This window comes from Streptomyces sp. RG80, assembly GCF_040446465.1.
Taxonomy (GTDB): Bacteria; Actinomycetota; Actinomycetes; order Streptomycetales; family Streptomycetaceae; genus Streptomyces.
Map to the genome: position 1 here is coordinate 233,888 of NZ_JBEAAJ010000011.1, position 56,902 is coordinate 290,789.

At 70.3% G+C, this 56,902-nt stretch carries 50 protein-coding genes and 2 pseudogenes (2 of these 52 cut by a window edge); 27 read left to right on the forward strand and 25 right to left on the reverse strand.

Annotated elements, in window-relative coordinates:
- Positions 1-170, forward strand: the final stretch of a protein-coding gene (locus ABKA17_RS35770; RefSeq protein WP_353696510.1) for an SRPBCC family protein. The gene continues 289 nt to the left of window position 1, outside the view; only the last 170 of its 459 coding nucleotides appear in the window; its start codon lies off the left edge, out of view; its stop codon occupies positions 168-170.
- Positions 171-239: 69 nt separating this feature from the next.
- On the opposite strand, the gene ABKA17_RS35775 is transcribed toward ABKA17_RS35770, so the two are convergent.
- A complete protein-coding gene (locus ABKA17_RS35775) occupies positions 240-668 on the reverse strand; it encodes a hypothetical protein (RefSeq protein ID WP_353696641.1) in 429 nt (142 codons plus the stop codon).
- A gap of 238 nt (positions 669-906) precedes the next feature.
- Between ABKA17_RS35775 and ABKA17_RS35780 the strand changes: the two genes are divergently transcribed.
- The gene (locus ABKA17_RS35780; protein ID WP_353696511.1) at positions 907-2,148 is read left to right on the forward strand and encodes an MFS transporter; all 1,242 of its coding nucleotides are present in this window, start codon (positions 907-909) and stop codon (positions 2,146-2,148) included.
- 24 nt (positions 2,149-2,172) lie between these two features.
- Positions 2,173-3,216: a zinc-dependent alcohol dehydrogenase family protein gene (locus ABKA17_RS35785; RefSeq protein WP_353696512.1), complete on the forward strand. Its 1,044-nt coding sequence runs from the start codon at positions 2,173-2,175 to the stop codon at positions 3,214-3,216.
- Positions 3,217-3,226: 10 nt separating this feature from the next.
- Here the strand turns inward: ABKA17_RS35785 and ABKA17_RS35790 are convergent, their stop codons facing one another.
- The 4 genes from ABKA17_RS35790 to ABKA17_RS35805 all read right to left on the reverse strand — a co-directional run bounded on the left by ABKA17_RS35790 (position 3,227) and on the right by ABKA17_RS35805 (position 7,322).
- Positions 3,227-3,541 (reverse strand): VOC family protein, encoded by a 315-nt coding sequence (locus tag ABKA17_RS35790; RefSeq protein ID WP_353696513.1) that lies wholly within the window; start codon positions 3,539-3,541, stop codon positions 3,227-3,229.
- Between the two features lie 53 nt (positions 3,542-3,594).
- Positions 3,595-4,542 carry a helix-turn-helix domain-containing protein gene (locus ABKA17_RS35795; protein ID WP_353696514.1) on the reverse strand — a complete coding sequence of 316 codons (948 nt, stop codon included), beginning with the start codon at positions 4,540-4,542 and terminating at the stop codon, positions 3,595-3,597.
- Between the two features lie 328 nt (positions 4,543-4,870).
- Positions 4,871-6,025, reverse strand: coding sequence for an ABC transporter substrate-binding protein (locus ABKA17_RS35800; RefSeq protein WP_353696515.1), 1,155 nt, complete (start codon positions 6,023-6,025; stop codon positions 4,871-4,873).
- Positions 6,026-6,080: 55 nt separating this feature from the next.
- Positions 6,081-7,322, reverse strand: a complete 1,242-nt coding sequence (locus ABKA17_RS35805; RefSeq protein ID WP_353696516.1) for a DUF418 domain-containing protein — start codon at positions 7,320-7,322, stop codon at positions 6,081-6,083.
- 210 nt (positions 7,323-7,532) lie between these two features.
- On the opposite strand from ABKA17_RS35805, the gene ABKA17_RS35810 reads away from it, so the two are divergent.
- The gene (locus ABKA17_RS35810) at positions 7,533-8,207 is read left to right on the forward strand and encodes a response regulator (RefSeq protein WP_353696642.1); all 675 of its coding nucleotides are present in this window, start codon (positions 7,533-7,535) and stop codon (positions 8,205-8,207) included.
- Positions 8,204-9,331: a sensor histidine kinase gene (locus ABKA17_RS35815; RefSeq protein WP_353696517.1), complete on the forward strand. Its 1,128-nt coding sequence runs from the start codon at positions 8,204-8,206 to the stop codon at positions 9,329-9,331. Before ABKA17_RS35810 ends, ABKA17_RS35815 begins: the two co-directional genes overlap by 4 nt.
- Positions 9,332-9,453: 122 nt before the next feature.
- Here the strand turns inward: ABKA17_RS35815 and ABKA17_RS35820 are convergent, their stop codons facing one another.
- Complete coding sequence (locus ABKA17_RS35820) at positions 9,454-9,969, reverse strand: DUF4265 domain-containing protein (RefSeq protein ID WP_353696518.1); 516 nt, start codon at positions 9,967-9,969, stop codon at positions 9,454-9,456.
- Positions 9,970-9,995: 26 nt separating this feature from the next.
- On the opposite strand from ABKA17_RS35820, the gene ABKA17_RS35825 reads away from it, so the two are divergent.
- On the forward strand, positions 9,996-10,610 hold the full coding sequence (locus ABKA17_RS35825) for a hypothetical protein (protein WP_353696519.1): 615 nt from the start codon (positions 9,996-9,998) through the stop codon (positions 10,608-10,610).
- Positions 10,611-10,712: 102 nt separating this feature from the next.
- A complete protein-coding gene (locus ABKA17_RS35830) occupies positions 10,713-11,921 on the forward strand; it encodes a hypothetical protein (protein WP_353696520.1) in 1,209 nt (402 codons plus the stop codon).
- Between the two features lie 131 nt (positions 11,922-12,052).
- Here ABKA17_RS35830 and ABKA17_RS35835 read toward each other — a convergent pair whose 3' ends face one another.
- The 3 genes from ABKA17_RS35835 to ABKA17_RS35845 are packed head-to-tail and all read right to left on the reverse strand — an operon-like array spanning position 12,053 to position 14,257.
- Complete coding sequence (locus ABKA17_RS35835) at positions 12,053-13,132, reverse strand: hypothetical protein (protein ID WP_353696521.1); 1,080 nt, start codon at positions 13,130-13,132, stop codon at positions 12,053-12,055.
- 10 nt (positions 13,133-13,142) lie between these two features.
- Positions 13,143-14,033, reverse strand: coding sequence for an XRE family transcriptional regulator (locus ABKA17_RS35840; protein WP_353696522.1), 891 nt, complete (start codon positions 14,031-14,033; stop codon positions 13,143-13,145).
- Complete coding sequence (locus tag ABKA17_RS35845) at positions 14,030-14,257, reverse strand: hypothetical protein (RefSeq protein ID WP_353696523.1); 228 nt, start codon at positions 14,255-14,257, stop codon at positions 14,030-14,032. The genes ABKA17_RS35840 and ABKA17_RS35845 overlap by 4 nt, the downstream gene beginning before the upstream one ends.
- A 605-nt stretch (positions 14,258-14,862) precedes the next feature.
- Here ABKA17_RS35845 and ABKA17_RS35850 point away from each other — a divergent pair.
- The 3 genes from ABKA17_RS35850 (at position 14,863) to ABKA17_RS35860 (ending at position 20,034) form a co-directional block, all read left to right on the forward strand.
- Complete coding sequence (locus tag ABKA17_RS35850) at positions 14,863-16,266, forward strand: phosphoinositide-specific phospholipase C-related protein (RefSeq protein WP_502994481.1); 1,404 nt, start codon at positions 14,863-14,865, stop codon at positions 16,264-16,266.
- A 146-nt stretch (positions 16,267-16,412) separates the two neighbouring features.
- Positions 16,413-18,560 (forward strand): glycoside hydrolase family 9 protein, encoded by a 2,148-nt coding sequence (locus ABKA17_RS35855; protein ID WP_502994489.1) that lies wholly within the window; start codon positions 16,413-16,415, stop codon positions 18,558-18,560.
- Positions 18,561-18,705: 145 nt separating this feature from the next.
- Positions 18,706-20,034, forward strand: coding sequence for a ThuA domain-containing protein (locus ABKA17_RS35860; RefSeq protein ID WP_353696525.1), 1,329 nt, complete (start codon positions 18,706-18,708; stop codon positions 20,032-20,034).
- Positions 20,035-20,058: 24 nt separating this feature from the next.
- Here the strand turns inward: ABKA17_RS35860 and ABKA17_RS35865 are convergent, their stop codons facing one another.
- From ABKA17_RS35865 to ABKA17_RS35895, 7 genes are all read right to left on the reverse strand, one after another.
- Positions 20,059-20,547, reverse strand: coding sequence for a carboxymuconolactone decarboxylase family protein (locus ABKA17_RS35865; protein WP_353696526.1), 489 nt, complete (start codon positions 20,545-20,547; stop codon positions 20,059-20,061).
- 2 nt (positions 20,548-20,549) lie between these two features.
- Positions 20,550-21,626, reverse strand: a complete 1,077-nt coding sequence (locus tag ABKA17_RS35870) for an NAD(P)H-dependent amine dehydrogenase family protein (protein WP_353696527.1) — start codon at positions 21,624-21,626, stop codon at positions 20,550-20,552.
- A 64-nt stretch (positions 21,627-21,690) separates the two neighbouring features.
- Positions 21,691-22,293, reverse strand: a complete 603-nt coding sequence (locus ABKA17_RS35875; RefSeq protein ID WP_353696528.1) for a hypothetical protein — start codon at positions 22,291-22,293, stop codon at positions 21,691-21,693.
- Positions 22,290-23,759, reverse strand: a complete 1,470-nt coding sequence (locus ABKA17_RS35880) for an ATP-binding protein (RefSeq protein ID WP_353696529.1) — start codon at positions 23,757-23,759, stop codon at positions 22,290-22,292. Before ABKA17_RS35880 ends, ABKA17_RS35875 begins: the two co-directional genes overlap by 4 nt.
- Positions 23,756-24,439 carry a response regulator gene (locus ABKA17_RS35885; protein WP_353696530.1) on the reverse strand — a complete coding sequence of 228 codons (684 nt, stop codon included), beginning with the start codon at positions 24,437-24,439 and terminating at the stop codon, positions 23,756-23,758. The genes ABKA17_RS35880 and ABKA17_RS35885 overlap by 4 nt, the downstream gene beginning before the upstream one ends.
- A 23-nt stretch (positions 24,440-24,462) precedes the next feature.
- Entirely contained in the window at positions 24,463-26,016 is a 1,554-nt protein-coding gene (gene murJ, locus ABKA17_RS35890) for a murein biosynthesis integral membrane protein MurJ (RefSeq protein WP_502994490.1), read from the reverse strand.
- Between the two features lie 155 nt (positions 26,017-26,171).
- A complete protein-coding gene (locus ABKA17_RS35895; RefSeq protein WP_353696532.1) occupies positions 26,172-27,362 on the reverse strand; it encodes a lipid II:glycine glycyltransferase FemX in 1,191 nt (396 codons plus the stop codon).
- Between the two features lie 217 nt (positions 27,363-27,579).
- Here ABKA17_RS35895 and ABKA17_RS35900 point away from each other — a divergent pair, with 217 nt between their 5' ends.
- From ABKA17_RS35900 to ABKA17_RS35925, 6 genes are all read left to right on the forward strand, one after another.
- Complete coding sequence (locus ABKA17_RS35900) at positions 27,580-28,785, forward strand: L,D-transpeptidase (RefSeq protein ID WP_353696533.1); 1,206 nt, start codon at positions 27,580-27,582, stop codon at positions 28,783-28,785.
- Positions 28,786-29,060: 275 nt separating this feature from the next.
- Positions 29,061-29,747 (forward strand): response regulator transcription factor, encoded by a 687-nt coding sequence (locus ABKA17_RS35905; RefSeq protein ID WP_353696534.1) that lies wholly within the window; start codon positions 29,061-29,063, stop codon positions 29,745-29,747.
- Complete coding sequence (locus ABKA17_RS35910) at positions 29,744-31,186, forward strand: sensor histidine kinase (protein WP_353696535.1); 1,443 nt, start codon at positions 29,744-29,746, stop codon at positions 31,184-31,186. The genes ABKA17_RS35905 and ABKA17_RS35910 overlap by 4 nt, the downstream gene beginning before the upstream one ends.
- Before the next feature lie 197 nt (positions 31,187-31,383).
- Positions 31,384-32,799 carry a family 2B encapsulin nanocompartment shell protein gene (locus tag ABKA17_RS35915; RefSeq protein WP_353696536.1) on the forward strand — a complete coding sequence of 472 codons (1,416 nt, stop codon included), beginning with the start codon at positions 31,384-31,386 and terminating at the stop codon, positions 32,797-32,799.
- Between the two features lie 54 nt (positions 32,800-32,853).
- A complete protein-coding gene (locus ABKA17_RS35920; protein ID WP_353696537.1) occupies positions 32,854-34,350 on the forward strand; it encodes a family 2 encapsulin nanocompartment cargo protein terpene cyclase in 1,497 nt (498 codons plus the stop codon).
- 15 nt (positions 34,351-34,365) lie between these two features.
- The gene (locus ABKA17_RS35925) at positions 34,366-35,241 is read left to right on the forward strand and encodes a geranyl diphosphate 2-C-methyltransferase (protein ID WP_353696538.1); all 876 of its coding nucleotides are present in this window, start codon (positions 34,366-34,368) and stop codon (positions 35,239-35,241) included.
- A 74-nt stretch (positions 35,242-35,315) separates the two neighbouring features.
- Here ABKA17_RS35925 and ABKA17_RS35930 read toward each other — a convergent pair whose 3' ends face one another.
- From ABKA17_RS35930 to ABKA17_RS35950, 5 genes are all read right to left on the reverse strand, one after another.
- Positions 35,316-37,052, reverse strand: a complete 1,737-nt coding sequence (locus ABKA17_RS35930) for an amylo-alpha-1,6-glucosidase (RefSeq protein WP_353696539.1) — start codon at positions 37,050-37,052, stop codon at positions 35,316-35,318.
- 39 nt (positions 37,053-37,091) lie between these two features.
- Complete coding sequence (locus ABKA17_RS35935; protein WP_353696540.1) at positions 37,092-37,916, reverse strand: carbohydrate ABC transporter permease; 825 nt, start codon at positions 37,914-37,916, stop codon at positions 37,092-37,094.
- Complete coding sequence (locus ABKA17_RS35940) at positions 37,913-38,896, reverse strand: carbohydrate ABC transporter permease (RefSeq protein WP_353696541.1); 984 nt, start codon at positions 38,894-38,896, stop codon at positions 37,913-37,915. Before ABKA17_RS35940 ends, ABKA17_RS35935 begins: the two co-directional genes overlap by 4 nt.
- Before the next feature lie 20 nt (positions 38,897-38,916).
- Positions 38,917-40,164 carry a sugar ABC transporter substrate-binding protein gene (locus ABKA17_RS35945; RefSeq protein WP_353696542.1) on the reverse strand — a complete coding sequence of 416 codons (1,248 nt, stop codon included), beginning with the start codon at positions 40,162-40,164 and terminating at the stop codon, positions 38,917-38,919.
- A gap of 165 nt (positions 40,165-40,329) precedes the next feature.
- Positions 40,330-41,343, reverse strand: a complete 1,014-nt coding sequence (locus ABKA17_RS35950; RefSeq protein ID WP_353696543.1) for a LacI family DNA-binding transcriptional regulator — start codon at positions 41,341-41,343, stop codon at positions 40,330-40,332.
- A 418-nt stretch (positions 41,344-41,761) separates the two neighbouring features.
- Between ABKA17_RS35950 and ABKA17_RS35955 the strand changes: the two genes are divergently transcribed.
- On the forward strand, positions 41,762-45,415 hold the full coding sequence (locus ABKA17_RS35955) for a LamG-like jellyroll fold domain-containing protein (protein ID WP_353696544.1): 3,654 nt from the start codon (positions 41,762-41,764) through the stop codon (positions 45,413-45,415).
- A gap of 184 nt (positions 45,416-45,599) precedes the next feature.
- On the opposite strand, the gene ABKA17_RS35960 is transcribed toward ABKA17_RS35955, so the two are convergent.
- Positions 45,600-46,034 carry a DoxX family membrane protein gene (locus tag ABKA17_RS35960; protein ID WP_353696545.1) on the reverse strand — a complete coding sequence of 145 codons (435 nt, stop codon included), beginning with the start codon at positions 46,032-46,034 and terminating at the stop codon, positions 45,600-45,602.
- A gap of 65 nt (positions 46,035-46,099) precedes the next feature.
- Here ABKA17_RS35960 and ABKA17_RS35965 point away from each other — a divergent pair, with 65 nt between their 5' ends.
- Together ABKA17_RS35965 and ABKA17_RS35970 are read left to right on the forward strand one after the other, a co-directional pair.
- Positions 46,100-46,798, forward strand: coding sequence for a helix-turn-helix transcriptional regulator (locus tag ABKA17_RS35965; protein WP_353696546.1), 699 nt, complete (start codon positions 46,100-46,102; stop codon positions 46,796-46,798).
- A gap of 60 nt (positions 46,799-46,858) precedes the next feature.
- A complete protein-coding gene (locus ABKA17_RS35970; RefSeq protein ID WP_353696547.1) occupies positions 46,859-47,230 on the forward strand; it encodes an STAS domain-containing protein in 372 nt (123 codons plus the stop codon).
- Between the two features lie 12 nt (positions 47,231-47,242).
- Here ABKA17_RS35970 and ABKA17_RS35975 read toward each other — a convergent pair whose 3' ends face one another.
- The 3 genes from ABKA17_RS35975 to ABKA17_RS35985 form a co-directional block, all read right to left on the reverse strand.
- Positions 47,243-48,115, reverse strand: a complete 873-nt coding sequence (locus tag ABKA17_RS35975) for an ANTAR domain-containing protein (protein WP_353696548.1) — start codon at positions 48,113-48,115, stop codon at positions 47,243-47,245.
- A gap of 2 nt (positions 48,116-48,117) precedes the next feature.
- Positions 48,118-48,378, reverse strand: a complete 261-nt coding sequence (locus tag ABKA17_RS35980; protein WP_353696549.1) for a hypothetical protein — start codon at positions 48,376-48,378, stop codon at positions 48,118-48,120.
- A 189-nt stretch (positions 48,379-48,567) separates the two neighbouring features.
- Positions 48,568-49,179: a TetR/AcrR family transcriptional regulator gene (locus tag ABKA17_RS35985; RefSeq protein ID WP_353696550.1), complete on the reverse strand. Its 612-nt coding sequence runs from the start codon at positions 49,177-49,179 to the stop codon at positions 48,568-48,570.
- 249 nt (positions 49,180-49,428) lie between these two features.
- Here ABKA17_RS35985 and ABKA17_RS35990 point away from each other — a divergent pair.
- The 8 genes and pseudogenes from ABKA17_RS35990 to ABKA17_RS36025 all read left to right on the forward strand — a co-directional run.
- A pseudogene (locus tag ABKA17_RS35990) lies at positions 49,429-50,397 on the forward strand (sedoheptulose 7-phosphate cyclase); the annotation flags it as partial.
- Between the two features lie 286 nt (positions 50,398-50,683).
- On the forward strand, positions 50,684-51,748 hold the full coding sequence (locus tag ABKA17_RS35995) for a 3-oxoacyl-ACP synthase III family protein (protein ID WP_353696551.1): 1,065 nt from the start codon (positions 50,684-50,686) through the stop codon (positions 51,746-51,748).
- Positions 51,749-51,828: 80 nt separating this feature from the next.
- Positions 51,829-52,953: pseudogene (locus ABKA17_RS36000) on the forward strand (MFS transporter); the annotation flags it as partial.
- Positions 52,953-53,945 (forward strand): zinc-dependent alcohol dehydrogenase, encoded by a 993-nt coding sequence (locus ABKA17_RS36005; protein ID WP_353696552.1) that lies wholly within the window; start codon positions 52,953-52,955, stop codon positions 53,943-53,945. The pseudogene ABKA17_RS36000 and the gene ABKA17_RS36005, both read left to right, overlap by 1 nt.
- On the forward strand, positions 53,938-54,753 hold the full coding sequence (locus ABKA17_RS36010) for an SDR family oxidoreductase (protein ID WP_353696553.1): 816 nt from the start codon (positions 53,938-53,940) through the stop codon (positions 54,751-54,753). Before ABKA17_RS36005 ends, ABKA17_RS36010 begins: the two co-directional genes overlap by 8 nt.
- Complete coding sequence (locus tag ABKA17_RS36015; protein WP_353696554.1) at positions 54,750-55,649, forward strand: NADP-dependent oxidoreductase; 900 nt, start codon at positions 54,750-54,752, stop codon at positions 55,647-55,649. Before ABKA17_RS36010 ends, ABKA17_RS36015 begins: the two co-directional genes overlap by 4 nt.
- Before the next feature lie 244 nt (positions 55,650-55,893).
- Entirely contained in the window at positions 55,894-56,760 is an 867-nt protein-coding gene (locus ABKA17_RS36020; protein WP_353696555.1) for a VOC family protein, read from the forward strand.
- Positions 56,757-56,902 carry the beginning of a TIGR03619 family F420-dependent LLM class oxidoreductase gene (locus ABKA17_RS36025; RefSeq protein ID WP_353696556.1) on the forward strand. It continues 712 nt past the right edge of the window, so only the first 146 of its 858 coding nucleotides appear in the window; the start codon lies at positions 56,757-56,759; its stop codon lies off the right edge, out of view. Before ABKA17_RS36020 ends, ABKA17_RS36025 begins: the two co-directional genes overlap by 4 nt.

Here is a 56,902-nt window from a genome sequence, read left to right on the forward strand (position 1 = left end):
TGGAGGAGTTGCCCGACGGCAGGACCCGGGTACGCATCTTCAACGTCCTGGAGGGCCACGGGCTCGGCAAACTCCTCGTCGGCCTGGCTCTCGTAGCCGCCAGGAAGGACGCGGACGCGTTCGGTATCCGGATCAAGGCAGCGGCCGAGGCCGCCATCGCGCCACGCTGACACCGGGCCCCGACGCGTCACCTCCACGGGCGAGGCGGCCCCGCCAAGTGACGGGGCGCGCCTTGCGCCTCAGATCCGTCCGCCGGTGAGACGCGTGATCGGACCGTGTGTACGGCGACCCGCGCGGCGACCCGCGAGATATGACGTGGCACCCAGCACCGACAAGCCCGCACCGACACCGGCTGCGAGGATCCTGCGATGGGCGATCAACGTCCATGTCGTCTTGGCGAAGGCCGCGGCCTGTCCCGAGGCGTCGATGACGGCCTGACGGCCGGCTTGGACACGCTCCGCCGCACTGGTCACGACTGCCGCGCCCGTTCCGGCCGTACGCTCGGTCACGTCCACGGCCGCTGAGGCCACGTCACCGGACTTCTCGGCCGCCTTGTCTGCCGCCTTCGAGGCTGGAGCCGTTGCCTTCGCCGTGGTCTGGCGGGCCTTGGCGGAAGCGCTCTGCTTGGCTTGGGAATCTTGATTCGTGCCGCTGTTCGATTGACTCATGTACTGCGCGTTGCCGCTCGCGCCAAAGGCAAACGCACGCCCGGAGACGGACAGGGCCACGACCTGTCCACCCGACGATCGTCATGGCGGGTAGTGCCGCGTCATGCTCTGGCTGCACAGCCCGCTCGCGCATAGGGAGGTTGAGCTTGTACCCCCTATAAACGCGACCTTCCTCGGGCACGGGGCGGCCGGTTTCCTGGGAGACGTACCCCGATCACGACTCCCACGGAGATGAACCTTGAGTACGCGAGGAGCAACCCTCCACGCCTCCGCCGAGACCGTACGGGCTGACATCCCCCAGCCTCCGTCCGGCCGGTTGCCGCTCGTCGTCCATGTGCTCGCGCTGGGCACGTTCCTGATGGGCACGACCGAGTTCGTCGTGGCCGGACTGCTGCCCGAGATCGCGGGCGACCTGCGGGTCAGCGTCGCCCGGACCGGCTTGATGATCACCGTCTTCGCGGTCGGGATGATCGTCGGCGCGCCGCTGATGGCGCTGCTCACCCTGCGGTTGCCCAAGCGGCTGACGCTGATGCTCGCCCTGGGCGTCTTCGCCACCGGGCACGTCATCGTCGCGCTCAGCTCGAACTTCACCGTGGTCCTGGCGGCACGTTTCCTCACCGCAATCGCCACCGGAGCGTTCTGGGCCGTGGCCAACGTGGCCGCCACCCGCTCCGCGGGCCCGGCCGCGAGTGCCCGCGCTCTCGGACTCGTCGGCGCCGGCGCCATGCTCGCCAACGTCGTCGGCGTGCCGCTGGGCGCGCTCGCCGGGCAGTCCATGGGCTGGCGCGGCCCCTTCTGGGCACTCGCGGTTCTCTCCGTGGCGTCCATCATCCTGATCGCCCGCACTGTCCCCCACGACGACGGCGACCGGCAGGCGGTGTCGATCCGGTCCGAGCTGACCGCTCTGCACTCCGGCCGCCTGTGGCTGGTGCTGGTGGCCTGCGCCACCACGACCGGCGGTGTCCTGGCGGCGTACTCCTACATCTCGCCCCTGCTGACCGACCGCTCAGGGATCGCGTCCGGCACCGTCCCGCTGGTCCTGGCCGGCTTCGGCCTCGGCGCCCTGGTCGGCTCGCTCGTCGGAGGCCGTCTGGGCGACCGGCGCCCGCACATGGTGACCGTCATGGCCGCCGCGGGAGCCACCCTCCTGCTCCTCGCGATCGCCCTGCTGGCCGACCACGCCGTGCCGACCGTCGTCCTGGTCGCCATGCTGGGCTTCTTCGGCCTCGGCGCGAACCCCGTGCTGATGGCCCTGGCCGTCCGCTTCGCACGCCATGCACCCGTACTGGCCTCCGCCCTGACCGTCTCGGCATTCAACCTCGGCACCGCCATCGGCTCCTGGATCGCCGGCCTCACCCTCGACTCACCCCTGGGTACGACCGGCCCCGCCGTGATCGGCACCACCATCGCCGCCCTCACCCTGATCCCCACCACCGCCATCGCGCTCACGCGACACCGCCGAGCCGCAACACCCCTCTAGACATCCGGAAATGGAGCATCTCTGATGCGCGCAACACTCCTCTACGGCGCCGGCGACGTCCGCGTCGAGAACGTCCCCGACTCCGTCATCAAGCACCCCACCGACGCGTTGGTCCGTATCACCGCGTCCTGTGTCTGCGGCAGCGACCTGTGGCCGTACGGCTCGCACAAGCCGGAAGACGGGCCCGCGAGGATGGGCCACGAGTTCATCGGCGTCGTCGAGGACACCGGCTCGGATGTCACCACCGTCAAGCGCGGCGACCTGGTCGTCGCCCCCTTCGCCATCTCCGACAACACCTGCGAGTTCTGCCGCGAGGGCCTGCACACCTCCTGCGCCCACGCCCAGGCCAACTTCTGGGACGGCGAAGCAGAGGCGGGCGGCCAGGCCGAAGCGGTCCGCGTCCCGCTCGCCGACGGCACCCTCGTCAAGCTCCCCGTCGCCCCGGACTCCGCCCTCGTCCCGTCCCTACTGACGCTCTCGGACGTCCTCGGCACCGGCCACCACGCCGCCGTGGCAGGCGGCGTCGACCAGCGCACCCGCGTCACCGTGATCGGTGACGGCGCGGTCGGCCTGCTGGCCGTCCTCGCGGCCAAGCGCCTGGGCGCGGAGCAGATCATCCTCATGGGCCGCCACCAGGCACGCACCGACCTCGGTCGTGAGTTCGGCGCCACCGATGTCATCTCCGCACGTGGCGACGAAGGCATCGCCCAGGTGCGGGAGCTGACCGGCGGGCACGGCACGCACGTGGTCCTGGAGGCCGTCGGCAACATGCCCGCCTACGAGCAGGCCGTCGGCATCGTCCGTCCGGGCGGAGTCATCAGCCGCGTCGGCGTGCCCCAGTACGAGGACGCCCCGATCGGCTTCGGCAGCCTGTTCCGCCACAACATCCGGCTCGCCGGCGGGCCGGCTCCGGTGCGCGCCTACATCGAGGAGTTGATGCCCGACATCCTCGACGGCAGCATCGAGCCCGGCAGGGTCTTCGACGTCACCACCGGCCTCGACGGGGTGCCCGCCGGCTACCAAAACATGGCCGACCGCAAGAGCCTCAAGGTGCTCATCAAGCCCTGACCCGGGACGTTCAGGCGGCGTGGACCTCCACGGTGCGGCCATCCGGGTCGGTCAGCAGGTGGCGTCCTTCAGGGAGCGGTGGGGTGGCCGTCGCGCCATCGATCGCCAGGCCCAGACGGAGCGCATCGGTCTGCCGGTCCGGACGGGCCGGATAGAGCTCGAGGACCGCCCCGTCACCCAGGACGGCGGCATAGTGCTCGGGCCCCTGACCGTGCCGCTCCGCCGTGAGACGCAGGCCGAGGTTCTCGTAGAAGCGCCGGCATTCCTCGAGCCGGGGCGAATACAGCACCAGCAACGTCACCCGGGCCGTGTTCGAGTCGGTCATGAGCTCCAGGTCCTCCTATGGGCGACGTCCGACGGACGTGCGGTGGGCGGGGGTCACCGGGACGGGCGACGGATGTCGGGACCCTGGTCGTCATGTCGGGGACGGGCGGCGGACGTGCTCCGCTGCCCGGCCGGGGTGGCCGCCAAACTGGCGAGGAGCTTGAGCCGGTCTTCGTCAGGGCTTCCCGGCTCGGCGGTGTAGATGGTCAGGGCGTGCGCCTCACGGGCGGAGAGCGGCAGGTCCAGCGGCTGATACGTCAGTTCCAGGGAACCGACGTCGGGGTGGTGCAGACGTTTGACGCCGCCGTGATGGATGCGCACGTCGTGGGCGGCCCACCGGGTGCGGAAGTCGGCGCTGAGGGTGGACAGTTCGCCGACGAGCTCGCGCAGCTCCTTGTCGTCGGGGTATCGGCCGGCCTCGGCACGCAGGAGTGCGGCGGTGATGTCGACGGCACCGTCCCAGTCGTCCGCGAAGTCGTGCGAGCCCTCGTCGAGGAACCAGAACCGGGCGAAGTTGGGCCGCCCCCGACGATCCGTGGTGTGACTGTCGAACAGGGGTGAGAACAGGGCGCGGGCCAGGGCGTTGGCGGCCACGATGTCCAGGCGGCCGTTGGTGACGTAGGCCGCGGAAAGGTTCATGGAATCGAGCAGCCACTGGACACGGGGCGGGACGTCGAGGGCCTTGCGGCGGCGCCGGGTCGCGGGGCTGGGCTGCGCGGCCCTGGCGAGGTCGAACAGGTAGGTGCGTTCGTCGTCGTCCAGCCGCAGGGTGCGGGCCACCGCGTCGAGGACGTCCTCGGACACACCGCTGATGTGGCCCTTCTCGAGACGCGTGTACCACTCCGTGCTCACCCCGGCGAGCATCGCGACCTCCTCGCGGCGCAGCCCGGGTACCCTGCGCCGGCCGCTGGTGGGAAGGCCGACCTGCTCCGGAGTGATCTGGGCCCGGCGGCTGGCGAGAAAGTCACGGATGTCGGAGCGGTTGTCCGGTCGAGGGTCCATTTCTCCACGGTAACCGCGGGCTCCGGGCCCAGGGGGGTCGAGCTTGTACCCCCCTTAACCTCGACCTTTTCGTTTGAGGCCCGGCGGTCTTCTGGACGCGGCTTCCCCCCGGCCCCGCGCTTCTCTTCGCCGGCGCCGACGCTCACTCGCGCTTCTACTCCGAGGACGTCCGGAAGGCGGTGCCCGGGAACATCGAGCTCGTGATCGTCCCGGACGCGGACCACGTCGATCCGTACGACCAGAAGGAGCTCGTTCCGCTCGACAAGCTCGACGAGTTCTTCACCAGCAACCTGGCCTGATCGGGAGGCTTCCTGATCGCCCCTGCGGGTCACCGGCCGGGGTGCGTGCCCAGGTGGCCCGGGGTCGGTTCGCCCCTCACCTCGCCGATGTACACCGTCATCTGCCGGCGCAGGCGTTCCACGGCGGCCCGGTCGCGCATGAATCGGGGGAAGTCGTCGACGTTGGCGTTCTCGTACTGCCAGACCCTCTTCAGTCCGGCGGGCGGGGCGACATCGGTGCGTACGGACCATCCGTCGCTGGTCTGCTGCTCCTTGGACAGCTGCCAGTTGAGGAAGAGCTTGGCCGCGGCCGGGTGCCGGGCATCCTGGAGGATCGCCTCGCGCTGGCCCCAGGCCAGGAAGGGATCCTTGGTGTCGGGGAGCATGCCGACCGTCGTGGCGGCGGGGTCCTTGCCGGCGTCCGGGGTGACCCAACCGCCCAGCCCGATGGCCTTCTTGCCGTCGGCCATCCGGTTGCCGGCGGAGTCGGACCCGCGCAGGAACTCGGTGTTCTCGGCCATCGCGGTGAGCCAGTGCCAGCCGAACTTCCGCACGTAGCGGCTGTAGAGGTAGAGCGTGGCGTCGTCGTCGTTCGGGTAGGCGGAGGCGATCCTCCCCTTCCACTGGGGGTCCGCGAAGTCCCTGACGCTGCGCGGTCCGTCCTTGCCCACCAGGTCCCTGTTGTAGGCGGCTCCGAAGGCCAGGACGTTCGTGGCGACCCAGGCGCCGTCCTTGTCCTTGAAGCCGTCGTGGACCTTGCCGAAGCCGGCCGGCTTGTACGGCAGCAGGACGCCCTCCCGCTTCCAGCGCGGGAAGTCCTGCAGGGTCTGCAGCTGGACCACGTCGGGTACCGGCGTGGCCGTGGCGAGCTGGTTGTCGATGCGGGCGTCGTGGTACTTGCTGTAGTCGACGACCATCTGGACCTTGATGCCGGGGAAGCGCTTCTCGAACGCCTCCTTGGTGTCGTCCTGTTGGTCCTTCCAGTCGCCGCCGGCGTAGACGACGAGCCTGCCGCCCTCGGCCTTCGCCTCCGCGTACAGCTGGTCGAGCGTCTTGGTCTCCTCGTCGCCGGCCCGGGCGCCGGATTCGGCGGCCCCGAGGGTCAGCCCGACGGCGGCCAGGCTCGTCGCGAGGGTGGCGGCCACGAGGGTTCGGGAGAAGCTGAGCGGCCGCGGGTTCCTGGTCGGCAGCGGGTTGAACAGCATGGCGTGGATCTCCTGGTAGGTGCTGTGGGGCGGGGTCCGGGTGCGGGCGGTTCGGTCACCTGACCAGTTCGGCGGGCTTGGTGGCCTTGCCGAGCAGCCACTCCAGTGGCCCGCGCCTGAAGTAGCGGGACCAGAGCGTCGCGAACACGGTGACGGCGACGACGAAGCCGAGAAGGACGTACAGCGGGGAGCCGGGCAGTTCCTCGATGCCGAGGATCTGGATGCCGACGATGTGGAACACGTAGGCCGTCAGGGACATCGACCCGACCGCGATGACCGGACGGGCGAGGCGGTGGAAGCGCGGGAAGGTGTCGACCGCGGCGAGGCAGGCCGCCAGTACCGCGATCGCCACGCCGGTGTTGGCCAGGATCGAGAGGGTCGTCTCGCTGTGCGGCGAGGCCACCAGGAGGCCGACCGGGGTGCTGCCGTCGGGGTAGCCCCAGGTGTCCGACCACCAGGCCGACGCGGCCGACCCTCCCTCGCCCCAGGCGCCGGCGCTCAGCTTCGTCAGGGCGCCGGGGACCAGGTGCAGGGCGAGCCAGGAGCCGCCGTAACCGAGGACGGCGAGGGACACGCCGGTGATCGCGAGGCGGGTGCGGACGACGGTGGGGGTGAGGTCGAGGCGGGCCACCGCCATGCCGACGATGACGAAGGGTATCCAGGTCAGGGCCGGATAGCTGCCCGTGGCGAGGAGTGAGACGATGCCGTCGGCGTTCGCGGGCCAGGCCCAGACGCCGCCGGCGCCGTCCGCCGGGAGCGCGTGCTGGACGACGTACAGGATCTGGGGCAGGAGGAGGGCGCCGGCCGCGGCGATGACGGCCAGCGGGCCGGCGGCGAGCCGGTACAGCGGCAGGACGAGCAGGAAGTACAGGCCGTAGAAGGCGAGGATCACCTCGACCGGTGTGCCGGTCATGGTCAGCGCGGTGCCGAGGGCCAGCAGGACGAGGGCCCGGATCACCACCTTGGCCACCGCCTGTCGGCCCGCCCGGCCCGTCTTCGGGCTACGGCGGCCGGTGATCAGCATGATCGAGAAGCCGGCGAGGAAGGCGAAGAGCGCGGAGGCACGGCCGTGCGCCAGCTCCATCAGGTGCCCGGTGACGCCGCCCTGGGACGGATCGGGGCCGACGTGCGCCGCGTACATACCGAAGACCGCGAGGCCCCGGGCAAGGTCCACACCGATGAGGCGGCCGACCGGGCTCCGTTCTGTCGCGGGAGCCTTGAGGGGTTCCTTCTCCGTCACCCGGGGGTGGGTCGTGGTCGGCGCCTCGAGCGCCGTGGCGTGTACGTCCTGGGTCATGCGTCCAGGTTGGTGAGCGGGCTCGGCCCGCAGTATCCGGCGACTGTCCGGTCCTACACCCCCATACGGCGGGAGCACACCCCCCGGGTGGCTGGAGTGCCCGTGCGCGCCGTCTCACCGGGCGGTTGCCGCCGTACCGTCGAGACAGTGACAATCAACACCGACGTGCGGCCCGAGATCGACGCACAACGACAAGCCGGCGGAGCGCACGTGATCCGGGTAGTGGTGGTGGACGACGAGGCGCTGGTGCGCTCCGGCTTCAAGCTCATCCTGCGCGCGGCCGACGACGTCGAGGTCGTCGCGACCGCGGTCGGCGCCGAGGCGGTCGACACCGTACGGCGGGAAGCTCCCGACGTCGTGCTGCTGGACATCCGGATGCCGGACGTGGACGGGCTGACCGTCCTGCGGCAGCTGCGCGCCCTCCCGGAGCCGCCGGTGGTGGCCATGCTGACGACCTTCGACGCCGACGAGTACATCCTCACCGCCCTGCGTTCCGGCGCGGCCGGTTTCCTGCTCAAGGACACCGAGCCCGATCAGCTGGCCCAGATCGTGCGCACACTCGCGGCGGGCGGGGTGGTGATGTCGCCGAAGGCGTCCCGTGCCGTCTGGGAGAGTCACCCCGGCGCCACAGCCGTCGACGACGAGGAGGCCGCCCGCGTCGACCGGCTCACCGAACGTGAGCGCGAGGTGCTCGTGCTGATCGCGAAAGGACTGTCCAACGCCGAGATCGGCACGCTCGTCCATCTCAGCGCGGGCACCATCAAGGACCATGTGAGCGCGATCCTCACCAAGCTGCGGGTGGCCGGGCGGGTGCAGGCGGCGCTGCTCGCCCAGCGGGCCGGACTGCTCGACGGAGGCCAGCGGCCTTCGGGGGCCGGGCGATGACAACGCCCGCGGCCTGGTGGGCGCGGATCCCCGATCCGGTGCTCGACCTCGTGGTCGTCGCCATCGCCGTCGTGGACGTCCTGCTCTCCCTCGAGGACTCCGACCGTCTCTCACAGGTCATGGCCGCGCCGGCGTGCGCCGCCCTCCTGCTGCGCCGGCGCTTCCCCCTGCCGGTGTTCCTGCTCACCCTTCCCGCCAGCCTCATGCTGGACATCGTGTTCGCGCCGTTCGCGGCCCTGTTCACGCTGGCCGAGCGCTCTCGCGACCGCCGTCTGCTCGTCATCTGCGCCGTGCTGTTCGCCGTCGCCTCCGCCGCGCCGTGGCCGTTGAACGACCTCAGCGCGCACGAGCGCGCCTGGACGCTGGTCTACTTCTTCTACACGCTCGCCACCGCCGCCGCCCCGGTCCTGTTGGGTCAGCTCGTGCAGGCCCGTCGGGACCTGGCCCGCCGGCTCGTCGAGATCGAGGAGGCGCGCGAGCACGAACGGCTGCTGCACTCCCAGGCCGTCCTCGCCCACGAACGCGCCCAGCTCGCCCGTGAGATGCACGACGTCGTCTCCCACCAGGTCAGTCTGATCGCCGTACAGGCCGGCGCCCTCCAAGTCGCCGCCACCGACCCCGACTTCAAAGAAGGCGCCCGCACCATCCGCTCCCTCAGCGTCGACACCCTCGACGAACTGCGGCACATGGTGACCCTGCTGCGCGCCTCCGGCGGCCGGGCCAGCGAACTCACCCCGCAGCCCACCCTGGCCGACCTCCACAAGCTCGTCACCACCAGCGGCATCGACACCGAACTGACCGGCGAACTCCCGCCGGAGGTGGGCACCACCGCACAGCGCACCGTCTACCGCACGGTCCAGGAAGCCCTCACCAACGTCCGCAAACACGCGCCGGGCGCCCGGGCGACCGTACGGCTGTGGAGCACCGAGGACCGCTCCGCCTTCGGCGTGACCATCGCCAACACCCCACCCACCCGTCCCGCACTCCCCCTCCCCGGCTCACGACAGGGCCTCATCGGCCTCAGAGAACGCGCCGAACTCCTCGGCGGCACCTTCCAGTCCGGCCCCACCCCGGACGGCGGCTACGAAGTGACCTTGCGGATCCCGGCCCACCGCAACGCCTGACAACACCGACTCCGAGTCCGGGGCGGCAGGGCCCAAGTGGGCTACGACGGTGAGGGGGTTGCCTCCACTACGGGCACGGGCCCGGCGGCACCTCCCCCGGATGGCCGAGCCCCGCGAAGCGGTCAGCTCCGCCCGGTTGAGAACGGCACGGCGTGGGCCCACTCCCAGAAGGCCCCCGCCTCGTCGACTTCCCTCTGCAACAAGGCGAACAACGGGCTGATGTCGGCACCGGGAGGAACGTCGATGGCCACGAAGTGCTCCCCGTGCCATTCGCTGAGGAGTCCGGATTCCTTGATCGAGTTCTTGATGAGGTGGGCGCTGCGGCCAAGTCGCTCGGCGTCCGCGCTCGGTCTGAGCAGCGTACGCAGGACGCGGTGCCCGCCCGTCCGGACGACTTCGACGACCCGGGCTGCCGACGAGAGACGGACCCGGTCTCCGAGGGCGAGGCCGTAGGCCATGAACGGGATGCAGGCCAGCGCGTATGTGTCGTTCCCCTCGGGCCGGAGCCACAGTTGCTCGATCTGGCCGGGCAGACCGAAAGGGGCCAGATGCGCCTGGGCGATGTAGTTGCTCTCGCCCCGCCCGACCGGATCCGCGTGCACGATGTACTGCATCTGCGCCTCTTGCTCGTTGCCCATCCTGCGAAGATCGTGCCATGGCCCGTATGGAGCAGAGATTGGGCGACGGCATCGTGTGGCTGGCCGACGCCTGGCGTGGCAGCGCCCTCACCCTGTTCGTCACCTTCGCGCGGGGCATCGGCCCGCACGAGCTCGTTGTGCGACTCGGCGCCCAGCCGGAGGAAGTGCTCGACCCGATCACCCTCGGCGACGCCGAGCGGCTGACGTTCGACGACCGCGAGTCAGCTCGCGTGGCCCGCTTCGGTGAATGCGCGGGATGGTCGTACGCGGTGGAGCAGGGCTGGCACTCCAAGGCGTGGTGGGCGCACTCCGTCGTCTCCGCAGGCGGGGTCGAAGTCCTGCACCTGACGCCGAAGCCGGACGACCCGCCCAGGGAGTGCTGGTACTACCGCGACGGCGAGACGATCGGTCGCTTCGACATCGGCGACACCCCGGACGAGAACATGGCGTTCCTGCTCCCGGCGTTCGAGGACGCCGGACTCCTCGATGACGACGTGAGCGAGGAGTTCGACTCGTTGAGTGCGACCCTGAGCGCCTTGCAGGAGCATTTCGGGCTGTCACTGCCACGCCACGAAATCCTCCAGGGCCGACTGCCCGCAGCGGTGACAGCGACCGTGCCACCGGAGAACCTGGGTGACTGAGGGGGTGCAACCCTCCGAGTCCGGCGGGAGTCTAGCGTGCGAAGGATCCGTGCTCCTGGAGGGCACGGTCCGCCTACCCGCGTCCCAACAGAGGATCTCGCCATGTCGACACCCCCGCCGCACAACCGTCGCATCGGCCGTGCCGCTGCCGCCGTCCTCGGTGCCGCCGGCCTGATCGCGCTGGCCGCGGCTCCCGCTGCCTTCGGCGAGGAACCCGGTCCCGAACTGGTCGTCGGGGGCATCAAGCCGGTCGACGGGCTGAAGCCGGGAAGCGGCTTCGATGTGCCGGTCACCGTGGCGAACAAGGGCGTCGGCACCGCCGAGAAGGTGTGGGTCTCCTACTCCGTCACCCGGGGCCTCGACTTCGCGGAGATTCCCTCCAACTGCCTCGTGCAACACGTCCGGTCCTACGACGAGATGCCCGAGAGATGGACCGCGGCGTGCGCGTACGACCAGGCGGTGGAGCCGGGCGCCGTCTACACACCCGAGAAGCCCATCCGTGTCACGGCGCTGGACCGCGCGCTCAACGACCAACTACGTGTGCGCGTGGCGGACGTCGAGCCCGCGCCGGACGACAACGGCACCGAGCCGGTGGCGGGGACCGCACCCGCGGTGAAACTGATCGAGGCACAACCTGGGGGCGGGGGATCGGCGGGAGTCGTCGATGTGGCCGTCACCACCGTCAACACGGCCGACTACCAGGTGACGGGAGACGCGCTGAAGGGAAGCGTCGGTGACACGGTGACCATGAAGGTGACGTTCGCCAACGCCGGGCCGGCCTGGGTGTGGCCCCAGGAAGGCGACCAGGCCGTCAGGGTCCTGATCAAAACTCCGCCCGGAACGTCCGTCGTCAAACGCGGCCAGTTCTGCCGGGCCCAGGAGCAGGCGTACGTCTGCGGTATGCGGTCGCTCTACGAGGACAGCGGAGAGACCTACACCTTCCAGCTGAAGATCGACAAGCGGGTGCCGGACGCCAAGGGCTGGATAGCGCTGAGCACCGAAGCGCGACCGTTCGACCCCGACAAGGACAACGACAAGGCCGACATCACGCTGGACGTCACGGGCGGGGCCTCACCTTCACCCACGGGCGGGGCCTCACCTTCCCCCACAGCCGATGCGACCCCTGGATCGAACAACACGACCGGCGGGTCGTCCACGACCGGCGGCGAAGGGACGACGCCGAACGGCGGCCACCTCGCGGAGACCGGTTCCTCGACCCTGCCGATCGCCGGCGCGGCCGCCGCGGCAGTGGTCACGGGCGCGGGCACACTCCTCATCGTGCGCCGCCGCCGGGCACAAGGCCCGAACTGACAGCCATCCCGAGCCAGTAGTACTGCCCGGCCCGAACCCTGCTCCGCAACCCCCACGCCGCCTTGACCGGTGGCGCCTCATGCGGTGCAGGGGTTCCGGCCATCCCTTTGCCGGCCCGGTGACAGCGCCGCTCACAGCTGATGGAAGGGGATCGGTGCGCTGCCGGACGCCGATGCCGTTCTGAGCTGGCCGAAGCCGGAGGGGGCCGGGGAGAGGCGTTGGGCGAAGCGGCGCAGGCGGTAGGCCATGCCGTTGCCGCGGGTGTCCTGTTCGGTGGCGGTCCGCCAGCAGATGGCCGCGGCGTCCTCGAAGAAGGTGTGCGCCGTGGTCGGTTCGTGGTCGGCGGCGGTGACCTGGACCAGGAGGTGCTCGGGATCGCGAAGGGTGGCTTTGGTGGGGATGTGTTTGCGGTCCTCGTCGGAGGCCAGCCGATTGGGCAGGTCGTCGGTCGGTGAAGACGCGTTCGTCGTCGTGGCGTGCACGGGGGCGGGCCGGGCCTGATCGCGGGTGCCGGTGGTGGCCGCGACGACGATCTCGAGTTGTTCGGCGAAGAAGGTGCCGGGCAGGGGGATTTCGAGGTCGGGGTGGCGGGCGTAGCCGCCGGCGACGGCGGAGGCGACGAACTCGATGACGGCGCGCGCGGCCGGGGTGTGTCGTCGGGTCGGCATGGTGCGGGTGAGCTGGGCCAGGACGCGCAGGACGGTGGCCAGGCTGCTGTCGGCGCTCATGGATTGCAGGGCCGGGGCGTAGTCCTCGGCACCGGCGTCGATGTCGGCTTGGCCGGGTGTGTGGGCGCCGGTCTGGGCGTGCCAGAGGGCGGCGGCGTGGGTCTCGCCGTGGGCGAGGTGCTGGAGGTAGAGGCAGTAGGAGGCGGGGGCGTCCTCGGCGCCGGCGGCGTACTGCCACCAGAAGCGGGCGCCGATGTCGATGCCGGCCAGGTGCAGGGCGCAGCCCAGGATGCGGGCGGTGCCGGGCTGGGGTATCTGGTCGGTGAGGAAGTCGGCGAGCTCGTCGGGGGTGCAGTGGCTGACGACCGTTTCGCACAGGGCGTGCAGGCTGTGGGCGGCGCTGTTGTCGAATGTGTCGTCCGCCCGGTGCTGCCACAGCAACAGGTCGTCGTCGAGGGCCTCGTCGTGCGGGACGACGTCGGCGGGGACGTATGGCTCACGCAGCAGCAGCGAGTGGGCGAGGAGGTCGTCGATGGTGCTCATGACGGCGGGATCACTCCTGGGGTTCGGTGTCGGGGAAGAGCTGCCTCAGAGCCCAACGGGCGTGGTGGTCCAGGGTGTGGACCAGGGCCGGGGGCAGGCCGACAACGGCCGGGATGGCGTCGGGGTCGATTCCGCACAGGTAGCGCAGGACGGTGACGTCCATCTGGTCGTCGGGCAGTTGGGCGATCGCGTCGAAGAAGCGCGCCAGGGCGTCGATGCGGGCCAGGCGCTCGATCAGGTTCGGGGCCTGCGCCTGGTGGACGGTGGTGAAGGCCGCGGCGCGCAGGTCGTAGTGGCCGGCCGGTCGCTGGGCGGCCCGGGACAGGACGGTGGCGCGCAGCATCTGCCAGGCGTGGCGCGGCATGTCCGGGCTGGACGTGGCCTCGTCCCAGGTCAGCCACAACACGTCGAAGACCTCCCCGACCGCGTGCCGGGCGCGCGGCAGGGACTGCAAGAAGGCCTGGGCGTAGGCGCTGTAGGGCTCGGCCATGGCCTGGTAGAGCGCCACGTGGGCGACGGGCTGGGCGTCGGTGTCGGCCGGCTGGACGGCCTGGATGCGGTCGTCTATCCAGGACGGCTTCTTGTCCGCCTCGATGGCTGCCACCCGCCACAGCCTGCGTAACGGGCCGACGGGTATGTCCAGGGCGCGGACCACGCTGTAGGTGATCTCCCAGGTGGGGTAGAGGCCTTTGCCGCGCATCAGCTCCGACAGGCGGGTCTTGGAGAAGCCGGAACGGCCGACGAGTTCGTCCAGGGTCAGACCGCTGGCGGCGAAGCGGGTGCGGACCGGCTCCAGCCACGTCCGGTGCGCCATGCCGGCGGTCGCGCAGATCGGCTCCGGCGGGCGGCCCCGGCGATGGGGTGGCTCGGCCGGCCGCTCGGGTATCGGGGGTGTTTTCACTGGGGCGGCTCCTGACTTGTCGCCGGCGCCGCCGGCGGTACGGGAGCCGCCGTGGTGGCCCGGGTGTCCGGGCCGCCGAACGCGGCGACGATCTGCTGGATGAGGAGCCCCAGCGCGGGCAACAGCGCGACCATCGCCGCGAGTTGGCCCAGCACGGTCATCACCGTGCTCCATGTGAGGACCGCCGCCAGAACGATGACGGTCATCACCTGCTTGCTTGTCATGGCACCTTCCCTGGGAGGACATACCAGTGTCTGGAAAGGCCCCTCCGGGGCGGTGCTCACGCGCCCCGGAGGAGTTGCACGACAGCATGCTGGGTAAGACGGCCGCCACTCAACGTGATCATGGGATTGCGGAACAAAGCCGCCCAGTGAACACATCGCCACCAGACGATCGCACTGCGTCGATGACACCCCATCAGCCCCCCGCATACCAGGGCGCGTTACCGCAAGAACGCTTTTACCATCGCCAAATCATGGGGGAATGAACCCTTTTGATGGCGAAGCCGTACTTCCCCTTGCCACACCGGAAGGATGGCGCACCATGGAAAACGCGCGCCACCCCCGGCGTCGCACCTTCCGAGTCTGGAAGGCCGCGCGGTCCCCTCGTGCTCAAGAACCACCGGAGGGGAAGCGCCCCGCTTCCGTCCAGCCGTCCACGCGCTGGACGGAAGCGGGCCCCACGACACCCTGGGCCTCCACTCCCCCGGCTCGCCGAACGAGCCCGCACCCGCACCGCCGATCGGCTCCTGACGGCCAGTCACCGACTCGCCGCGCAGCAACAGTTCACGCATCAGGCCTGGCACCACACCCGCTCCGTCAGATATGTCATGTCTCTGCCACACCATCCGCAGTACCGGAGCGAAAGGAACCCCGTGCGCATGCACCCCCTGCGCGCCCTGTGCGGCACCGCCGCGCTCGCCCTCACCCTGCCCGTCCTGTCCCCCGGACAGGCCGCGGCGGCCGTCCCCACGGCCACGGTCTATCTCCAGAACTACGTCACTGGCCTCAACGCGGCCGACAGCGGCGGCACCGTCGCCGCGCACAATCCCAAGGGCAACGAGGACCACCAGCAGTGGACCCCGGTCGCCGTCAGCGGCGGTCACCAGCTCCGGAACGCCGACGAGTCCGGGACCTGCCTCGGCCGCAGCGGCACCTCCGCGGTCACCGCGTCGTGCGGCGCGGACGGCACCACCTGGACGATCACGGCGGCCGCCGGCAGCACATACACCGTCTCCGCGCCCGGCACCTCCCAGTACCTCACCACCTCCTCCTCGGACTCCGCCGCCGTACAGCTCGGTTCGTCGGGCGACCTGGCCCGCTGGTATCTGACGCCGGCCGCGCACGCCACCACGGCGGCGTCGGGGGACTCCCGCACCCTGGACCAGGTCACCTTCCTGACCTCGCACAACGCCTTCGCCAACGGCGCCGACGGCAACTTCGCCTCGTTCCCGGTCAGCCTGTTCCCCAACCAGAGCTACGGCGTCAGCCGGCAACTCAGCGATGGTGTACGCGGGTTCATGCTGGACGACTACGCCGTCTCGGGGCAGGCCGTGCTGTGCCACAACAGTTGCAGCGGCGTCAGCAACCCCGTGCCGCTCGCCACCGACCTCCAGCGCATGGTCGACTTCCTGAAGGCGAACCCGGGTCAGTTCGTCACCGTGTTCCTGGAGGACTACGCCTCCTCCGACGTGCTGAAGTCCTCGCTCGCCTCGGTCAGCGGACTGTCGGACGTGCTCTACCGGCCCGACCAGGAGGGCGTGGCCACCAAGGGCTGGCCCACCATGGCCGACCTGGCCGCTCGCGGCAGACAGCTGCTGATCTTCAGTGACCGCACCCGCGCGAGCGACACCGCGAACGGCTGGGCCACCCGGGACACCTTCGGGGTGATGTACCAGCGCGAATGGACCGTGGAGAACTACTGGTCCATGGGCGGCGGGATCGGCGACTCCGACTGGTCCTGCTACAGCCGCTGGGGCACCGGCAGACCGCTGACCACCGACTCGTCCGCCTTCCACCCCCTGTTCGTCATGAACCACTTCCGCGACTACACCCTCGCCTCCACCGCGACGACCGACAACGGCAAACTCCTCAACCGCGCCCAGAGCTTCTGCACGCCCGCCGCCCGCAAGAAGCCCACCTATGTGGCGGTGGACCGCTACGACCTGGGCTCCCCCACCCCGCTCAGCTCGGTCAACACCCTCAACACCTACATCCTCACGCCAGGCCAGTGACCGGCCCCCGCCCCGCCGAGCGCGGGGCGGGCCGCCGGCACCTTCCGGGTGCACACCGATTGACGGCTAGACGTGCCCATGACACGCTCCTTTTCATGGGAGCGCTCCCAAAGTCGCCCGCGCACGCCCTCCATCAGGAGCCGCTGATGCCCTCGTTCGCCTCGGTACGCCACCACGGCAGGCCTCTCGCAGTCGCCCTGCTGACGAGTTCGCTCCTCGTCGGCGGCCTGCTGACCGCCCCCACCGCCGCCGCGGCGACCAGCGCCTTGCGCGTCAACCAGGTCGGTTACCTGCCCGACGGCCCCAAGCGCGCCACCGTCGTCACCACGGCGAGCCAGTCGCTCACCTGGCAGCTGCGCAACGCCTCCGGAACCGTGGTCGCCTCCGGCTCCACCACCCCGCGCGGCGCGGACGCTCCCTCCGGCCAGTCCGTCCAGGTGGCCGACTTCTCCTCGTACCAGACCACGGGTTCGGGCTACGTCCTGACCGCGGACGGCAGCACCAGCGAGCCGTTCGACATTCGCGCCAACCTCTACGACGGGCTGCGCTCCGACGCGATGGCGTTCTTCTACCACCAGCGCAGCGGCATCGCCATCGACGCCTCCTTGGTGGGCTCCGCGTACGCCCATCCGGCCGGGCACCTCGGCGTCGCGCCGAACAAGGGTGACACGTCCGTCCCCTGCCAGTCCGGGGTGTGCGACTACACCCAGGACGTCAGAGGCGGCTGGTACGACGCCGGCGACCAGGGCAAGTACGTGGTGAACGGCGGCATCTCCACCTGGCTGGTCGTCAACTCCTTCGAGCGGGCGCAGCGCGCGGGCCAGGGCGCCGCGCTGGGCGACTCGACGCTGCGCGTCCCCGAGCGCGGCAACGGCACCCCGGACGTCCTGGACGAGGCGCGCTGGGAGTTGGACTTCCTGATGCGGATGCAGGTGCCGGTGGGCAAGCCGTACGCGGGCATGGCCTTCCACAAGATCCACGACGCGAACTGGACCGCCCTGCCGACCCGCCCGGAGCAGGACGCCCAACAGCGCGAGCTGCACCGCCCGTCCACCGCGGCGACCCTCAACCTCGCGGCGAGCGCGGCCCAGTGCGCCCGGGTGTTCCGCCCGTACGACGCGGCCTACGCCGACCGCTGTCTGGCGGCCGCCCGCCGGGCCTGGACGGCTGCTCAGGCCAACCCCGCGATGTACGCGCCGGATTCCGACAGCACCGGCGGCGGGGCCTACGGCGACACCCGGGTCACGGACGAGTTCTACTGGGCGGCCGCCGAGCTGTACGCGACGACCGGCGAGAGCGCCTTCCGGGACGCCGTGACCTCCTCGTCCTGGCACACCTCCGCCGACGCCTTCACCTCCTACGGCTTCGGATGGGCCGACACGGCCGCCCTCGGCCGGCTCACCCTGGCCACCGTCCCCAACGGTCTGCCCGCTTCCGACCTCGCACGCATCCGCACCTCGGTGACGTCGGCCGCCGACGGCTACCTCGCCAGGATGGCCGCGCAGGGCTACGCCGTCCCCCTCCCGGCGGACGGGTACTTCTGGGGCTCCAACAGCATGGTCGCCAACAACGCGGTCGTGATGGCCGTGGCCGGGGAGCTGACCGGCAACGGGCGCTATCGCAGCGGTGCGTTGGAGGCGATGGACTACCTGCTCGGCCGCAACGCCCTCGGCCAGTCCTACGTCACCGGCTACGGCGAGAAGGACTCCCGCAACCAGCACCACCGCTTCTGGGCGCACCAGGCGGACGCCTCACTGCCCAACCCTCCGGCCGGTTCAATGGCGGGCGGCCCCAACGACGACCTCCAGGACCCGGTCGCGCAGGCGAAGCTGGCCGGATGCGCGTCCGCCGCGTGCTACATCGACGACATCGGCTCGTACTCCACCAACGAGGTGGCGGTCAACTGGAACGCTCCGCTGGCCTGGCTCGCCGCCTACGCCGCCGAACGGACCTCCACCGGTGGTGGTGAGCAGCCCGCAGCGGCCTGCGCGGTCACCTACAAGGTGGACAGCGCCTGGAGCAACGGCTTCACAGCGACCGTGACTGTCAAGAACACCGGGCAATCCCCCGTCGACGGATGGCAGTTGGCCTGGAACTACGCAGGCGGCCAGCGTGTCACCAGCGCCTGGAACGCGACCGTCACGCAGAGCGGCACCGCCGTCGTGGCCCGCAACACCGACTGGAACCGAGCGATCGCACCCGGCGCGACGGCGAGTTTCGGGGTCCAGGCATCCCTCAGCGGCGACAACCCCTCCCCCGCGGCTTTCTCGCTGAACGGAAGCGCCTGTGACTGACTGACGGGTCAAGTGGCGTACATCGCGGACCGATTGGACTGGACCAAGGTATTGACAGGGGTTTTACGTCAGCTCTTAAATCACGGTGTGAAGTAACCCTGCTCATCAACCGCGTCCGACCGCCGCGCGCTCAGGAGGAGCAGCCATGCCTCGAACCACACCACCGCGGCCTCGTCGACACGCGCACCCCGAGTCACCCGTCAAGCGGCTCACAGTGCGGCTGCTGACCCTGCTGGCGCTCGTGCTGGCGCTGATCGTCCCGGCCCACTCCGCGACCGCGGCACCCCAGGCCGGTCCGTTCAAGGTGATCGCCTTCTACAACGGCACCTGGGACGCGGCCCACATCGACTTCGTGAAGGAGGCCAACGAGTGGTTTCCCCGGGCCGCGGCGGAGAACAACTTCACCTACCGGGCGACCACCGACTGGAACCTGCTGGCGAACGGCGGAGTGAACGACTACCAAGTCGTCCTGTTCCTCGACGACGCACCGCAGACAGCCGCCCAACAGGCGGGCTTCGAGCGGTACATGCGTGCCGGTGGCGGCTGGCTGGGCTTCCATGTCTCGGCGTTCACCACCAACGCCGGGCAATGGCCCTGGTACTACAACACCTTCCTCGGCAGCGGCAACTTCCGGTCGAACACCTGGGGTCCGACGACGGCGGTCCTGCGCACCGAGGACCGTACCCATCCCGCCACGGCCGCCCTTCCAGCGACGTTCACGTCGGCGGTCAGCGAGTGGTACAGCTGGTCCAACGACCTGCGGACCAACCCGAACATCAAGGTCCTGGCGTCCGTCGACCCCAGCAGCTTCCCGCTGGGCACCGACCCCAACCAGTCCTGGTACAGCGGCTATTACCCGATCCTGTGGACCAACACCCAGTACAAGATGCTGTACGCGAACTTCGGGCACAACGCCATGAACTACGAGACCAACACCCGGCTGTCCTCGACGTTCGCCAGTCCCACCCAGAACCGCTTCCTCCTCGACGGGCTCAAGTGGCTCGGCGGCGCCGGCAGCAATCCCACGCCCACTGATCCGATCTCCGAGACCACGTGGTACTCGCTGACGAGCAACGCGGCCGCGGTCTGCGTCGACGCACGCGGTGCGGCCACGGCCAACGGCACGGCGATCCAGCAGTACGCCTGCAACGGGACCCTCGCCCAGCAGTTCCAGTTCCGATCCACCGACAGCGGATACACCCGGATCACCAACCGCGGCAATCCCCAGCAGGTCATCGACGTCACCGGCGTGTCCGCCGCCGACAACGCACCCCTGCAGCTGTGGGCCTACGGCGGGGGCACCAACCAGCAGTGGCAGCCGGTGCGGGAGGCCGGCGGCGGCTACCACTTCGTCGCCCGGCACAGCGGCAAGTGCCTGAGCACGAACGGTACTTCCGCGAACGGCGTGCAACTCGTACAGCGCTCTTGCGACAACTCGGCGGCGCAGAGCTTCCGTCTGTCCGCTCAGCCCTGACACCGGGTCACAGGGACCTGCGTGTCAGGGACGGTGTGACGTCGGTAGGGCGCAGGTCGTGTCGAGGCCCAGTACGTGGTTGAGGCGGCCGAAGGCCAGCCATGAGCCGATGCTCATCGACAGCTCCACGATCTCCGCCTGGCTGTAGTGCTCCCTCATCCGTTTCCAGAACTCATCGTCCAAGTGGTGGTGATCGACGGCGTAACGCTCGGCGTACTCGGCGGCCAGCCGGGTCCGCTCGTCGAAGGCGTCCGTGGTGCGCCATCGCGTGACCGCGTCGAGGAAGCCTTCCTCGACCTTCTCCCCGTCGCGTTCGGTACGCCAGTCCAGGCAGAACAGACAGCCGTTGATCTGGGCGACACGCAGGCGGGCGGCCTCGAACTCGCGCAGTCCGAGGGTGCTGTGCTCGTAGACGGCCAGCGAGAAGGCGCCGGCCGCCGGGCCGATACCGGGGACCATGTCGCCCCAGACGTACAGGATGGGGTCGGCGCCCTCGGGGATGTCGATCTCCATGATCACTTCTTTCCCAGTCTGCCCACCGCCGGACGCAGCGGGACGTCGAGCGCGTCGTAGAGGCCGGGTCCGGCCTCTACCAGCCAGTCGATGGCGTTCACCAGCCGACCCACCGCCGTAGCGTTGCCCCCGGCGGCTCTGTTCTCCCCCTCGTCCGTGGCTTCGACCGTGACCTCGATGCGGGGGCGGCCTTCGATGATCACTCGGTGTGCGCCGGCCCCGCCGCCGGGTGGTGTCGGCCAGTCGGGGGCGCAGCCGGGGTGTATGCGGGTGACATGCTCGATGACGATGCGGGGTTCGCCCTCCACCACACCCCGCACCTCGAGGCGTACCGCTCCCTGAGTGCCGGCCGGGAACTCCCCCATCGTGTCGGTGACGACGGTCGTTTCGAGCGGGCGGCGTTCCAAGGTCTCCTCGATGCCGTCCAGTTGGGCGCCCAGCGCCCGCGCCATCATGCGCAGCTGTCCGCCCCAGATCATCGTCGGAATACCCTCGGCGAGCATCAACGGCTCGTAGTCCAGGGGGTGTCCCATGCCGATCAGATGGCGAACCGCTTCTTCCTGGTCGTAGGTGGAGTAGTCGAAGATCTCCTGGCAGCGGACGGCGTCGATGTCGGACCCGAGCCCGCTGATCAGCACCGGCAGCACGTCGTTGGCCCAGCCGGGGTCCACTCCCGACACGAACAGCGAGCCGCCCCCGGCCTCGACGGAGGCCAGCAGTACGTCGCGGATCTCAGCGGGGGCGTTCGTGGGGTCGTACATGCCGTACAGGGAGGGGGTGACGACCACCGCGCCCGTGCGCAGCGCACGGCCGATGTCCTCGATCGCGCCGTCCGGTCGGACGTCACCGGACGCCGCGTAGACCACAGCGCGAGGGGCCGTGGAGAGCACCGCGTCCACGTCGTCCGTCGCCGCCACTCCGAGGTGCCGGCCGAGTTCGCCGAGGTCGCCCGCGTCCTTGCCGACCTTGGCGGGGCTGGACACCAGCACGGCCACCAGGCTGAGCATCGGGTGCGCCGCGACCGCCCGAATGGCGGCGCGCCCGACGTTGCCTGTGCCCCAGACCACCGTAGGAATCATGGGCGGAGAGTAGTGATGCGCCCCATAAGTTCCCAGAGCCGTGCACAAGGAATCGAGGCGTCTCTCAGCCCGTCGCGTCGGACGGCGTGGCGACGCGGGCGAGTCCGCAGGTGTCCGACCTCGTTACGGAGTCCTGCCCCCTCAGCTCCACGACGACCTGCCCGTCGGGATCCTGGCTGTAGGCGATCGTGCAGGTCAGCTGACGCAGTGCGGTGCTGTCCAACTCCCCCAGGGCCAGCGGCACACGGGCGGTGACCCTCCCGTCCGAGGTGGGCTCGACCGCCACGGACCCGCCGCGGCCGATGCCGGGAAGCGCGGTGCTCAGACCCGCGGCCCGGTCCAGTTCCCCCGGGCCGTTGAGCAGTGCCAGGACGACCTTCTCCGTCGGCACCGGTCCCTCCGGGTCGCCGGCGTTCTGGTCTCCGGAGCCCGACACCTCGTACTCGCCGCCGAGCCCTGCCGAGGGGCCGGTCGTGCGGATCACGGGGCTCAGTCCTCCGTCGGGGGAACGGAAGAAGAGCAGCATGTCGTACTCGCGGTTGAGGAAGGCCTGGACGCTGGCTGGGCCGCCTGCCTCGATGACGTCGCTCTCCTGGATGCCGCAGCCGCCGAGCAGCGGTACGGCGGCCGCGACGGCGAGGGAGACGACCCGCAGACGTCGTCTCATCCGCAGGTCTCCTCCGTGTGCAGCGGTATCTCCACGGCGAAGACGGCACCGCCCCCGGCGCGGTTCCCGGCGTGGATCGTTCCGCCGTGCAGCTTCACGTTCTCCAGGGTGATCGCCAGTCCCAGGCCGCTGCCGGCCGAGCGGGTGCGGGCCGCGTCGGCCTTGTAGAAGCGGTCGAAGATGTGCGGGAGGGCCTCGGGGCGGATGCCGGGTCCGCTGTCCACGACATCGGTGATCAGCACGGGCGGGCCCGGGGAGCGTGCCTCGCTGCGCAGGCGCACGGTGACGGGTGCACCACCGTGCCGCAGGGCGTTGCCGACGAGGTTGGCGATCACGATGTCGAAGCGGCGCGGGTCGAGCCGGGCCCGGATGCCGTCGGGGAGTTCGACGCGGATCCGCTCGTCGGTCCAGTGCCGGTTGCGCAGGGTGCTGCGGATGGCCTCGGCGACATCGACCTCGTCGGCGTTCAGCTCGGCCGCGCGGGCGTCGAAGCGGGAGATCTCCATCAGGTCCTCGACGAGCACGGCGAGCTTTCCGGTCTCCGCGTTGACCAGCCGGACGGCCCTGGCGGTGTCGGCGTCCAGGCCTTCCGCGCCGTCGTCGAGGACCTCGGTGACGGCGAGCATTCCGGCGAGGGGGGTGCGCAGTTCGTGGGAGACGTCGGAGGCGAAGCGGCGGGCGCGTTCCTCGGCCTCGCGCAGTTCCCGCACGGACCGCTCGAGTTGTGCCGCCGACTCGTTGAAGGTGCGTGCCAGGTCCGTCAGTTCGTCGCTGCCGCGTACCGGGATCCTGGTGTCGAGTTTTCCGTTGCCCATGTTCAGGGCCGCCTCGCGGAGTTTGCGCACCGGGCGCAGCACACTGCGTGCGGCGATCAGGCCGGGTATCAGCGCGGCGGCCAGACCGGGTACGGCGCCGTCCCGGCCGGCCATGAGAAGGGCGTCGACGTTGATCTGCTCGTCGGTCATCCGCATGACGGCGTACAGGACGAGTCGGGTGGGCAGCACACTGTCCGGGCTCGCCTTGAAGACGGTGGGCATGGCGATGGTCAGGTAGGGGACGCCGTCCTTGACGACCCGCTCGAAGGTGCCGTGGGGGTTGGCCCGCGCGACACGGCGCAGTTCGGGTGTGATGACGGTGGAGACGGGGTTCTCGCCCGAGGAGGCGCGGATCGAACCGTACTCGGCGAACACCACCCAGGGATGCGGTTTGCCCTTGCGGGCGATGTCGCGCAGGACCTCCTCCAGGCCCTCCTTGCGCACGGGCAGGGAGAAGCCCGTCTGCTGGACCTGGTCGCGGAACGAGGAGACCGCCGTGTCCTGTGCCGTCTCCAGCAGTGCGTTGCGGGCTTCGCGGTAGGTCAGGGCGGCCGTCGTGCCCGCGCTGACGGCGGCGACCAGCACGAAGGCCAGCAACAGCCGCGTACGCAGCCCGAACGCCCTGATCCGCCACCGCTCACCGAGCGTCACAGCGGCCCGAAGCGGTAGCCGAAGCCCCGCAGGGTCTGAACGTAGCGAGGGCTGCCCGCCTCGTCCTCGATCTTGCCGCGCAGCCGGCGGACGCACGCGTCGACGAGGCGGGCGTCCGCGTGGAAGCTGTGCTCCCAGACGTGCTCCAGCAGCTGCTGTCTGCTGAACACCTGCTCGGGGGCGGCGCACAGGTGCAGCAGGAGCTTGAGCTCCGAGGGCGCGAGCGCGAGCGGCCGGCCGGCCTTGGTGACGGTCAACCCGACCCGGTCGATGGTGAGTTCGCCGTAGACCTCGATGGCCGGGCGGCCCGGGCCGCTGTCGTCCAGACGGCGCAGTACGGCCCGGATCCGGGCCTCGATCACCTCGGGGCGTGCGGGTTTGACGATGTAGTCGTCGGCACCGGCTTCGAGGCCGATGACCACGTCGAAGTCGTCGCCGCGCGCGGTGAGCATGATGATCGGCAGTTGGCTGTGCTCGCGGACCTGCCGGCACACCTGGACACCGGTCATGCCCGGCAGCATCAGGTCCAGGAGCAGCAGATCGGGGCGGAACTCGGCCAGCGCGTCGAGGCCGGCCTCACCGGTCGCGGTCGCCCGTACCTCGTGGCCGCGGCGACGCAGACCGAGTTCGACCCCCTCGCGTACGAACGGGTCGTCCTCGATGAGGAGCACGCGGGGCATGGGCAGTTCTCCCTAGGTGATGGTCAGGTACGGGTCCGTCTCCGGCGGATGCCGGAGAGCAGTGCGGCGAGTTCGGCGAGCCGCAGCGGACGGGCGAGCAGGGCGAAGGTGAGGACGACGGCGACCGCCCCGGCAGTTGCGGAGACCAGGGCGCCGGCCGGCACGGCACCCTGGGCCGCGAGATGGCCCAGGCCGGTGGCGGGGACGGCGGCGAGCAGCAGCCGCGCGTGCGCGCCGACGGCGGTCGAGCGCCAGGGGCGTGCGACGGCGAGCCGGCGGCTCAGGACCAGGCCGGTCACCGCCCAGCCCACGCACAGCGCCAGTGAGTACGCCGCCGCCATGCCCGTCACGGCCCAGCGGGCCGGCAGCAGGTGGGCCGCGGCCAGGGACAGTCCCGCGTTGAGGGCGACGATCACGAGGTTGAGCAGGAACGGCGTACGCGTGTCGGAGAGCGCGTAGAAGGCGCGGGACAGCACGTACTGCCCCGACAGGGCGATGAGTCCCGGCGCGAAGGCCATCAGGATCCCGGCCATGGCGGCCGTGTCGTCGGCGCTGGTCCTGCCGTATCCGAAGACGAGGGTCATCACCGGGTGGGCGAGGGCGAACAACGCGCAGGCTGCGGGTACGACGGCCGAGGCGCAGACGCGCAGGGCGTGGGAGACGTCGCGCCGTACCGCGGCGGTGTCCCCGTCGGCGGCGGCCGCGCTCATCCGTGGCATCAGCGCGGTGACCACGGAGACCGTGATGATGCCGTGCGGTACGACCCACAGGGCATAGGCGTTGTTGTACGCGCCGTATCCGGGGCCGCCGTCGAGGCCCGCGGTGGTGGCCAGCCGGGTGGTGACCCAGTAGGCGGCCTGGTTGGCGAGGACCAGCAGTACGAGCCAGCCGGCCGCGCGCAGGGGGCGGGTCAGTCCGCTGCCGCGCCAGTCGAAGCGGGGCCGCCAGCGGTAGCGGGCCGCGCGCAGCGCGGGGACGAGGGCGAGTGCCTGGACGGCGATGCCGGCGGTCGTGCCCCAGCCGAGGACGGCGGTCTCGGTCGCGGTGAGGGTGTCCCCGCCACCCATGGCCAGGGCCAGGTACAGGCCGAAGACGGTCATGACGACGACGTTGTTCAGGACCGGCGCCCACATCATCGCGCCGAACCGGCCCCGCGCGTTGAGTATCTGCCCGAGCAGCGTGAACAGTCCGAGGAAGAAGATCTGGGGCAGGCAGTAGCGGGCGAGCGCGGTCGTCATGGCCGCCTGTTCGCCGGTGTAGTCGGTGTACGCGTCGATGATCGCGGGAGCCGCCCATACCGCGGTCGCGGTGATCGCCAGCAGGGCGGCGACGCAGACCGTCACGAGACGGTCGGTGTACGCGGCTCCCCCGTCCTCGTGCTCCTTGGCGGCCTTGACCAGCTCGGGCACGAAGACGGCGTTCAACGCGCCGCCCAGGAGCAGCACGTAGACGATGGTGGGCAGGGCGTTGCCGACCGCGTAGCCGTCGGCGGTCGGCCCGATGGTGCCCAGCGCCGCCGCGACCACGGCGGAGCGGGCGAAACCGGTGGCGCGGGAGACGACGGATCCGGCGGCCATCACGGCACTGCCGCGTGCCGCCGAGACTTCCTTCGTGGCCCCCGCCGCCTTCGTGGCCTCCGCCACCTCGGTCGCCTCCAGGTCCTGTGCCGGCTCTGCCGCGTCCGTGCTGTCCGTGCTGTCCGTGCCGGTCGACGTGCCCGGCGTCTGCTGTCTCATCGGCGCTTCAGGTACGCCTGAAAGGCGCGATGAATCGCGTGGTTGGCGCTGCCGCCCAACACCATCTCCCATTCCCCCAACGTCTCGACGACCTGCCCCCCGGTGCCGAGCTTCCACCGCAGCAGCCCGTACGCACGTTCCCCAGGATCGAGAGTGGAGGGTACCCCGCGCATGTCGTAGACGTCGGCGCCGAGGGCGTGCGCGTCCAGCAGCATCCGCCATTGCAGGGCGTTGGAGGGCCGGACCTCACGACGGTGGTCGGCGGAGGCGCCGGTCTGGTACCACGCCCGGTTGCCCACCGTGATCATCGTGTGGGCGGCCAGGGTCTCCCCTTGGTGACGGGCCAGGTAGAGCTTCATCCGGCCCGGTTCCTCGGCGTTGAGCGCCGCGTACTGACGCTCGTAGTAGGCGAGGGAGCGGCCGAGCCGGAAGCCGTCGCGTCGCTCGGTGATGTCCAACAGCCGGTAGAACTCGGGGAGTTCGGCGGCGCTGCCCACCACCACCTCCACGCCCTCCTTCTGGGCGCGACGCACGTTCCGGCGCCACTCCTGGTTCAGCCCGGACCACAGGTCCTCGGTGCTGCGTCCGGCGAGCGGAACGTGGAAGACGTGCCGGGGCTGGGCGTCGGCGCCGGTCCCGTCACCACCGCAGCGGCGCCAGTCCCGGGCCCGCAGTCGCTCGGCCACGGCGCTGCCGAGCGGGTCGACCTCACTGGCGAGGACGTCGCCCAGCCGCCGGCCCGGACCTGCGAGGGGCTTGAGCAGGGCGGCGTCCCAGCGCCGGTAGGCGGGCGACGGGCCGATACGCACGGCGAAGGCACCCGCGCGGCGCAGGTGTTCGAGGAGCGGATCGAGCCAGCCGTCGATGTCGGGGTCGTTCCAGTCGGCGACGGGCCCCTCGGGGAGGTAGGCGAAGTACTTGCGGGTGCCGGGGAACTGCCGCAGCAGTACCAGGGCCACACCCGCCAGTGCGCCCGCCTCCGGATCCGGCCCCCAGCCGAGCAGCTGGGCGCGCCAGCCCTCCTTGACGTCGGCCCAGGAGGGGCACTGAAGGAAGCCGGCGCCGAGCGCGGTGCCGTCGGGGGACGCGAGGAAGGCGCGGTATGTCTGAGCGGTGATGGTCCGCAGGGCGAAACCCTCGTTCCGTGCTTGGCACACACGGCTGGGTGGCACGAGCAGCGCTGACACAGTCTGAGCCTCTCCTTCTCCCCGGACCTCTCGCGGGGACGCAAAGAATGCTCACAGCGGGCCATGACCGCTCCGCGCGCCGAATGTGACCGGACCATGACCGTTCCTCACCAGTCGCCGTCACATTGCCCTATAGCGGCTGACCTCGGGTTTTCCCGCTCTACAGTCACGACATCGCCGACTTACCCACCCGTTCTCGTCCTTCTCGGAGGTCCCGATGTCACGCACATCCGCACTCGCCCACGCCCACGTCCGGACCGCCGTCGTGGCCGCCCTGCTGGTGCCGCTCGCCGCCTGCTCGTCGAACGCCGGCTCCGGCTCGCCGGACGACAAGCCGGCGTCGAGCGCCGACGACCGTCCCGTCACGGTCACCGTCACGCCCAAGGGAGACCAGGTGCGGGCGGGCGACTCCGTGCGGATCACGGCCGCGCACGGCCGGCTCACCGCGGTCACCGTCGCCGACGCCGAAGGTCACAAACTCACCGGCAAGCTCGCCGGCGACGGCCGGTCATGGGTCTCCGACCGCAAGTCCGTACCCGGCACGGCGTACTCGGTGACGGCGGCGACCAGGACCGAGGGCGGCACCGCCAAGAGCACCGAGGCCGCCTTCACCACGGCTCCCGCGAACAAGGTCAACAAAGTCGACTGGCGCCCGGGCACCGGCACCACCGTCGGCGTCGCCCAGCCGATCTCCCTGGTCTTCGACAACCCGGTCAAGAACAAGGCGGAGGTCGAGAAGCAGCTTCGGATCACCACCTCCAACGGCACCGAGGGGTCCTGGGGCTGGCTCCAGGACTGGTCGGGCAGGGACCGGGTGGACTGGCGGCCCAAGTCGTACTGGAAGCCCGGAACCAAGGTGACGCTCGACGCCCAGCTCAACGGCACCGACTCGGGCGCGGACGGCGGCTGGTTCGTACGCGACTACACGACCACCGTCACCATCGGCGCCCGGCAGATCGTCAAGGTCGACCTCGACGACCATCAGCTCACCCTCACGCGCGACGACAAGACCGTCCGGCGCATACCGGTCTCCGGCGGCACCCCCGGCGGCGACAAGCGCTCATGGCGCGGAACCGCCGTACTCATGGCCAAGGAGGGCACGATCAACATGAACTCCGAGACCGTGGGCCTCGCCGACGCCTACAACAAGATGGTCGACTACTCGATGCGGCTGACCTGGTCGGGCATGTACGCGCACGCCGCCCCGTGGAACGCCCGCTACTTCGGCAACACCAACCACAGCTCCGGATGCATAGGCATGAGCGACGCGAACGCGGCCTGGTTCTACCGACAGGTGCGGCCCGGCGACCCGTTCGAGATCACCGGCAAGGACACCAAGGGCGTCGTCGCGCCCGGGAACGGGTTCGGCGCCTGGAACCTCTCCTGGACCGAGTGGCAGCAGAAGAGCGCGCTGCGCCGGTGAGCGCGCGTACCGCCCGGCTCGCTCTCGTCGAAAGAGGACTCCTGGGACAGCTACCCGTATTGCCCGCGGGTGCCGCCGAACGACAAGACTCCGGAAGCCCGTCCATGCCCCCCGATCCCGGGCTTCCGGAGCCTCGGCTTCCCCCGGGCCCGCATCCGTTGCTCCCCTCCGCCGCGGGCCGTGGAAAGACGGTGGCACGACCGGCCTGTGGGGAACCTGAAGGTTCCTGAAGGGTCTTCAGGTTCCCCACAGGACCGAGCGGTCATGCTGATGCCATGCGGATACTGGTGGTTGAGGACGACCAGCGCCTGGCAGAGCTACTGCGCCGCGGACTGGTCGCCGAGGGCTACGCCGTCGACGTCGCGCACGAGGGCCCCCACGGTCTGGAGATGGCCCTGGACAACGACTACGACGCTCTCGTACTCGATGTGATGCTGCCGGGCCTCAACGGCTACCGGCTCTGCGCGCAGTTGCGGGAGGCCGGGATGTGGAACCCGGTGCTGATGCTCACCGCCAAGGACGGCGAGTACGACCAGGCCGAAGGTCTGGACATCGGCGCCGACGACTACGTCACCAAGCCCTTCTCCTTCGTCGCCCTCACCGCCCGGCTGCGCGCCCTGATCCGACGTGGCCGCCCGCAGCGGCCGTCCGTCATACGGATCGGTGACCTGGAGATCGACCCGGCCACCCGCCGCTGCCGCCGCGACGGCACCGAACTCGCCCTGACGGCCCGCGAGTTCGCCGTACTGGAATACCTCGCCCGCCATGACGGAGGGACCGTGACCAAATGCGAGGTACTGGAGCATGTGTGGGACGACCGCTTCGACGGCGACGTGAACATCGTCGAGGTCTACATCAGCGCCCTGCGCCGCAAGATCGACACCCCGTTCCAGCGTCGCACCATTCGCACCGTGCGCGGTGTCGGCTACCGCCTGGACGCCGATGAAGGGCCCCGGCCATGACGGCGCTGGGTGCGCTACGGCTTCTGGGCCGGTTCCGTCCGGCCACGCTGCGCATGCGACTGACCCTCTTGGCGGCCGTGCTCGCGGTGGTGCCCCTGACCGCGGCCGCCGCCGGCGTCGCCGTCGCGACCCGCGCCTCGCTGCTGCAGGACGCCCAGCAACGCAGTACGAGGCCGGACCTCAGCTACGCCGTGGTGGCGGAGGGAAGCCGACGAGTCCTCGACCGCGGCAAGCCCGTTCCCGAGTGCGGATCCACGTCACCCACGCCACGGGATCACCGGCAGGTCGGCTTCTGCACCTACCTGTACGACCTGAGCACCACGAAGCCGTCCATGCCGGGCAACCCCTCCGTCCACGACCGGCTGACCAGCCGTGGCGCGTTGTCCCTCACCCCATGGACCGACCCGTTCACCGGCCCGACTCCGATCCGGCAGGCCAACGCGTACGTCAACCTTCAGGGTTACGTCGTCATGGTCTACTCCCTCGAGTCCGCCCAGGCCCGCCTCAACACCTTGATCTGGTCCCTCATCGGCGGTGTGCCGGCCCTGACACTGCTGATCTCCGGCAGCACGTGGTGGGCGGTCGGCCGGGTGCTGCGCCCGGTGGAGACGATCCGGGCGGACTTCGCCGAGCTGAGCGCGCATCACCTCGACAGGCGGGTCCCCGTTCCCCGGTCCGGGGACGAGGTGGCCCGGCTGGCCGCGACGATGAACGCCACGCTGGAGCGCCTGCAGAGCGCGGTCGAACGGCAACGCCAGTTCACCGCGGACGCCTCACACGAGTTGCGGACCCCCCTCGCCTGTCTGCGCACCGAGCTCGAACTCGCCCTCAACGCCCCCGCATCCGCCGACTGGCCCCAGGTGGTCCGCGACGCGCACCAGGACACCATGCGACTGCAGGACCTCACCGAAGATCTCCTGCTCCTGGCCCGGCTCGACGCCGAACGCATCGGCGCGCGCCCGGACCGCGGCGTCGACCTCACCGACCTGGTCCGCGAGGAGACCGCCCGCCGCCGCACGACCCGCGATCTCACCGTCGACGTACAGTCCGTGCCCGGCCCCGTGACGGTCGACGGCCACTCCGCGCTGCTCGCCCGTGTCCTCGGCAACCTGCTCGACAACGCGGTACGCCACGCCTCCTCGACGGTCACTGTGCGACTGACTCACGACACGGACCAAGGAGTCGCGATCATCGACGTCCAGGACGACGGCGCCGGAATCCCGGCACAGGACCACGAACGGGTCTTCGAACGCTTCACACGACTCGACAACGCCCGCGCACGCGATAGGACCGGCGGCCTGGGCGGCACAGGGCTGGGTCTGGCCATCGCCCATCGCATCGCCACCGCCCATGACGGAACCCTCACCGTCACTCCCAGCCCCCGCGGCGCACATTTCACCCTCCGACTCCCTTGCAGGGCAACGTGGTCGAACCAGTAGGTCAGTCGCAGCAGTTCGCCGGTGTGGCGCGATCTCGCTTGTCGGTTCGATAAACCGTATTCGAATGATTGTCACTGCTTCGAAGTATGCACCTGGCTTCTCCGGGCGATGCGGCTCGACCGGCCATTACGGTCCTGCGGGTGGATGGATCACCGAAATCGCCGCCCCCGTTGCCACGCAAGGAGTAGCCCACCCCGATGACCGTGGACAGCAGCCCGGAAACCCAGGCCGCACCAGCCGTGCCGCAGCAGTCCCTCAGCACCGCCGCCGCGCGCAACCTCACCACCACCACGAAGTCCGCCCCGCAGATGCAGGAGATCACCTCCCGCTGGTTGCTGCGGATGCTCCCCTGGGTCGAGACCAAGGGCGGCGCCTACCGGGTCAACCGGCGGTTGCGTCACACCGTCGGCGACGGGCGCATCGAGTTCGTGCAGGAGGGTGCCACCGTCCGTGTCATCCCCCGGGAGCTCGGCGAACTGGCCCTGCTGCGGGGCTTCGAGGACCTGGACGTCCTCACCGCCCTCGCCGAGCGCTGTACCCAGCGCGACTTCGCCGCCGGCGAGGTCATCGCCGAGCGCGGCAGCCCGGCGGACCGGCTCCATCTCATCGCCCACGGGCGCGTGAGCCAGTCCGGTGAGGGCAAGTACGGCGGGGAGATCTCCGTCGCGGTGCTCGCGGACGGCGACCACTTCGGCGAGAACGCCCTTCTGGACGCAGACGCCCGCCACGACTACACGGCCACCGCCGAGACCGCCGGCACCCTCCTCACCCTCTCCCGCGCCGACTTCGCCGCCGTGCAGGGCTCGGCGCCCAGTCTTCAGGCGCACATCACGGCGTTCAGCTCCGCCACCCGGCGGCGGCAGAACAAGCACGGTGAGGCCGAGATCGCCATGTCGGCCGGTCATGTCGGCGAGGCCGACCTGCCGAGCGCCTTCGTCGACTACGAGCTGAAGCCTCGTGAGTACGAGCTCTCCGTCGCCCAGACCATCCTGAGGATCCACACCCGGGTCACGGACCTCTACAACGGGCCGATGAACCAGACCGAGGAACAACTCCGGCTGACCATCGAGGCGTTGCGCGAGCGCCAGGAGCACGAGCTCATCAACAACCGTGAGTTCGGACTGCTGCACAACGCCGACTTCAAGCAGCGCATCCAGACCCACTCCGGCCCGCCGACCCCGGACGACATGGACGATCTGCTCTGTCGGCGCCGCGGCACGAAGTTCTTCCTCGCCCACCCGAGGACGATCGCCGCGATCGGACGCGGCTTCAACGCCTGCGGGCTCTACCCGGACCACGTCGATCTGGGTGGGCAGTCCGTCCCGGCCTGGCGCGGGGTCCCCATCCTGCCCTGCAACAAGATCCCCATCAGCCGCGAACAGACCAGCTCCATCATCGCCATGCGCACGGGCGAGAAGAACCAGGGAGTCATCGGTCTGCGGCAGACCGGGCTGCCGGACGAGGTCGAGGAGGGGCTCTCCGCTCGTTTCATGGGCATCAACGAGCAGGCCGTCATCTCCTATCTCGTCAGCACGTACTTCTCCGCCGCGGTGCTGCTGCCCGACGCGCTCGGCGTGATGGAGAACGTGCAGATCGCCCGCGGACGCCACTGAGGACTTGCCGCGCTCACCGCACCGCCGCAAGGACACCGCAGCAAGGAGGAGTAGATGCCCGATCCCGGGCCCCGTGGCCCCTTCATCCCCGAGCAGCACTCGAGGCAGACCACCACCGCGCCGGACGTCCCCACGCCGAGGGTCCCCGATCTTCCCGTCGCAGCGGCAGCCTTCGGCCTCGCGGCGGTATCGCATCCGCCGATCGCTGCCCCGCCCCCTCTTGCGCCCCTTTCCCCACCGATCATCGACACGCCGTCTGCCACGCCTCCCGTACCCGCCAGCGAGCCAGCCCCTCGGCCGGTGCTGGGCGGACCGACCGGCCTCGGCACGACGTCGCTGTCCCTGGCACGCGGCTCGCAACCGACCTCTCCAACACAGCCAACGCCGCCACCCTCACCACCGCCGGTCGCCGCCACCGACCCGACCCCACCCCCCGCACTCGACCCGGGCCTTCAGCGGCTCCTGGGCGGCCCGGTCGGCCTGGGCACGGCCTCGCTGTCCCTGGCCCGCGCTCCACATCGGCTGCTGTCAGAACCCGTCCCGGTGCCCCCGGTCTCCGCGCCGCCCGCCGAGGGCGAGGCCGTGCCCGGCCTGTACCACCACCCGGTGCCGGAGCCCGACCCGGTCCGTGTCGAGGAGGTGAGCAACCGCATCAAGCGCTGGGCCGAGGACGAGGTGCAGCTCTATCCCGAGGAGTGGGAGGGCCAGTTCGACGGCTTCTCCGTCGGGCGGTACATGGTCGGCTGTCACCCCGACGCTCCCACGGTCGACCACCTGATGATCGCCACCCGGCTGATGGTCGCGGAGAACGCCGTCGACGACTGCTACTGCGAGGACCACGGCGGCTCCCCCGTCGGCCTCGGCGGACGTCTCCTCCTGGCGCACACCGCGCTCGACCCGCTCCACACCACCCCGGAGTACGCGCCGGCGTGGGAGGAGTCGCTCGGCTCGGACCCACCGCGGCGCGCCTATCGCAGCGCGATGGACTACTTCGTCCGGGCCGCCTCGCCCTCGCAGACCGACCGCTACCGCCACGACATGGCCCGGCTGCACCTGGGCTACCTGGCCGAGGCCGCCTGGGCCGAGACCGATCACGTCCCGGAGGTGTGGGAGTACCTGGCGATGCGCCAGTTCAACAACTTCCGCCCCTGCCCCACCATCACCGACACCATCGGAGGCTACGAACTACCAGCGGACCTTCACGCACGGCCCGAGATGCAACGGGTCATCGCGCTGGCCGGGAACGCGACCACCATCGTCAACGACCTGTACTCCTACACCAAGGAACTCGCCAGCCCCGGCCGTCATCTGAACCTGCCGGTCGTCATCGCCGAACGGGAGAAGCTCTCGGACCGCGACGGCTATCTCAAGGCGGTCGAGGTCCACAACGAACTCATGCACGCCTTCGAGGCGGCAGCGGCCGACCTCGCCGCGGCCTGCCCCCTGCCCCCCGTGGTGCGCTTCCTCAAGGGCGTGGCCGCGTGGGTCGACGGCAACCACGACTGGCACCGCACCAACACCTACCGCTACAGCCTGCCCGCCTTCTGGTAAGGAACGGACACCTCTGTGACCACAGAAATCACCCCCACCGTCTCTGCGACGATCCCGGCCCCCGCGACCCCCTACCAGGGGGACATCGCCCGGTACTGGAACAACGAGGCGAGGCCGGTGAACCTGCGCCTAGGTGACGTGGACGGTCTCTACCACCACCACTACGGCATCGGCGACATCAACCATGCCGCTCTCGGCGACCCGGAACACAGCGAGTACGAGAAGAAGCTCATCGCGGAACTGCACCGACTCGAGTCCGCCCAGGCCGAAGTCCTCCTGGACCACCTCGGTACCGTCGGCAGCGACGACACTCTCGTCGACGCCGGCTGTGGGCGCGGCGGATCCATGGTCATGGCCCACCAGCGCTTCGGCTGCAAGGTGGAGGGAGTCACCCTGTCCGCCACCCAGGCCGAGTTCGGCAACAGGCGGGCCCGGGACCTGCGGATCCAGGACCATGTGCGCTCCCGGGTGTGCAACATGCTCGACACTCCCTTCGAGAAGGGCAGCGTCACCGCCTCGTGGAACAACGAGTCGAGCATGTACGTCGATCTGCACGACCTGTTCGCCGAGCACTCCCGCTTCCTCAAGGTGGGCGGCCGGTACGTGACCATCACCGGCTGCTGGAACCCACGCTACGGCCAGCCCTCGAAGTGGGTCTCCCAGATCAACGCCCACTTCGAGTGCAACATCCACTCCCGCCGTGAGTACCTGCGGGCCATGGCCGACAACCGGCTCGTGCCGCAGACCGTGGTCGACCTCACCCCGGACACACTGCCCTACTGGGAGCTGCGGGCCACGTCCTCACTGGTCACCGGGATCGAAGAGGCGTTCATCGAGTCCTACCGCGACGGCTCCTTCCAGTACGTGCTGATCGCGGCCGACCGCGTCTGACCGGCCCGTAACCGGGAACTTGGCTTTCTCCCCCTCATGAACGACGGGGAGAAAGCCAATGTGCGTCCGGACGGTCAGCTGTCGGCTCGGTGCGCGTGCGCCTGCGCGAGGAGGAGGTAGCTGCTGGCGGTCCACGTGTAGGCGCGGTCGCGCAGGCCCGTACCGGTGAGGGCGTCGAAGTTCTCGGCGAACCCGTGGGTCTCGCACAGGGCACGGAAACGGGCGCTGATGTCGTCGGCGAGCCGATCGTGACCGGCGCGGCGCAGCCCGTCCTCGACGAGGACCGTCGCGGGGGCCCAGATCGGGCCGCGCCAGTAACCGTCGGCCAAGTAGTGCGGTGACGTGGGCAGTTCGGTGGCCAGGCCGTACGGCGTCAGGTGGGCCTTGATGCGGTCGGCGAGCGTACTGGCGATCTCGGCGGGCAGGTGCTCGCCCAGCGCGATGGGCATCAGGTCAAGAAGGCCGGCGCTGCCCCAGGCGTCCCCGGTACCGGCCGAGCGGGCGACGAACCTGTCCCCGGTCCAGAGCTGGTCGAGCAGGGCGGACTGTGTCTCCTCGGCCGCGGCATGCCATCGGTTCGCCTCGTCCGGTCTGTTCAACACCGTTGCCAGGTCGGCGAGTTCGTGCATCTGGAGAGCGAGGAAGGCGGCCAGGTCGGCGGTGACGACCACGCGTTCGGGGTCGAAGGTGGTGGCGTTGTCCCAGCCGCTGTCGTTGCCGTGCTGGTAGTGGGGAAGGTCGGCGCCGGGGGCGCGGCGGGCGGTGAGCCAGAAGCCGGTCCAGCGTGCCAACCGCTCGTACGCTTCGGTCAGTTCGGCCTCGTCGAGGGGCACTGGCAGTCGGCGGCGCAGGTGGCCGAAGGCCCAGCCGTGGATGGGCGGCTTGACGAAGTTGTAGAGGACCTCGGAGTGGGTGACCGAGTCCGGCAGGGCACCGCTGTCGTCCTGGTGGTCGAAGGGCAGGTGGAACTGGTCGCGGGCCAGTTCGGGGCAACCGGACGCCAGGGCCAGGGCGTTGAAGCAGTGGTCCCAGCTCCAGACCTTGTCCATCCAGTGCTTGGACATCAGCACTCCGGGACGGGTGACCAGGCCCTTCGCCGCCACGGTCGCCGACCAGACGACGTAGGCGGCCAGTTCGGCGGCCGGGGTGGCGGCCGAGCGCCAGGGGGCCACGGCGTCGACGAAGGCGGCGAAGGCTCCTCGCGCGGACTCCACGATCTCGTCGAAGGAGGCCGAGGAGGTGTACGGCGGTCTGGCTGTGTCGAGTTCCTCGATCGCGATCTCCCAGCCGCCGTCCGACTGCGCGGTGACGACGACACCGCGCTCGCCGCCGCCCAGGGCCTGGTCTCCGGCCGCGCGGGCGATCGTGCCGGACAGCACGGTGACGCGGTAACGGCGTCCGGTCTCGTAGGAGGTGAAGACGTACCCGTCCGACGCCGGATCGTGGAAGAAGTACGTCCCGCTGAACGGGGTCAGCACGGGTGCGGCGGCGAAGGCGCCGAAGTCCAGGCCGCGTCCCCGCAGCCGTACGGTGTCCGGTGTCTCGTAGGCGAGGTCGACGCGTCCGCTCGCGGCGATCCAGCTCAGCAGGCCCGGCGTCGCCTCGACGCGGGTCTCCGCGCGGACGGCCGATGCCGTGTCCAGGGGGGCCAGGCGCAGAACGGCGTGCATGCCGTTCTGGTGCGAGACGAGGTGGAGGTCCTCGGCGTACGTCTTCTCCGCGATCACGGGCGAGATGTCGAACCAGGATCCGTAGGTGCTGAACGGGATGTCGTGGACGGAGAAGGCCGGGCCGGAGGGGGCGGCGGTCATGGGGCGTGACTCGTTTCTCGAGCAGGGGGCTGGTGGGGCTCAGTCCTTCACGGCACCGGCGGTCACGCCGGCGGCGACGTAGCGCTGGGCGAGGACGAGGATGACCGCGGCCGGCAGGGAGGCCATGACCGCGGTGGCCATGATGGCGTTCCACTCCTGGTTGTTGTTGCCGATGTAGTGGTAGATGCCGAGGGTGATCGGCTCATGGGTGCCGCCGTTGACCAGGGTGCTGGCGAAGACGAAGTCGGACCAGGACCACAGGAAGGCGAAGAGGGAGACCGTGACGACGGCGTTGCGGCTGATCGGCAGGACGACGGACCAGAAGGTGCGCAGGGCTTGGGCCCCGTCGACCTGTGCGGCCTGGAGCAGCTCGCGCGGGATGCCGGACATGAACGCGGTGAAGATCAGGACGGCGAAGGGGACGGCCAGGGTGGAGTCGGCGATGATCAGGCCGGGGACGGACTGGAGCAGACCGAGCTGGAGGTAGATGGCGTAGAAGCCCATCGCCATGATGATGCCGGGGATCATCTGCGCGGCCAGCAGGACGAAGCTCAGGATGCCGCCGCCGCGCGGGCGGAGCTTGGCCAGGGCGTAGCCGGCGGGCGCGGACAGGGCCACGGTCAGGACGACGGTGCCCAGGCCGATGACGAGACTGGTGCCGAGGTAGGGCAGTTGCTCGTCGAGGACGGTGCGGTAGCCGGCAAGGGTGCCGTGGGTGGGGAACAGGTCGGGCGGGCTCTTGCGCATGTCCTGGTCGCGGGTGAAGGAAACGTTGATCATCCAGTAGACCGGGAAGAGCATGATCGCGGTCAGCAGGACGCCGATCGTGGTCTTCCCCCACGTACGGCTGCGGGTTCGGCTCATGACAGCGCCTGCTTTCTCTGCGCCCGGACGTAGATCAGACCGAAGACCAGGGCGGCGACGACGAGCAGGTTGCCCACTGCCGCTCCGGGGCCGAAGGCGGGCAGCAGGTTGCCGAAGCCGAGCTGGTAGGACCAGGTGGCGAAGGTGGTGGAGGAGTCGGCCGGGCCGCCCTTGGTCATGATCCAGATGATGTCGAAGACCTTGAGGGTGTAGATCAGCCCCAGCAGCAGGGTGATCGCGGACACCGGGCGCAGCAGCGGGAAGGTGATCCGCCAGAACCGCTGCCAGGCGTTCGCGCCGTCGATGGCGGCAGCCTCGTACAGCGAGGTCGGGATGGACTGGAGGCCGCTGTAGAGCACGACCAGGTTGAAGGGGACGCCGATCCAGATGTTCGCGATGATCACCGAGGTCAGTGACCAGGACGGCGAGGTCAGCCAGTTCACCGGGTCGAAGCCGAGGCCGCTCAACAGGGCGTTGACGACGCCCGATTCACTGTTGAGCATCCACGACCAGGTGGAGGCCGAGACGATCAGCGGCAGCAGCCACGGGACCAGGAACAAGGCGCGGAGCGTGGCCGAGAGCCGGAAGTTCTGGTGGAAGAAGACCGCGAGGGCGAGCCCGATGACGTACTGGAAGACCAGGCATACGGCGGTGAACACCACGGTGTGCAGCAGGGCCGGTGCGAAGGTCGGGTCGTCGAGGATCTCGCGGTAGTTGTCCAGGCCGATGAAGGGCGCGTCGCCCTGGACGAAGGAGCGGACGGTGTAGTCGCGCAGGCTCAGGTCGAGGTTGCGGTAGAGCGGATAGGCGTAGAAGAGGGCGAGGTAGAGGGTCACCGGGGCGAGGAAGCCCCAGGCGGCCCACTGGGTGGAGGCGGGGCGGCGGCGCTTGCCGCTGCCGTCCGGGGGTGGGGCGGCGGCCGCCCCACCCTTCTGGACGCCCTCGGACCGGCGGTCCGGGAGCTGTGTCGTGTGGTTCATCAACGACCCTTGTGGTCGGGTTACTTGACGGCGGACTGGGCCTCGGACAGCGCGTCCTCGGGCGACTTGGAGCCACTGAGGGTGGACTGGACGGCCTTCCACAACTGCTCGGAGATCTTGGGGTACTTGGTGCCGAGGTCGTCGCTGGTACGGCCCTTGGCCGCCTTGACCGCGTCGACCCACGGCTTCAGGTCGGCGTTCGCGGCCACCTGCTTGTCCTGGACCTCGCTGGTGGGGGCCACGTAGGACAGCGTGGTGTCGGTGTCGTAGAGGTTGTCGCCGCTGGTCAGGCAGGTGACCAGCTTCTGGGAGGTGGCGTAGCGGCCGCTGTCGTCCTGGACCGGGATGGTGACGAACTCGCCGCCGGTGGGGGCCGCCGCGCTGCCGCCGGTGGCGCCGGGGATGGGCAGCACGCCGAAGTCGAAGCCGGCCTTCTTGGCGCCGGCGAGCTGCCAGGTGCCGTTCTCGGCGAAGGCGTAGTCGCCGGTCGTGAACTCCTGCCAGCTGGTGGTCTGGGTGTTGTTGAGGACCGAGTTGGGGGCGTAGCCGTCCGACAGCCAGTCCTTCCACAGGGTCAGCGCCGAGACGCCCTGTGCGGAGTCGAGTTCGGTGAGCTTGGCGCCCGAGCCCCAGAACCAGGGCAGGAACTGGAAGCTGCCCTCCTCGGTGCCGATGGCGGAGAAGGTGATGCCCTTCTTCCCGGCCTTCTTCACCTTCGCCAGGGCCGCCGTCAGCGAAGGCCAGTCCTTGATCGAGGCGACGTCGACGCCAGCCGCCTTCAGGACGTCCTTGTTGTAGTAGAGGGCGAGGGTGTTGGCGCCGATCGGGGTGCCGTAGGTCTTGCCGCCCGACTGGCCGGCCGCGAGCAGGTTGGGGTCGACCTTGGAGGTGTCCAGCTTGTTGTCGTCGGTCGTGGTGAGCACGCCCGCCTCGGCCATGGTCGACACCACCGGGTTGTCGACGATGAGGACGTCCGGGGAGTTGCCCTGCTGGGCGGCCAGCAGGGTCTTGTTGCCCAGGTCGCTGGTGTCGAAGGCGGTTCGCTTGACCTTCACTCCGGCCTCGGTGCCGCACTTGTCCAGCAGCTTGGCCCAGTCGGAGGACTTGTCGAACTGCGGGTAGGGGTCCCAGATGGTGTACGTGCCGCTGCCGGCGTCCTTGGTGTCGCTGCTGCCGGAGCCGGAGGAGCAGGCGGTGGCGGTGACGGCCACGGCGAGGGCGGTCACGGCCGCGGCGGTCAGACGGCGCTGTCTGGAGGAGCTGTTCATCGCGAGGGTTCCTTTGTTCTGGGCATGCGGGTGCCGCGGGCACGGGTGGGTGAGGGCATGGGGTGCCGAGGGCACGGGGTGGTGAGCGGGAGCGGGCACGGCGAACAGCGCGGTGAGCGTTCGGGCGCCCGGTGAGGTGAGGTGAGGTGGACTACGGGGGTGGGGTCAGGAGGCCGAGCCCGGCCCGGTGCTGGCCCGCAGGGAGATGGGCGGTACGAGGAGATGGTGCCGGGGCGGCGTGTCGGGGTGGTCGAGCCGCTCCACCAGCAGGTCGACGGCGAGCCGGCCCATCTCCTCGGCCGGTACGTCCGCCGCGGTGAGCTGCGGGGTCACCGTCTCCGCCCACCGGCCGGCGACGACTCCGGTGACGGAGAAGTCGCGCGGCACATGGCGGCCCGCCCGGGCGAGCCCCCGGTACAGCCCGCCGAGGGCGGCCTCGTTCAGGGTGACCAGTGCCGTGGTGGCGGGGTCGTCGTGCAGGATGCGTTCCACGCAGGTCTGGCCGGAGGCGGCGTCGTCCCCGCAGCAGTACGTCCGGACGGTGAGCCCGCGTTCGGCGGCGGCCTTGGTGAAGCCGTCCAGACCGCGGTGCGCGGACTCGTACCCGGCCCGTAGCAGCTGCTCGGGGCGGTTGACGAAGGCGATCCGGCGGTGGCCGAGATCCGCCAGGTGGTGCACACACGCCGCGGTCAGCGCGGTGTGGTCCAGGCCGACCCACCAGCTGCCCTCCAGGTGGGCGGTGCGGCCGATGGCGACGGCGGGGAAGTCCAGGGCGGCCAGGTGGTCGACCCGGTCGTCCTGCAGTCTGATCTCCATCAGGATCGCGCCGTCGACCCGCCGTTCCCCCAGCAGCCGCTGGAACGAGCGATCGCTGTCCACGCCGCTCGGGGAGAGCAGGACGTCGTAGTCGTAGGCTGCCGCGGCCTCCACCACACTGCCGATGAAGTCCAGCTGCATCCCTGTGTAGTGGTTCCCGGCCGGCGGGAACACCAGGCCGATCGTGCTGGTACGCCCGTTGGCCAGGGCACGCGCACTGGCGTTGGGCCGGTAGCCCAGCTCGTCGATGACCTCCTGGATCTTCCGGCGGGTGTCGTCGGAGACCGGACGCTTGCCGCTGAGCGCATACGAGACGGTGCTCCGCGAGACACCGGCTCGCCGGGCGATCTCACCGATGTTCACGGGTGGCTCCTTGCTCGAACCGGTTCGGCTCCTCGGTGGAGACAGTACTCGCCGGTCGTGAGAGTAGAAGGGTGAAACGGGGGTGGAACGTCTGCGAGGGCCGATCGTCGAACCGGTTCGCGTGAAGTGAAGGTAGGAACATGCCGGACGCCTGTCAACACCTCCGGCGGCAACTTTCCCGTCCGTCAGAAAGCCGGATTTCTTCGTGCCTGGGGGATTGCTGGCCAGGATTCCCGGTGCTAGCTTCCCCGAACCGGTTCGATGAAGTGATCCTTCCGACGACCCCACGCCGGTTCCGCACCTCCCTCGGAGCCACAGAGGCGCCAACCCCCCGCCGCCCAGCAAGTTCCCCGTTGCCCCACTCCCGAGATCGAACCGGTTCGACGCACCCGACACTCCAGGATTGAGGACGCAATCCATGCCACCCGCTGACAGATCAGCCCAGCGCCGCGCCCCGGCCGCCGTGGCGCTGGCCCTCGGCGCCGGCCTGCTGGCCGCGCCCGCCTCCCCCGCGCAGGCGGCCGAGACGCCGCAACCCATCGCCCACTACACCTTCGACCAGGACGATCCCGCCTCCGGGAAGATCACCGACACGTCCGGCAACGGCCTGACGGCGACCCTGGTGAACGGCTCCACCGCCCAGTCCGTCGACGGCGCCACCGGCGGCAAGGCGCTCGCTCTGCCCGGCGGCGCACCCGACTCCGACGGCGCGTACGTCCGCCTCCCCCGCGAAGTCGTCGGCGACGCGGCCGACCTGACGGTCTCCGCCCGCGTGAAGTGGAGCGGCGACAAGTCGTCCTGGCAGCGGATCTTCGATCTGGGCACCAACACGACCAAGTACCTCTTCGCCACCCCGTACAACGGCAACGGGCTGCTCCAGACCTCCGTGACCACCGGCGGAGGAGGCGCGGAAGCACAGGTCCGCGGTTACGCGCCGCTCCCCGCCGACCAGTGGCGGACCGTCACCGTCACCCTCGACACCTCCGCCAAGCGGCTCACCACCTACCTCGACGGCGTGGCGGTCTCCTCCACCGCGACCAGCATCAAGGCCAAGGACGTACTGGACACTTCGGCCACCGCCGCCGGCTACATAGGCAAGTCCTTCTGGCCGGACCCGCTGCTCAAGGGCGCGGTCGACGACTTCACGGTCTGGCACTCGGCGCTGAGCGCCGAGCAGGTGGCCGGTACCGTCGGAACCGTGCCGACCGTTCAGGAGCTGTCCAAGACGTCCTTCGACGTCCGTACGACGACCGGCACCGCGCCGGCCCTCCCCGCCGCCGTCCGTGCCACCTTCTCCGACGGCTACGACCGCGACGCGCCGGTCACCTGGGACGCCGTGCCGTCCGACAAGTACGCCCGACCGGGCACGTTCACCGTGGCCGGAACCGCGGCCGGGCGCGCCGTGAAGGCCACCGTCACCGTGGTCCGCGAGGGGGCTCTGACCGTCGACCTCGCCTCGGACACCGGCGCGTTCCACGGCGGCGCGTCCGGCACGCTCTACGGCGTGTACGGACCGGACGTCCCCACCAACAACCTCATCGAGGGCATGGGCCTGCGCACGGTCTCCACGAAGGCCCAGGACGGCCCGCAGCATCCGGGGGCCGACGCGCTGGAGGTGGTGAAGCCGCTGGCCGACTCCACCGACGGCGACGTGTACATCTACATGACGGACATCCACCGTGGCTTCCCGTACGAGTGGCCCGGCGACACCCCCGCGGAGAAGCTGAAGCTCTACGAGGAGAAGATCGCCAAACAGGTCGACCAGGTGCTCCAGCTGCCGAAGCAGTACCAGGACAACATCGTCTTCGTGCCGTTCAACGAGCCCGAGGGCAACATGTTCGGTACCGGTCAGTGGAGTTACAACAAGGTCAGCTGGCTGAACGATCCCGACGACTACTTCGCCGCCTGGGACTCCGCCTACAAGCTGATCAAGGGCAAGATGCCGGACGCGCGTATCGCCGGCCCCAACACCAGTGTTCTCTACGACCAGGTGAAGGGCTTCCTCACGCACACCCTGGCCGCCGGCACCCTCCCGGACGTCATCACCTGGCACGAGCTGAGCCACCCGGAGGCGGTGCGGCAGAGCGTCGCCAAGTACCGGGTGTGGGAGAAGGAGTTGTTCAAGGGCACCGCGCGTGAGGGCACTCAACTCCCCATCAACATCAACGAGTACGCCTTCAACTACCACACCTCCGTCCCCGGCCAGATGATCCAGTGGGTGTCCGCGATCGAGGAGTCCAAGGTGGACGCCGACATCGCGTACTGGAACATCGACGGCAACCTTTCCGACTCCGCGGTGCAGTCCAACCGCGGCAACGGCCAGTGGTGGCTGCTGAATTCATACGCCTCGATGAGCGGGCACACGGTCGCGGTGAACCCGCCGTTCCCCGGCCAGAACTACACCATGCAGGGTGTCGCCACCCTCGACGAGAAGAAGAAGCAGGCGCGGCTGGTCTTCGGCGGCTCCACCGGCAAGGGCCACATCACCTTCGCCGGCGTCCCCAAGAAGGTCTTCGGCAAGAGCGTGCACGCCTGGGTCCGCGAGATCGACTGGAGCGGCCAGATCGGCGACAACTCGGGACCGAAGCTGCTCACGGAGACGAATCTGAAGGTCGGCGCCGACGGCACGGTCTCCGTCGACTTCGGCGACGGCACGCTGCCGACGCTGAAGGAGTCGTCGGCGTACGAGATCGTCCTGAGCCCGGCCGGGGAGGCGAAGGGCACGCAGACCGCGCCGGTGCGCTGGCAGGGTTCGTACGAGGCGGAGGACGCGGCGCACACGGGGTCGGGCTACTCGAAGAACGGTCCGGAGGGCTCCACGAGTGATGTGTCGAAGTTCTACACCTCCGGCGGCTACGACGTCGGCGGTCTGCGTACCGGCTCGGACGTCACGCTTGACTTCAGCGTGGACGTCCCCGAGGACGGCACGTACGACTTGAGCGTCTTCGCCAACTCCCTCAACACCTTCGACAAGGTGAAGGAGCAGGGGCCCACCAACGTCTTCCTCCGGGTCGACGGATCGGCGGCCACCGAGCAGGAGTTGTCCATGCCGCTCGGCTACAAGTGGGTGGTGTGGGACCACACCGACACCAAGGTGAAGCTGACCAAGGGCAAGCACACCCTGACGCTCGCCGCCAAGAGCCTGGACGGCAAGCGGGTCACGAAGGGCGACGCGATCGTGGACCGGCTCACGCTGTCCCTGCCGAGCGCGACCGCCGACACCCGGGTGTACGAGGGCGAGTTGGCCTGGCTCGGCGGCGGAGCGCGCTCGGTGTACGACGTGCCGAAGCGGGCGGCCACCGGATCGGGCGCGGCCCGGCTGGCGAAGGGCCAGACGGCCACGTTCTGGGTCTACTCCCCCGCCGACCGCGAGGCCACCCTCGACATCGGCACCCTCGGCGGCGCGAACGGCCGGGTCTCGGTCAACGGACACGAGGTGCTGCGGCTGTCCAAGGACCGGCGTGCCGTGGCAGTCTCCCTCTCGGGCGGCGTCAACAAGGTGACGGTGACCGGCGGTTCGACCCCGACGCTCGTCGACCGGATCACGGTCACGCCCACCGAGGGCGCGCTGCCGGTGCGGACGTACGAGGCACAGGACGCGGCGCTCGCCGGTACGGCGAAGCTCGCGCCCCTGTCGCTCGCCACCGACGGTACGGCGATCACCGGCATCGGCGGCGACCCGGGCAATGGCAACACCGCGACGTTCAAGGTCGCCGCGGACAAGCCCGGTCTGTACGCGCTGCGCATCCGCTACTCCAACCCCGAGCAGTCCGAGGCCACCCACTACAACCCGGACCCGCTCGCCCGGCACGCGGACATCTCCGTCAACGGCGGCGCGATCCAGCGGGTCGGCTTCCCGCACACCTTCCACCAGAACGACTTCTGGGAGCTGACCGTCCCGGTCCAGCTGAAGAAGGGACAGAACACGGTCTCCTTCCGGTCCGAGGAACTGCCGAACTTCGACGGCAAGACGTACGCCTCGGACACCTTCCCCGGCGTGCTGCTGCGCTCGCGCTACGCCCCGCTGATCGACCGGATCGCCGTGGCGCCGTACGCACGGGAGGTGCGCTGAGGAAATGACCACCGGCGGCGACGCCAGGCGCACCACGGTCGGATAGCGGGCACCTCCTCCCCCAGGCCCCCTCGACAGGTACGCGCGCTCCGCCTCCGGTAGGCACACGCCACGCCCGGTTCCGCCTCGATCGGCGGAACCGGGCGTCGCAGCATGCGCAGCGCGCCGCCCTCGCTCGCGCCGTTCAGTGCTCCCGCTTGCCGTGGTAGTGCTCGGCGAGACGTGCGAGTGCGACGGCGGCGAGGAGGAGGCCGAAGTCGCGCAGCGCGATGTCGTAGTAGTCGGGGATGGTCAGGAGGTTGACGATGATGCCCGCCAGCCAGCCGGCCACCAGCCAGGCTCCGAAGCGGGGCGCGACGGCCACGGCGACACCCGCCACGATCTCGATCACGCCGACGGCGTACATGGCTGCCTGGGCGCTGCCGGGAACGACGTCGTCGATCCACGGCGCGAGGTAGGCGGGCCAGTCCACGAGCAGGTTGGCGAACTTGTCCAGCCCGAACAGGATCGGCGCCACCGCGAACGCGGTGCGCAGGATTGCGAACGCCTGATAGCCGGGGTCGGCGAGCAGCTCACGCCGCGGGGTGGCGGCCGTGGCGCCTGTGGATACGGAGGCCATGACGACCCTCTCCTTCTATCGACAACTCTCATTACTTATAGAAGCCCCGTTCCCTTCTTTAGTCAATGGCTGTTGGTTTTACACTGGTGTTCGTGGACGACCCGATGGAAGTACGCGATGCCGATGTCTCCGCCGTCGCCGCTCTCGATGAGCCGACGCGCAGGAGGCTGTACGACCATGTGGTGCGCCAGCCCGAGGCCGTGAGCCGTGACGACGCGGCCGCCGCGCTCGGCCTGGCCCGCCAGACCGCCGCGTTCCATCTCGACCGCCTGGCCGATGAGTCACTGCTCGACGTGGTCTACGAGCGGCGCAGCGGGCGGGCGGGGCCGGGGGCGGGCAGGCCGGCCAAGCTGTACCGGCGTTCGACCAAGCAGATCGCCGTCAGCTTCCCGGACCGGCGCTACGAGCTCGCCGGGCGACTCCTCGCCCAGTCCGTGGAGGAATCCGCGGCGACCGGCGCACCGGTGCGGGAGGTACTGCACCGCAAGGCCGAAGAACTCGGCGAACAGTTGGGCGAGCCCGGCGGTGGAGGTCTTTTCGATCTGCTGGAGCGGTACGGGTTCGAGCCACGGCACGAGGAAGGTGCCATCGAGCTCGGCAACTGCCCGTTTCACGCCCTGGCCCGTGAGTCGACCCAGACGGTTTGCGGCATGAACCTGCATCTGCTGCGTGGTGTCCTGCACGGGCTGGGCGAGCGCGAGTACACGGCCTGTCTGTCACCCCGCCCGGGCCGGTGCTGCGTCCGCCTGGAGCCCGTCGCGTGATCGCGCCGGCTGGAACGCCCACGTGATCTACCCATCGCACCCGGCTGGGATACTGGTGCGATGAGTAACGCCGACGACGACAAGAGACCCTCCGACCAGGTCAACGGGCTCACCCCGGAGCAGGCCGGTGTGGTGCAGTACGAGCGCGACGGAGTGTGGGTCGTGGTCGCGCACGGCAACTACGACATGAACTCGCTCCCTCCGCTCGCGGAGGCGTTGCAGACCGCGGCTCCGAAGCGCGCCAGGGTCGTGGTCGATGCCGCCGACGTCACCTTCGCCGATTCGACGTTCCTGAATCTCCTGCTGGACATTCACCGCCGGACCGAGCTGCGTCTGGCCGCGCCGCCTCCGCACCTGCGGCGCGTACTGGAGCTGACCGGGGCCGATACGGTGCTCGACATCCGTGCCACCGTGGAAGACGCCGTGGCCTGACCCTCTCGGCATTCACGTCCTGCGGAGGGGATCGAGCACCGATGCGGGTGGCAGGGTGCGGCGCATGATTTCGTGGGCCGTGGACACCAGACCGCAACCCTGGTGGGCCGCGTAGGCGCGGAGGGCCGAGTGCGCCTCGGTCATGGTGAGTCCGCAGCTCTCGGCGAGCATGCCGGAGGCGACTTCGACGACGGCCTTGTTGGCGACGGCGGCCTGGGTGCGCGTGTCGATGTCGGTGGTCCGCAGCCGATCGGGATCCCAGTGCACCAGGGCCAGGGCCGCGACGTCGGCCAGGGCCTGCGCGAGGCCCAGATCGGTGTCCGGCAGTAGCCTGGGCCGGCCCAGCAGGAGGTTCACCGACCCGATCAGTCGACGGTCGACCCGCAGCGGCAGCGCGTGTGCGGCGCGGTAGCCGCAGCGCTCCGCCAGTGGCGCCCACTTCGGCCACCGATCACCCTCGGCGCGCAGGTCGGGTGCGTCGACGGGGTGGCTGCCGCGGAAGCAGTCCAGGCAGGGCCCCTCGTCGGTGTGCAACTGGAACAGTTCCACCAGGGCGGCGGTTCGTCGGTGACGGCCATGGTCCGCAGCTCGCCCCGGCTGTTGGCCATCATCACGCCGACCGCGTCGGCACCGACGATCTCCACACAGTGCCGCGCCAGGCGCTCCAGGAGGATCACCGGGTCGACGTCCTCGGCCAGGCAATCGGCGAGGTCGACGAACGCGCCGGCGAGCTGGGCTTCGCGGTTCATCACTGTTCACCGTCCTCTGCGCTGCCAGGCCGGTCGTCGCGCGAGGCGTACCCCGGGGTGAACCTCCGTGTGATCGGCCTGTGCGGCAGAAAGACGCTACTCCGTCCCACAGTGCTTCGGGGCGAAGTGTGCGCACGGTCAGGCGGCGGCGGTGAACGCGGTGGCGATGGCGGTGTCGGCGCGGGCGTGGACGACCAGGCGGAACCCGCTGGTGACGGCGTTGGCCTCGAGAAGACGGCGTGCGGCGGCGCTGGCGGTCGCGACGGACATGACGACGCCGAGGTCCCTGCACATCCGGTGGACGCGCAGTACGACGCTGATCACCGCGCCCACCGCAGCCCCGTCATCGAGAACGATGACGACGGGCGTCGGCTTGTACGCGTGGATGAGATCGCTCATACGCGTCAGGAGAAGGGCCCGGCGGCTGACGCCGGGGTTCTCGTGGACTCTGATGACGAGCACGCCCCGCTCAAGTGAAGAGGACAGCATCACGACTCCCAAGGCTTCGCTGACGGATCACCCATACTCGGACTACCCCGTACAACTTCGGCAATGCATCGCACAACGGGCGACCGCGAGGCCAGGCCCTCAGCGCTCCCCGAGCAGTACGCGCACCGACTCCCACGCCGTGTCCGCGACCGGCCGCAGCGCCTCGGCTGTCGCGCCGTCGCGGGCCCGATGCGACATGCCCTGGATGATCACCCCGGTGAACTCGGCGATCGCGCGGGCGTCAGTGCCCTCGGGGAGGGCGCCCGCGTCGATGTCGGATCTGATGCAGGTCTCCAGGCGGTCGATGTTGGCGTTGCGCAGATCGCGGAGCCGGTCGGCGACCTGCTGGCCGGCGTCGGAGACCCGGGTGGCGGAGCCGATGACCAGGCAGCCACCGGGACCGTCGATCTGGGTGTAGACGTCGGCCGCCTCGTACAGCAGGCGCCGGATCAGCGCGGCGGAGGCCTTCTCCTCCTCGAAGGCGCGCTGCATGAAGCTGCCCCGGCCGTTGTTGTAGAACTCGACGGCGGCGAAGAAGAGGCCCTCCTTGCTGCCGAAGGCGGCATAGAGGCTGGGGGCGTTGATCCCCATCTCCCGGGTGAGGGTGGCCACCGAGGTGCCGTCGTAACCGTGCCGCCAGAAGGCGAACATGGCCTTCTCCAGGATGTCTTCGAGATCGAACTTACGGCCCTGGCCGCGTACGCCTGCCATCAGGTGCTCCCACGTCGTTGGTGAGCGTGCTCTGTCGGGGGGCGCGGCCGGGACGCGGCTTCACGCCGGTGTGATCCATTATTCATGTAGCGATCGATAAACGAATGATAGTGTCGCCGAGCCGGTGAGAGGAATCGGTACGCCGAACAGGCGTGATTCCTCGCCGCACCTTCATGCGCCCCGCGGCGCGGCGACAGAGAGGTCGCCGACCGCGCCGCATCATGCCTGCACACCGTGAGGACTCTCTCCATGCACAACAGTGCGTCTTTCACCGATGGCTTAACCCGCCGTCACTCCGCCTCCCCCACCTGGACCGTGGAGGCCATCAAACAGGTCAGGTACCACGTCGTCGAGGCGTCCGGCCTGTTCGAGCCCGACAGCACTCTGCTGCTCACGGGCTGCGCGGACGCCCCGCTGCGACCCGGCGACCGGCGTCTGGTGGTGATCGACTCCACCGTTCACACACTCCACGGGGAGCGCATCGCCCGCTACCTGGACCATCACGGCATCGACGTCACCCTCCTTCCCTTACGCGCGGACGAGAGCGTCAAGCGGTGGAACCTGGTGACGGACGTGGTCGACGCGATGAACGACTTCGGCATCGACCGCAGACGCGAACCCGTGATCGCCATCGGCGGCGGCGTCCTCCTCGACGTCGTCGGACTGGCCGCCAGCCTGTACCGGCGCGGCACTCCCTACATCCGGATACCCACCACACTCGTGGGCCTGGTCGACGCCGGCGTCGGCGTGAAGACCGGGGTCAACTACGGGCAGGGCAAGAACCGGCTCGGCAGCTACGCGCCGGCCGTGGCCACCTTCGTGGACCGCTCCTTCCTCACCACCCTCGCCGCGCGTCACCTCTCCAACGGCCTGGCCGAGATCCTCAAGATGGCGCTGATCAAGTCGGAGGAACTCTTCGGCCTCCTCGAGGACTTCGGGCCGCTGCTGATCGAGGACCGCTTCCAGGGAAGCACCCCCGCGCTGGAGTCAGCGGCCCGTCAGATCGTCTCCGAGGCCATCCAGTTGATGCTGGAGGAACTCCAGCCCAATCTGTGGGAACAGTGCCTGGAACGCTGCGTCGACTACGGGCACACCTTCAGCCCCACCATCGAGATGGAAGCGCTGCCGGAGCTGCTGCACGGTGAGGCGGTCGCCGTCGACATGGCGCTCACCACCGTGATGGGACGCGGCCGCGGCGATGTCACCGACCACCAGGCCCAGCGCGTACTGGCGCTGATGGACCGACTGCGACTGCCGCTGTGGACCGACGTCCTGGCCCGCCCCGGAATCCTGGACGGCGCCCTCGCCGACACCGTGCGCCACCGCGACGGACAGCAGCGGCTCAGCGGCTGCCGCTGCCCGTCGGCATCGGACACCACCGCTTCGTCAACGACGTCACCCCCGAGGAACTCGACACCGCGCTCAAGGAACTGCGCACCGCGCAACGCCGGACCGGCCAGGACTTCGCGCCGGCCGCCGAACTCGTCAGGGCCGGTGAGGCAGCGTGAAGTGGGACAGCCTCTACATCGAGGGCTTCGGCTCCTATCTGCCCGAAGAGCGGGAATTCGCCGCCGAGATGGTGGCCAACGGACGCTACGACCGGGTCGAGCACCGCAAGACGGGCCAGGTGTCGGCCGCCGTGGCCCGGCCCGAACGCGGCGAGAGCGCCCCCGAGATGGCGGTGTCCGCCGGACGCGCCGCGCTCGCGGACGCCGGTACCGACCCCGCCGACATCGATGTCCTCGTCCACGCGGTGGTGCTGCACAACGGCCTGGAGGGCTGGAACTGCGGGGCCTATCTGCAGAGCGAGCTCGCCATAGAGGAATGCATACCGATCGAGATACGCACCGCCTGCGCGGGCGCCGTCGTCGGGATGGAACTCGTCGGCCGCTGGTGCGCGGGCTCCGGCAAGGGCATGGTCACCGCCTCCGACGCCTGGCAGCTGCCGCTCTTCGACCGCTGGGCCTCCGACAGCGGACTGGTCTACGGCGACGGCGCGGGCGCCCTGGTCCTCGGCCACGACGGCGGCCCCTTCCGGGTCCTGTCGACCTCCGTGGTCAGCGACCCGCTGCTCGAACGGATGCACCGCGGCAACGATTCCCTGGCGATGCCGTACTACGGCGCCGACGCCCCCATCGACCTGCGCCGACGGGTCGCCGCATTCGCCGAGGCCCGCAGCACCGAGGAGTTCTGGACCCGGAACACCGCCGCACTCTCGCGCTGCGCCGAGACCGCGCTCGCCGACGCCGACACCGCGCACCCCGACATCGCCCACGGGCTGGTGCCCAACTTCGGCCGGGTCCTGCTGCGCAAGCAGTGCTTCGGCCCGCTGAAGATCGACGTCGGCCAGACACTCGCCGAACGCGGCTGGGAGATCGGGCACACCGGCGCCGCCGACCCGGTCGTAGGCCTCGACCTGCTGCGCCGCACCGGCACCCTCACCCCGGGCGACCGGCTGCTGCTCACCGGCATCGGCGTCGGGTTCACCTGGGGCTGCGCGGTCCTGGAGTACACCGGCGCACCCGCCCACACCACCGAGACGAACGACACGAAGGGGGCTGTCCGTTGACCGCCACCACCAGGACCGAGACACCGACTCCCGCACCGGCGACCGGCGCCAACGCCGCCGTGCTCTGGATGCTGCTCGCCGTGTTCGGCGTCGGCACCGTCGAATACCTCGTGGCCGGCGTCCTGCCCGAGATCGCGGGCGACGTCCACGTCTCCGACGCCACCGCGGGCCTGTTGGTGACCGTCTACGCGGTCACCGTGATGATCGGCGGTCCGCTGCTCACCATCGTCACCACTCGGGTGCCGCGCACCGCCCTGATCATCGGCTCCATGGCGGTCTTCGTCATCGGCACCCTCGGCACCGCCCTGGCCCACAGCTTCGCGCTCCTGGTCGTCTTCCGGATCGTCACCGCGCTGCCGCACGCCACGTTCTTCGCCCTCTGCCTGGTCCTCGCCACCTCGCTGGTGCCGCCGGAGTTCCAGGGCCGGGTGATCGCCCGGGTCTCGCTCGGCCTCAACCTGGCCACCGTGCTCGGCGTGCCGCTCGGCACCCTGATCGGCGGCGAGTTCGGCTGGCGGACCTCCTTCGTGGTGGTCGCGGTCTTCCAGACCCTGGTCACCGTGGGGCTCGTGGCCGTCACGCGGCGCGCCCCGAGCCGTCCGGCCGGATCGATCTCCACCGAACTCACCGTCTTCACCCGCCCCTCGGTATGGGCCGCCCTCACCCTCACCGCGCTCAGCCAGGCCGCCCTGTTCGTCGTATTCACCTACATCGCGCCCTACCTCCGCGACCACACCGGCTTCTCGTCCGGCCATGTCACCCTGCTGCTCTTCGTCTTCGGCATCGGCTCGGTGGTCGGCAACCAGCTCGGCGGCCACTTCGCCGACCGCTCCATCGACCGCACCCTGTTCGTCGCCCTCGGCGCGCTCACCGTCGCACTCGGTCTGCTCGCGCTGTTCGGCTCGCACACCTGGTTCACCGCACCCTGGCTCTTCGTCCTCGGCGCCGCGGGCTTCTCGATCATCCCGCCGCTGGCCTCCAAACTGATCACCGCGGCGAGCGAGGCTCCCAACCTCGCGGCCACGGTCAACATCGCCGGTTTCCAGCTCGCGAACGCCGCCGGCGCCTGGATCGGCTCGTCCACCCTCTCCCTCGGTGCGTCGCTGGGGTCGCTGCCCGCCGTCGGCGCCGCCCTCGCGCTGGCCGCCGTCCTCGCCCTCACCCTGGGCACGCGCCGCACCAAGGTTGCAGGTGAGGGCCGTTGATGCGGGCCGCCGTCATCGACAAACCGCACACCGCGACCCTGGTGGAGACCGCCCGCCCGGCCGCCGGCCCCGGTGAGGTCCTGGTCAGGATCGCCTACGTCGGCCTCTGCGGCAGCGATCTGGAGCTCCTCCACGGCACCTCCCCCTACCTCGCCGACGGGCGGGCCGCCTTCCCGCACCGGTTCGGTCATGAATGGGTGGGCACCGTCGAGGAGTTCGGCGCGGGCGTCACCGGGCTGCGGCACGGCGAGGTCGTCACCGGCTCCACGATGATTCCCTGCCAGTCCTGCCGTTCCTGTGCCTCCGGCCACCGCAACCTCTGCACCGAGTTGCGCGAGGTCGGCCTGTACGGCTGGGCCGGCGCCGCCGCCGAGTACCTGGTGATGCCCCGTCACGCGCTGGTCCCGTTCGGGCCCGGCACGGAGCGTCCGCGCCCGGAACACGTCCTGGTCGAGCCGCTCGTCACCGTCCTGGAAGCGGTGCGCGCGGCCGACCCCCGGCCCGGCGACCAGGTCCTGATCGTCGGCGCGGGCACCATGGGCAGCCTCGCCGCCGCCGTCCTCGCCCGCTACCCGGTCACCGTCGACATCGCCGAACCCGGCGGCGTCGGCCACCTCCCGCCGGACAGCCACCGCGACCGGTTCACCCGCACCGCCGACGCCCCCACCGGCTACGACCTCGTCCTGGAGTGCTCCGGCGCCCCCGGCACCCTCACCGCCGCGCTGGACCGGGTGCGCCCCGGCGGTCTGTGCCTGCTGGTCGGCGTCCCCACGAGTACCGAGACCGTCGACCCCGGCCGGATCGCTCTCAACGGGATCCGTATCGCCGGAGTCCGGCACGGCGTCGACCACTACGCCCGGGCCGTCGCACTCGTCGACGAACTCGCCTCGGGCCTGGTCGACCAGGTGATACCGCTCGACGAGGTCGCCCGCGCCTTCGACGTGCTCCAGCACGGCCGGACCCGCCCCAAGGTGGTGCTGAGCCTTGTCTGACGTCCACACCACACTGATCACCGGCGCGAGCAGCGGCATCGGCCGGGCCACCGCCCGCGCGCTCGCCCGCCCCGGCCACCGGCTGCTGCTCGGCTACGCCACCGGCGAGGACCGGATCCGCCGGATCGCCGCGGAACTGGAGGCCACCACCGGCGCCGAGTGCGTCCCCGTCCGGGCCGACCTGCGTGACCCGGAGGTCGCGGTCGACAGTTGCATGGCCGCCGTCGAGCGGGCCGGCCGTATCGACTGTCTGGTCAACAACGCAGGCATCAACGACCGCAGCGCCGCCGACGCCCTTGAACTCAAGCGCGCCGACGAGGTGTTCGCCATCAACGCCCTCGCCCCCATGGCGCTCGCCTCCGCGGTGGGCCACCACATGATCCGAGGCGGCGTCCGGGGCAGCATCGTCAACGTCACCTCCGTCCATGAGACCGTGCCCATCACCGGCGGCGCGCTCTACTGCGCCAGCAAGGCCGCCCTGGGCATGATCACCAAGGTGCTCGCCCTGGAGTTCGGCCGGTACGGCATCAGGGTCAACTCCGTCGCGCCCGGCGAGACCGCGACCGCCATGAACGGCGTCCACGACGAGGACGCCTACCGGGAGATCTCCCGCCCCGACATTCCGCTCGGACGACCGGCCGGAGCCGAGGAGATCGCTTCACTCATCGCCTACCTGGCCGGGCCCGGCGCCGGCTACCTCACCGGCGCCTCCGTCCTGGCCGACGGCGGACTCGCCCTGACCGCGGCGGAGGCCAACGCCCGCCACGCCTTCACCACCGTTACCCCGAGGGAGAACACACCGCGATGAAAGCCGTCACCTTCCACCACACCGGCGCCCCGGACGTCCTGACCCTCGCCGACGTGCCCGAACTGCCCCTCGGACCGCGGGACATCCGCGTCACCGTCACCGCGGCCGCCGTCAACCCGGTCGACCTCAAGACCCGCTCCGGCTTCCTCACCCTGAACCTGACCTACCCGGCCGTCCCCGGCTGGGACGTCTCCGGCGTCGTCACCGAGACCGGCGACGAGGTCACCCGGTTCACCGTGGGCGAGCGGGTCATCGGCATGGTCGCCCAACCGGCGCACCGCTACGGCACCTACGCCGAACAAGTCACCGCCGACGCACGCCTCTTCGCCCACGCCCCGACCGGAGTGCCGCTGGAGGAAGCCGCCGCGCTCCCGCTCGCCGGACTCACCGCCGTACAGACCCTGGCCAAACTCATGCTGCCGCCCGGCGCACCGGTGCTGGTCACCGGCGCCGCCGGCGCGGTCGGCCGGATCGCCGTCCAGCTGCTGCTCGCCGACGGACACCCGGTCGACGCCCTGGCCCGGCCCGACGACGCCGAGCCGCTCAAGGCCCTCGGCGTCACCACCGTCCATACCCGGACCGAGGATCTCCCCGAGGCCCGCCACACGGCCGTCGTGGACACCGCGGGCGTGGCAGCCTCGATCCGCGCCGTCGCCGACGGCGGCCAGTTCGTCGCCATCGACGACAACCCCCAGCCGGAGCCCGAGCGTGGCATCACCCCGCGCAAGAGCTACGTCGACGAGAACGGCGACCAGCTCCAGACCCTGAGCGACCTGGTCACCGCGGGCCGCCTCACGGTGCCGGTCGGGCGCCGCCACGCGTTCGCCGACGCCACCCGCGCCCACCAGGAGTTCGGCGCGGGCGGCCTGCGCGGCAAGGTCCTGCTGCTGCCGTGACCCGCCCGCACCCGACATCGGCCGCGCGCCCGGCCACCCACCAGCGCGCGGCCCCGACTCCGGCCACCGGCCCGTATGCGTACGCGGCCGTAGGCGCTGGCCCGTTTGCGTACGCGGCCCTCCGCAGAGTCCCGGCGACCGGCCCGTACCCGGCGCCGGTCACAGACCCCCGACCCGGCCCCGGTCCCCAGCCCTCACACCCCCGGGTCGTCACTTTGGCCCCGCACCCACAAGGAGCCCCCGTATGAGCACGACCCCGGACACCTCCCTGGCCCCCGCCCCGGGCATCCAAGTCCCGGCTCACCGGATCACGGTGGCGGTGCCCGACGTCGCGGAGGCCACCGCCTTCCTCGCGGAACTGGCCGGGCCCTCGACCGTGGACCGGCAGGGCGGCGCGGGCGTCGTCTCGTTCTCCCCCGGCATCGAGGTGCGGCTCGTGCCCACCGCGCCCGTCGGCACCCACGACACACCGCCCCGCCTGGTCGACATCGGCACCAACCACCTCTGCCTCCGGGTCGGCGACATCGAGGCGGCCGCCGCCCACCTGGAGAAGCTCCCCGGCGTCGAGGTCCTCGGCGACATCATCACCATCCCCGAGGGCCCGATCCGCGGAAACCGCTGGATCTACTTCCGCTCCCCGTGGGGCACCCTCTTCGAACTCCAGCAGTGGCCCGACACCCCGGGCTACGCCGACAGCACCGCCGAGCGGCTCCACCACGGCCAGCGTCCGGCGGACGACGCGCTCCTGCCGACCCTGCTCGGCCTGGACCACACCGGTTACAGCGTCCAGAGCCTCGACGCCGCCGTCGACCACCTGGTCACCCACCACCGCGCGCGGGTCGTGCTGCGCACCGAGATCGCAGCCGACCGGGCCTTCATGCGCCGCCAGTTCGACCTCGACGTCGAGGGCACTTCGGCGATGGCCATGGTCGTCGTCGACGACGCCCTCAACCTCGAACTCTTCGAGCACGGTGTCCCCGGCCAGGCGCCGCCGCGCCCTCTCGACCGCCTCGGCGGCAACCTGCTCGAACTCGACGCCTCACCGCGACCCGCCTCGACAGCCCGTCACACCCCCTTCGGGCTCACTCTTCCCGGGCCGGTGACCTCGTGAAATTCGGCATCAACCTGCCCAACTTCGGCCCCCAGATGACCCCCGAGGGCATGCTCCACTGGACCCTCGAGGCCGAACGGCTCGGCTTCGACACCGTCCTGGTCTCCGACCACCTCGCCCTCACCGACGACGCCCACCGGCG

Coding starts and splice junctions, on each gene's coding strand:
- ABKA17_RS35775 (WP_353696641.1), bottom strand. CDS start 668: ATGAGTCAATCGAACAGCGGCACGAATCAAGATTCCCAAGCCAAGCAG.
- ABKA17_RS35785 (WP_353696512.1), top strand. CDS start 2,173: ATGCGCGCAACACTCCTCTACGGCGCCGGCGACGTCCGCGTCGAGAAC.
- ABKA17_RS35790 (WP_353696513.1), bottom strand. CDS start 3,541: ATGACCGACTCGAACACGGCCCGGGTGACGTTGCTGGTGCTGTATTCG.
- ABKA17_RS35795 (WP_353696514.1), bottom strand. CDS start 4,542: ATGGACCCTCGACCGGACAACCGCTCCGACATCCGTGACTTTCTCGCC.
- ABKA17_RS35800 (WP_353696515.1), bottom strand. CDS start 6,025: ATGCTGTTCAACCCGCTGCCGACCAGGAACCCGCGGCCGCTCAGCTTC.
- ABKA17_RS35805 (WP_353696516.1), bottom strand. CDS start 7,322: ATGACCCAGGACGTACACGCCACGGCGCTCGAGGCGCCGACCACGACC.
- ABKA17_RS35815 (WP_353696517.1), top strand. CDS start 8,204: ATGACAACGCCCGCGGCCTGGTGGGCGCGGATCCCCGATCCGGTGCTC.
- ABKA17_RS35820 (WP_353696518.1), bottom strand. CDS start 9,969: ATGGGCAACGAGCAAGAGGCGCAGATGCAGTACATCGTGCACGCGGAT.
- ABKA17_RS35825 (WP_353696519.1), top strand. CDS start 9,996: ATGGAGCAGAGATTGGGCGACGGCATCGTGTGGCTGGCCGACGCCTGG.
- ABKA17_RS35830 (WP_353696520.1), top strand. CDS start 10,713: ATGTCGACACCCCCGCCGCACAACCGTCGCATCGGCCGTGCCGCTGCC.
- ABKA17_RS35835 (WP_353696521.1), bottom strand. CDS start 13,132: ATGAGCACCATCGACGACCTCCTCGCCCACTCGCTGCTGCTGCGTGAG.
- ABKA17_RS35845 (WP_353696523.1), bottom strand. CDS start 14,257: ATGACAAGCAAGCAGGTGATGACCGTCATCGTTCTGGCGGCGGTCCTC.
- ABKA17_RS35850 (WP_502994481.1), top strand. CDS start 14,863: ATGTCTCTGCCACACCATCCGCAGTACCGGAGCGAAAGGAACCCCGTG.
- ABKA17_RS35855 (WP_502994489.1), top strand. CDS start 16,413: ATGCCCTCGTTCGCCTCGGTACGCCACCACGGCAGGCCTCTCGCAGTC.
- ABKA17_RS35860 (WP_353696525.1), top strand. CDS start 18,706: ATGCCTCGAACCACACCACCGCGGCCTCGTCGACACGCGCACCCCGAG.
- ABKA17_RS35865 (WP_353696526.1), bottom strand. CDS start 20,547: ATGGAGATCGACATCCCCGAGGGCGCCGACCCCATCCTGTACGTCTGG.
- ABKA17_RS35870 (WP_353696527.1), bottom strand. CDS start 21,626: ATGATTCCTACGGTGGTCTGGGGCACAGGCAACGTCGGGCGCGCCGCC.
- ABKA17_RS35875 (WP_353696528.1), bottom strand. CDS start 22,293: ATGAGACGACGTCTGCGGGTCGTCTCCCTCGCCGTCGCGGCCGCCGTA.
- ABKA17_RS35885 (WP_353696530.1), bottom strand. CDS start 24,439: ATGCCCCGCGTGCTCCTCATCGAGGACGACCCGTTCGTACGCGAGGGG.
- murJ (WP_502994490.1), bottom strand. CDS start 26,016: ATGGCCGCCGGATCCGTCGTCTCCCGCGCCACCGGTTTCGCCCGCTCC.
- ABKA17_RS35900 (WP_353696533.1), top strand. CDS start 27,580: ATGTCACGCACATCCGCACTCGCCCACGCCCACGTCCGGACCGCCGTC.
- ABKA17_RS35905 (WP_353696534.1), top strand. CDS start 29,061: ATGCGGATACTGGTGGTTGAGGACGACCAGCGCCTGGCAGAGCTACTG.
- ABKA17_RS35910 (WP_353696535.1), top strand. CDS start 29,744: ATGACGGCGCTGGGTGCGCTACGGCTTCTGGGCCGGTTCCGTCCGGCC.
- ABKA17_RS35915 (WP_353696536.1), top strand. CDS start 31,384: ATGACCGTGGACAGCAGCCCGGAAACCCAGGCCGCACCAGCCGTGCCG.
- ABKA17_RS35920 (WP_353696537.1), top strand. CDS start 32,854: ATGCCCGATCCCGGGCCCCGTGGCCCCTTCATCCCCGAGCAGCACTCG.
- ABKA17_RS35930 (WP_353696539.1), bottom strand. CDS start 37,052: ATGACCGCCGCCCCCTCCGGCCCGGCCTTCTCCGTCCACGACATCCCG.
- ABKA17_RS35935 (WP_353696540.1), bottom strand. CDS start 37,916: ATGAGCCGAACCCGCAGCCGTACGTGGGGGAAGACCACGATCGGCGTC.
- ABKA17_RS35940 (WP_353696541.1), bottom strand. CDS start 38,896: ATGAACCACACGACACAGCTCCCGGACCGCCGGTCCGAGGGCGTCCAG.
- ABKA17_RS35945 (WP_353696542.1), bottom strand. CDS start 40,164: ATGAACAGCTCCTCCAGACAGCGCCGTCTGACCGCCGCGGCCGTGACC.
- ABKA17_RS35955 (WP_353696544.1), top strand. CDS start 41,762: ATGCCACCCGCTGACAGATCAGCCCAGCGCCGCGCCCCGGCCGCCGTG.
- ABKA17_RS35960 (WP_353696545.1), bottom strand. CDS start 46,034: ATGGCCTCCGTATCCACAGGCGCCACGGCCGCCACCCCGCGGCGTGAG.
- ABKA17_RS35965 (WP_353696546.1), top strand. CDS start 46,100: ATGGCTGTTGGTTTTACACTGGTGTTCGTGGACGACCCGATGGAAGTA.
- ABKA17_RS35970 (WP_353696547.1), top strand. CDS start 46,859: ATGAGTAACGCCGACGACGACAAGAGACCCTCCGACCAGGTCAACGGG.
- ABKA17_RS35980 (WP_353696549.1), bottom strand. CDS start 48,378: ATGAGCGATCTCATCCACGCGTACAAGCCGACGCCCGTCGTCATCGTT.
- ABKA17_RS35985 (WP_353696550.1), bottom strand. CDS start 49,179: ATGGCAGGCGTACGCGGCCAGGGCCGTAAGTTCGATCTCGAAGACATC.
- ABKA17_RS36005 (WP_353696552.1), top strand. CDS start 52,953: ATGCGGGCCGCCGTCATCGACAAACCGCACACCGCGACCCTGGTGGAG.
- ABKA17_RS36015 (WP_353696554.1), top strand. CDS start 54,750: ATGAAAGCCGTCACCTTCCACCACACCGGCGCCCCGGACGTCCTGACC.
- ABKA17_RS36020 (WP_353696555.1), top strand. CDS start 55,894: ATGAGCACGACCCCGGACACCTCCCTGGCCCCCGCCCCGGGCATCCAA.